Below are 57,671 nucleotides of genomic sequence, written 5' to 3'. Positions count from 1 at the left end.
TCCGCGCGATCGAGAACGGCTCGCTCGATCGCGAGGACAACCCGCTCAAGCACGCCCCGCACACCGCCGGCATGGTCTCGGGCAGCGAGTGGACCCACGCCTACCCGCGCGAGCTGGCGGCGTTCCCGCTGGCCAGCCTCAGGCAGCAGAAGTACTGGCCGCCGGTGGCGCGCGTGGACAACGTCTACGGTGACAAGAACATCATGTGCGCGTGCATCCCGGTCGATGCGTTCAAGGGCGAGATCGAGGCCTTCAGCGAGCCGAACGTGATGTAACTCCCCCGCGACATCGTCGACACGAAAAGACCCGGCTCCGGCCGGGTTTTTTTTGCGCCAGGCTCGGGCTCAACCGTACGGCCGTACCGCCTTGACGTCCTGCGTGGCGGCCCACTCCAGCACGTCCTCGCGGCGCAGCGCAGCGGCTATCAGGTCGGGCCGCGTGTGCATGGTCGGACGCCGCTCCGGAGCGCGCGCGTCATTCGCGGTCGTCCGCGGCGTCGAGCAGATCGTCGGGGTCGTGGAGATAGTCGAGCAGGTCACCTGGCCGACACTCGAGTACCAGGCACAGCTTGGCCAGGGTGCGGAAGCGGAGGCCGCGGACCTTGCCGGAGCGGAACAGCGACAGCTGCGTTTCGCTGATGCCGATCTGCACGGCCAGCTCCTTCGCCTTGATGCCGCGGCGGGTGATCACCTCGTCGAGCGTGACGCGGACCGGCATCAGACGATCTCGTCCAGCTCGCGCTGCAGCTGGCTGGCCTGCTCGACGACGCGCGCCAGCAGCACCAGCGCCGCCCCGATGATCACCAGCACCATGCCGGACAGGTCGAAGTAGGCGAAGCCGCCGCGGGTGTGTGCGATCACCCGGGTCAGGTTGGTCACCGCGAAGATGTTCAGCAGCGCCCCGATCATCACGCCCACGCCGATCTGGCGCAGCGCCGCGGCCACCACCGGCTGGAACAGTCTGCCTGCCGCCATGTCGCGCAGCGCCCGCTGCACCGCCCACAGCGCCCACAGATAGGCCAGCGCGGGAAACACGTGCACCAGCAGCAACAGCAGCCCACGCATCGGCATCGGGTCCGAGCGCAGCAGGTAGGCCAGCGGCATCACCACGTAGGCCAGCAGCAGCAGCGCGGACAGCCCGACCAGCGCACACAGCACACCTATCCGCAACCACCGGCAGTGCTGCCGGAATCGATCTGGCCGGGCCATGAGCCTGCTCCTTAAATTTAAGTTTGACTTAAATAAGTCTCGGGGACTACTTTATCTCTTACTTAAATTCCTGGGAAGCCGTCGTCGTGTCCCTTGCCATCCATACCCAAGCGCTCTGCCGTCGTTTCGGAGCCCGCGTGGCGGTCGATCAGGTGTCCCTTCACGTGCCTGCCGGCAGCATCTACGGCTTTCTCGGCCGCAACGGTGCGGGCAAGACCACCACGCTGAAGATGCTGCTGGGCCTGCTGCATCCGCACGGCGGCCGCGCCGTCGTCGCTGGCGTGGACGTGGCGCGGGAACGCATACGGGCCGCACGCCAGGTAGGCGCCCTGCTGGAGGCACAGGGTTTCTATCTGCAGCTGAGCGGGCGCGAGAACCTGGACCTGTGCCGACGCCTGCGCGGCTGTCCCCGCAGCGAGGTCGATCGCGTGCTCGATGCCACCGAAATGCGCGAATACGCAGGTCGGCCGGTGGCCGGCTATTCGCTAGGCATGCGTCAGCGGCTGGGACTGGCGCGGGCCATGCTCGGCCAGCCGCCGGTGCTGCTGCTGGACGAACCCACCAACGGTCTGGATCCGGAAGGCATCGCCGACATGCGCAGCTTCCTGCGCCGGTTGCCCGAGCGCAGCGGCGCCACCGTGCTGGTCTCCAGCCACCTGCTGGGCGAGATCGAGCAGGTCGCCACGCACGTGGGCATCCTCAGCCATGGCCGACTGGTGCTCGAAGGCGCACTCGACCAGCTCAAGGCCGGGCTCGACCGCGAACTCGTGCTGCACACCGACAACCCGGAGCGCGCGCGCGATCTGGCGCTGGCGCTCGGCTTTGCCGCCGAACTCGACCCGCAGGGCAAGCGCCTGCGCACCCGCAGGGCCGGGCGCGAAGCGCTCGAGCCCGCCACCGCCGCACTCACGCGCGCCCTGTGCGAGGCGGGCGTGGCGGTGTACGCCATCGCGCCGCACGAGCCTTCGCTGGAGCACCTGTATCGCCACGCCACCGCGGCTGCCACGCAAGCGGCCCACCCTGTCTGAAGGAGCTGTGCCATGCCCTCTGTCTGGACCTGCCTGTACGTGGAATACCGCAAGCACGCGCGCTCGCTGGCACTGCTGCTGGCGGTGGTCGCGCCGCTGCTGATCGCGGTGTTCGTGTTCTTCAACCTGGTGTGCGACCACCGCCCGATTTCGTGGGACATGACCATGGCCACTGCGGCGGCGATCTGGGCCTATTTCATGCTGCCGATGAGCGTGACCGCGCTCACCGCGCTGGTGGCTCAGGCCGAACACGGACCGCGCGCCTGGGATCAACTGCATGCGCTGCCCCTGCCCCGCGCGCGCCTCTACGCGGCCAAGGCGCTGTGGGTGCTGATCGTGGTGGCTCTGATGAGCGCGGCCGTGGGCGTGGCAAGCTGGCTGGCGGTGCACGCCGCCAGTGCATGGCGACCCGACGCCGCGCCCACCGGTCGCTTCGACGCCGTGCACTACCTCGGCCTGATCACGCGCATCTACCTATCGGCGTGGCTGCTGGTGGCGGTGCAGACGTGGATCGCGCTGCGCTTCCACAGCTTCGTGCCGGCGCTGGCGGCCGGCATCGGTGGCACCTTCTTCGCCGTCGTGGCCAGCTCGGCCCGCGTAGGTGTGGTGCTGCCGTGGCAGATACCGGTCAACATGCTCGCGTCGGATCCGGCGCGCATGCATCTCGCGCTCGGCGTGGGGCTGATCGGCGGCGTGGCGGTGATGGCGCTGATGGTGCGGCAGCTCGCACGGCGCGAGGTGATCTAGCCCGCCCGCATGGCGCTCAATCGGCCAGCGCGCAGTCCGCTGCGGTGCGGGTGAGGTAGCGCTGCTCGAACTCCCCCGGTGGCATCGGCATCGACAGGTAATAGCCCTGCACCTGGTCGCAGCCGAGCGTGCGCAGCAGGTCCGCCTGCAGTTGGGTCTCCACGCCTTCGGCGACCACTTCCATGTTGAGCGTGTGCGCCAGCTCGATGATCGCGGCGATGATCGCCCGTGCCTCCGGGCCACCGTCCTCCAGCGCCTGGATGAAGAACTGGTCGATCTTCAGCTGGCGCACCTGGAACTTCTGCAGGTAGGCCAGGCTGGAATAGCCGGTGCCGAAATCGTCGATGGCGAACTCGAAGCCGCGGGCGCGGAAATCCTTGAGCATCAGCGTAGTGCGCTCGGCGTTCTCCATCGCCATGGTCTCGGTCACCTCGAACATGATCTGCGCCGGGTCGACGTGCGCCTCGGCGGCGATCCGCGCCGCGGTCTCCACCAGCCCGGGCTGGTTGAGCTGCAGCGGCGACAGGTTGATCGCGATGCGCACCGGCGCCAGCCCGCGCGCGCGCCACTCGCTCAGCTGGCGGCAGCTCTCGCGGATCACCCACTCGCCGATGCGGCCGATCTGGCCGCTGCGCTCGGCCACTCCGATGAACTCGATCGGCGGCACGTTGCCGAGCGTGGCGTGATGCCAGCGCGCCAGCGCTTCGGCGCCGACGATGGCGCCGGTGTGGCTGTCGTGCTTGGGCTGGAAGTGCAGCGACAGCGAGCCGTCCTCGATCGCCGTGAGCAGCGCGCGCTGGATCGTCATCACGCGCTCGGCGCGCTCGCGCATGCGCGTGTCGTAGATGCTGTAGCCGTTGCGGCCGCTCTGCTTGGCCGCATACATGGCCACGTCGGCGTGGGCGATGAGCGACTCCACGTCGTCGCCGTCCTGCGGAAAGTGCGCCACGCCGATGCTGGGCGTGGCGCGCAGCTGCACGCCCTGCACCACGAACGGCTCCTGCATCGCCGCCAGCATGCGCTCGACGATGCGCTCGGCCGAGTCGGCGTGGCGCATGCGATCGAGCACCGCCACGAACTCATCGCCCCCCACCCGCGCCAGGCTGTCGTAGCGCAGCAGCGAGGTGAGCCGCTCCGCCACCGCGCACAGCAGCATGTCGCCGACGCTGTGGCCGAGCGAGTCGTTGACGTTCTTGAAGCCGTCCAGGTCGAGATAGACCACCGCGACGTGGCCGTGCCCGGCGCGAGCGCCGGCCAGCGCGAGCTGCAGGCGCTCCACCAGCATCGGCCGGTTCGGCAGCCCGGTGAGCGCGTCGTGCGTGGCGAGGTGGCGCAGGCGGTCATTGAGGTGATCAAGCGAGCCGGCCAGGTGGTGGGTGCGCTTGTACAACTGCGCCACCCACTCGGACATGGCCAGCGAAGCAAGTATCGAGAGCAGCGCGACGAGCCAGATGATCGCCCCCACCCACATCACCGCCGAAGCGTCGGCTGGCGTGCCGGGGCGGAAGTCCTGCTGCGACCAGCGCATGGCCGCATGCAGCACCGCGTTCAGCGCCAGCGCCGTGGCGAACGCAGCGATGACACGCCGGCGCCGGGAGCGCTTGGGACGAGCGCGGAACAGGTGCAGCACGTGCAGCGCGCCGGCACTGGCGATGCCGGCCAGCACGAACCAGATCACCAGCCGCAGCGGATGGGCCATGCTGCTGATCGACAGGTGCAGCGACGTCAGCATCACCAGATGCAGCATCACCGAGACAGCCCCGAGCAGTGCGGCGCCGAGCAGCAGTCGGCGACGGCTCATGATCTCCGCGTCAGCGGTGCGCAGGGCGATGAATGCCAGCAACAGCGCCAGCACGCCCGAGATCACGCACGACAGCGGCTCCAGCCCGTCGTTCAACTGCGGCACCCGCACCAGGATGCCCAGGAAATGCTGCGCCCACAGGCCCAGCCCGATCATCCACGTGCCGACCCCGTACCACGCCGTGCGCTGCCACGCGATGCGCGAGGCGCCGATCCGCGGCGTGACGTCGAGGGCCTGGTAGACCACCGTCACGCCGATCATCAGGGCGAGCAGCATGAGAAGAGGATGGAAGCTGCCGGTCATGGATATCGCAAGCGCCAGGGGATGCGGGTGTACTCACGGATAACGGCACCGCCGCGGCAAGCTTTAGCGGCCGCACCGCGCGCAGACCGTTGTGACAGCGCCTGTTGACGAGCCGCATTCGGCAGCACAGGCGCGCGGGCGGTGCGGCATCAATCGGCGAAAGCGCGCACGGCGCTGGCGCGCATCCACCGCCGTGCTTCACTGCGGCGGATGGGCCGCCACCCACTCACCCAGCCACTGGGCCACCGCAGCCGGGCGGGTCACCGGCAGCATGTGCCCGCCCTCGATCACCGTGAGCTGTGCGTGCCCGATGGCCTGTGCCAGGCGCTCGCCGTGTCCGCGCGGGCTGAGCACGCGATCACCCCGGCCGAACAGGATCGCCACCGGCATCGCCAGCGCGTCGTAGCGCGGGCTGCGCGCGCCCAGTTCGCGGATCGCCGAGACGATATCCACGCTCGCCGCCACCACGTTGGCGGGCCGCAGCGCCAGCAGGCCGCCGCCGCGCACGCCGAAATCCGCCGGTGCCGGCTCCGGCGCGAAGATTGCGCTGAGGTTCGCCGCGCTGCCGAGCTGGCCCAGCGGCGTGGCCAGCGTCCAGCCGATCACCCGCCGCACCGCCAGCGACCGGCGCAGCACCCAATGCAGCAGCGGCGTGGTGCGCACGTCGTCGAACGCCAGCGGCGCGATCAGTGCCAGCGACCCCACGCGCGCCGGGTGATCCTGCGCCAGCACCAGCGCCAGCGCGCCGCCAAGCGAGTGGCCCACCAGCACCGGCCGCTCCAGCGCGAGCCGATCGATGAAGGCGGCAATCAGCCGCGCCTGCGCCGCCAGCTCCATCGGGGCGCCGCCGTGGCTGCGGGAGTAGCCCGAGCCGGGACGGTCCAGCGCGATCACCCGGTGGTTCGTGGCCAAGTGGTCGATCAGCGCGTAGGCGAAGTTGCCCAGCTGGCCCGAGAGCCCGTGCACCAGCACGATTGCCGGCCCCTGCCCGCGATCGACATAGTGCAGCCGCGCCCCGTCCACGGTGAGGTACTGCCCCTGCGGCGGCACCTGCGCCTGGATGCGCCGGGTCGCCAGTGCGGCATAGCCGACCAGCGTGGCCAACAGCAAAACAATGCCTACCACCACGCTCCAGCCGATCATGCCTGCGGTGCCTCCGGCCTGCGTCACGCGCGCCGCCCGCCGCACTATGCCATCGGCGCGTGCGGGCCTGCCGCCGCTGCGGTGTTGCGCCCGACATGGCCACCAGGCTGCGTCGGCGGTGGGCACAAAAAAAAGGCCCCGCAAGCGGAGCCTTTTTCCTGCAACGGTGGGTCATCCACGGCCCGCAGAACGGGCCGTGGATGCGGCGGATCACTCCGCGTTCTTGGCCAGCCAGGCATCCACGCCCGGCAGGCGATCCTTGCGGATCATCATGCGGTACTCGATGTTGGCGATCACCGTGTTGGCGACGCGGCGCGAGCCTTCGGCGATGTGCGCCTCGGCATAGGCCTTGATCTTGTCGATCATCTCCGGCTTGACCGAGCTGGCGGCGATGCCGGGGTAGTAGCGGCTGGACGAGGTGGAGTCGACCAGCTTGTCCACCTGCTCGCGGTGGGCCAGCGCGAAGTCGAACGCCATCTCCGGGTGACGCGAGCCGACGATGCGGATCATGCCGGCGCTGTTGGTGGCGCCCGGCTCGTCGGTGAGCGCCAACTCCAGTGCCTGCTTTGCCAGCGCGTCATCCTCGGGCAGCGAGAGCATGGCGTAGTACTGGTCCTTGATCAGCGGCGTGGTCTCGGCCTTGGCGCGGGCGTGCAGGTCGTCCCAGGTGACCTTGTCGGCGTGGATGGCCACCACGCCGGTGATCACCTTGCGCAGCGCCACCGGGAAGGCCGACGGATCGGTCTTCTGTGCGGCGAAGCGGCGGCGTGCCTCGGCGATCACGTCCTGGTCGCCCAGCTCGGACAAGGTGCCGATCAGCTGCGTGCGCAAGATCGCGGTCGGGTCGCTTTCGCCCGGCTTGGCCTCCCAGCCGATGCGCGCGAACACCGGGCGCAGCCGCTCGCGGGCGAACGCCTGGAAGCGTGCCTGGCGGGCGTCGTCGCCGCGGTAGTAGGTGTTGATGGCGGAGAAGTAACCGGCCACCTCGCCCCACACCTGCGGGTCGGCATCGGCCGGCGTGGCCTTGGCCAGCTCCAGCACGTTCGACACCGGCTCGCGACCGGCCATGGCCAGCGCCCAGGTATCACCCATCAGGCCGAGCTGGTCGATCGGCGCGAGCTTGGCGAAGTCACCCTTGAGCGCGTCGAACTGCGGCTGTGAATACAGCGTGCGGTAGTAGCCGGTCTGCCCGGCATTGACCAGCACCGGGCTGCAGCCCGGCACGCTCAGCGTGGCCTTGCCGTCCACCAGCGTGCGCACCGGTTCGTTGCCGACGGTCTTGGCGATCACCGGCACGTGCCAGCGCAGCGCCTTCTTCTCGGGGCGATCCTTGGTGAACTCGTCCTGGCTCAGCAGCACGTTGGTCTTGCCGCCGGCGCAGGCGGTGGTCTGCACGCGGATCAGCGGGATACCCGGCTGCAGCGTGAAGTCGTGCGCGATCTGCATGATCGGCTTGCCGGCCGCGGACTGCACCGCGGTCCAAAGATCGTCGGACACGGTGTTGCCGTAGGCGTGCGTCTTCATGTAGTTGCGCACGCCGTTGCGCCACGCGTCCGGGCCCACGTAGGCCTCGAGCATGGTGATCACCGCCTCGCCCTTGGAGTAGGTGATGGAGTCGAACGCCTGGCTGGCCTGCTCCACCGTCTCCACGTGCTGCACCACCGGGTGCGTGGTGGCCACGGCGTCGAGCGACATCGCGCCCTCGCGGGTGCCGACCAGGTCCAGATCGGTGTGCCACTCCGGGTGCAGCTTCTGCGTGGTGCGCGAGGCCATCCACGAGGCGAAGCCCTCGTTGAGCCACAGGTCGTCCCACCAGTTCATGGTGACCAGGTCGCCGAACCACTGGTGCGCCAGCTCATGCGCGGCGGTGTTGAACACGCGCTGCTTGTCCACCTGGGTGGAGATGGCCGGGTTGAGCAGCAGCGAGTACTCGAAGGTGAAGATCGCGCCCCAGTTCTCCATCGCCGAGAAGAACTGGCTCTGGCCCGGCGCTGCGATGTTGTCCAGCTTGGGCAGCGGGTACTTCACGCCGAAGTAGTCGTTGTATTCCTTCAGCACGGCGGCCGAGGAATCCAGCGCGAAGTCGGCCTGGTCGACCATGCCCTTCTGCGCGATCACGCCGATCTCGGTGCCTTCGGCCATCTTGGTGGCGCGCTCGAAATCACCCGTGCTGAAGAACAGCAGGTAGGTGGACATCTTCGGCGACTGGCCGAAGTGCACCTCGGTCATGCCATTGCCCAGGTCCTTCGTCGACGCGGCCGGCATGTTGCTCACCGCCATCTCGCCGGTGGGCACAGTGGCGGTCAGGGTGAAGGTGGCCTTGTAGTTCGGCTCGTCCCACGAGGGAATGAAGCGGCGCGCGTCGGAGTTCTCGAACTGCGTGTACAGCGCGCGCTTCTTGCCGGCCTTGGTGTCGTAGTCCAGCGCGAAGATGCCGTTGGCCTGGGTACCGATCTTGCCGGTGTAGGTCAGCGCCAGACGGTACTGCCCGGCCGGGATCGGGTGATCGAAGGTGAACGTGGCGGTCTGCGCCTTGGCGTCCACCGACACCGTCGGCGCCGGGATCATCATCTTCAGCTTGGTCGGCGTCAGCGTGGCCTTGGAGAACGCCAGGTCCGCCGCGTTCAGGGTGATCGCGCTGGTCGGCTTGGTCACCTCCAGCGTGATGGTGACCTGGCCATCGAACGTGAGCTTGTCCGCGTGCGGCACCACCGCCACGTCGTAATGCGACGGCACCACGCCGCGCGGCAGCTGGGTGGTGGCTTCGCGAGCCGGCGGGTTGGCGGCCGCCGCGAGCGGCGCCATCGACACGCCGGCCAGGGCCAGCGCAATGGCGGAAACGAGAGTACGACGCATGAGATCTCCTGCAGGGTGATCGCGCTTCGCACCGGCGCCTGAAGAGGCGTTCGTGCGAGGCGGGGAAAGTGGGGCCCGATAACCGTCCGAGTGTGCTGCCCCGAGCGGCGGCGGGGACACCGCCGGAAGTCATGGTGGGGTAGCGCATGTCTGCATCCGGATGACCAGCAGGCCCGATCAACGGGAGGCCATGCAGGACCGCTCAGGTGGCAACGCACTAACCGCCACAGGGGCGCTTTCCGCTCTTTCGCGTTGGCCAAGCTTCAATCGGAGCAGGCTCGCCTCGGGTACGGCTCCCCGTCCTGGCCCCCGGTCGTTCCAAAAACCCGGCAGTCAAAGACGCTTTCCGAAAAAGCGGAACGTGCCAATGTGCAGGCAACATTCCCATGGCCCGCGGCATGCCGGGCAGTAGCTTGTCGCCACCGCGCCTCCGACGACTACACTTGCGGATGGCCAAGCCGCACCGATTCAGGGGGAATCGCCCATGACGCCCGAGGCACGCGCACGGGAAGTGATCGACAAAAAATTGCAGGAAGCCGGCTGGACAGTTCAGGACACCAGGTCGATTAATCTGGGCGCCGCCAGCGGCATCGCCGTACGCGAGTACCCCACAGACACCGGCCCCGCCGACTACCTGCTGTTCGTGGACCGCCAGCCGGCCGGCGTGATCGAAGCTAAGCGGGATGAGGCCGGCGAAAGCCTCACCACGCACGAGACGCAGACCGAGCGCTACGCCGGCTCCCAACTCAAATGGCGCAAGAACAACGCGCCGTTGCGCTTTCTGTATGAGAGCACCGGCCAGATCATCCATTTCACCGATGCCGGCGACCCGCGCCCGCGGGCCCGCGAGGTATTCCACTTCCTCCAGCCCCGCACGCTGGCCGAATGGGCGGCCCAGCCCGACACCCTGCGCCAGCGGCTGGCGACGCAGATGCCGCCGCTGCCGACGGAAAACCTGCGCGACTGCCAGGTCAGCGCCGTCACCGGCCTTGAAAAATCGCTGGCTCAGGCTCGGCCGCGCGCACTCGTGCACATGGCCACTGGCGCCGGTAAGACCTTCACCGCCATCACCTCGGTCTACCGTCTGCTGAAGTTTGGTGGGGCCAAACGCATCCTGTTCCTGGTCGATACGCGCAACCTTGGCAAGCAGGCGCACCAGGAGTTCATGGCCTACACGCCGCCGGACGACGGCCGCAAGTTCACCGAGCTGTACAACGTGCAGCGTCTGGCCAGCAGCCGCATCGACCCGCACGCGCAGGTGTGCATCAGCACCATCCAGCGCATCTATTCCATCCTCTCGGGCGAGGTTATCGACGACTCCGCCGAGGACATCTCGCTGGCCGAGCTGCCGCCCGGCACCAAGCCGGCGCGCGAGGTCCGCTACAACCCCGCGGTGCCGATCGAGACGTTCGATTTCATCGTCATCGACGAGTGCCACCGCAGCATCTACAACCTGTGGAAGCAGGTACTGGACTACTTCGACGCCTTCCTCATCGGCCTCACCGCCACGCCGGACAAGCGCACCTACGGCTTCTTCAACGAAAACGTGGTGGCCGAGTACAGCTACGAGCAGTCGGTGATCGACGGCGTCAACGTGGGTTACGACGTCTACGAGATCGAAACCCAGATCACCAAGGCCGGCGCCGAAGTGAAGGCGAAGGAATGGGTGGACCACCGCCATCGCGAAACCCGCAAGAAGCGCTGGGCCGAAACGGAAGAGGACATCGGCTACACCGGCAAGGAGCTGGACCGCTCCGTGGTCAACCCCAGCCAGATCCGCGCGGTGATCGGGGAAATGAAACGAGCGGTGGAAAACGCCCTGTTCCCCAGCCGGCAGGAAGTGCCCAAGACGCTGATCTTCGCCAAGACCGACAGCCACGCCGACGACATCATCCAGATCGTGCGCGAGGTCTACGGCGAGGGCAACGCATTCTGCAAGAAGGTTACATACCGGGCCGAAGACGACCCGGACACTGTGCTCTCCAACTTCCGCAACGACTACCACCCGCGCATCGCCGTCACCGTGGACATGATCGCCACCGGCACCGACGTGAAGCCGCTGGAAGTGCTGCTGTTCATGCGCGACGTGCGCTCCAAGGGCTACTACGAGCAGATGAAGGGCCGCGGCGTGCGCAGCCTGGACTACGAATCGCTGAAAAAGGTCAGCGGCAGCGCCGACAGCGCAAAAACCCGCTTCGTGCTGATCGACGCGGTGGGCGTGGAGAAGTCCCTCAAGACCGAAAGCCGCCCGCTGGAGAAGAAGCCCGGCGCCAGCCTGGAGCAGCTGCTCAAGAGCATCGCCGTCGGCGGTCGCGACGAGGACACCGTGCTCAGCCTCGGCAATCGGCTGGTGCGCATGGCCAAGCAGCTGGACGACAAGGCGCAGGCGCGCATCGCCCAGGCGGCCCAGGGACTGAGCCTGCGCGACCTGGCCCGCGGCCTGATCGAAGCGGTGGATCCGGATCGCGTGGTGGCCGATGCGCTGGACGCCGCCAAAGCCGCCGGCATCACCCGCAGCGAGGACACCCTTACCGCGGGCGAACTCGACGCCGCCCGCGAGCAGCGCATCACCGCGGCCTGCCAGCCCTTCGACGACCCGGCCTTGCGCAACATGCTGGAAACCGCCCGCCGCGAGCACGAGCAGCTGATCGACCACATAAACCGCGATCAGGTCACCTTCTCGGGCTTTGGCGCACAGGCCGAGGCCAAGGCGCAGGCCACCGTGCAGGCCTTTGCCGACTACCTCAACCAGCACAAGGACGAGATCGCCGCGCTGGGCTTTTTCTACGCCCAGCCCTACCAGCGCCGTCCGCTCACCTTCGCCATGATCGAAGACCTGCACGAAGCGCTGAGCCGCCCGCCGCTGATGCTCACCACCGAGCGCCTGTGGTCCGCCTACGCCCGCGTGCAGGCCAGCAAGGTGAAGGGCGCCGACACCCGTCGCCAGCTCACCGATCTGGTGGCGCTGGTGCGCTTCGCGCTGGGGATGGACGACGAGCTCAAGCCTTTCGCCGACAGCGTGGACAAGCGCTTCCAGGCGTGGATCTTCCGGCAGAATGCGCAGCGCGCCACGTCGTTCACACCCGAACAGACCGAGTGGCTGCGGCTGATCAAGGATCACATCGCGTCGAGCTGCGCCATCAGCCGCGAGGATTTCGACTACGCCCAGCTCGCCGCCAAGGGCGGGCTGCAAAAGGCGTGGCAGGTGTTTGGCGAGCAGCTCGATGGGCTGCTGGCGGAAATGAATGAGGAGTTGGTGGCTTGAGCAGCGAGTTGCCCCAAGGTTGGGCGTGGGCGCGAATCCCGGATCTGGTAGGCCAAGAAGGGGTCTTCTCGGACGGCGACTGGGTGGAGAGCAAAGATCAGGACCCGGAAGGGGATGTCCGACTGATCCAGCTTGCAGACGTCGGCGATGGGCACTACGTCAACAAGTCATCCCGCTTTTTGACGAGAGAGAAGGCGAAGGAACTTAACTGCACTTTCTTGCAGAGGAGCGATGTTTTGATTGCGCGCATGCCGGACCCTCTTGGTCGAGCATGCATCTTTCCTGGAGACTCAAAGTCGGCAGTTACAGTTGTGGATGTGTGCATAGTCCGCGGCTCACCAATGGATCTCGATCAGCGGTGGTTGATGCACTTCGTCAATGCTGAGCCATTCCGTCAACAAGTTGCGGCCATGCAATCTGGCTCCACGAGGAAACGGATATCTCGCGGCAACCTGAGCACAATCGAGCTTCCTGTGCCGCCGCGTGCAGAACAAACCCGCATCGTCGAAAAGCTCGAAGAACTGCTGTCCGACCTCGACGCCGGCGTGGCCGAACTGAAGGCGGCGCAGCGCAAGCTGGCGCAGTACCGCCAGTCGCTGCTGAAGGCCGCCGTGGAAGGCGCCCTCACCGCCGACTGGCGCGCCGCCCGCGCCCGCTCCGGCGAACCCCAGGAACCCGGCGCCGACCTGCTCCAACGCATCCTCACCGAACGCCGCGCCCGCTGGGAAGCCAAACAACTCGCCAAGTACGGCGAACAAGGCAAAACCCCGCCCAAGGGCTGGCAAGCCAAGTATCCCGAGCCCGTCGCCCCCGACACTGCCGACTTGCCAACGCTTCCTGGTGGTTGGACATGGGCAAGCCTGGACATGGTGGGCGAAATTGCCTCAGGCGTCGCCAAAGGTATGAAACGTTCGTCCACCGCATCAGTCCGCGAAGTGCCATACCTCCGAGTCGCAAATGTCCAACGTGGCTATCTCGACCTCACGCAGATCAAGACCATCGAAGCTACTGAGGCTGATATCAAGGAGCTTCGCCTGCAGCCAGGAGACGTGCTTTTCAACGAAGGCGGAGACCTAGACAAGCTCGGTCGCGGCTGGGTTTGGCGCGGCGAAGTAACGGAATGCATCCACCAAAACCATGTATTCCGCCTGCGCCCTTACCTACCTGCCACGCCACCCGAACTGATCTCCCACCACGGAAATACGTTCGGAAGGACTTGGTTCAAAACAGCAGGCAAGCAGACCACCAACCTAGCGTCTATCAACATGACGATGCTCCGAGCCTTCCCCGTTCCCATCGCTCCAGAAATCGAGAGCAATGAAATCCTGGCGAAGCTCTCCCCCATCATCGACGCTGTGGCTGCTCAGGAAATGAGTGTGGAGCTGGGGCTAAAGCAAGCAGCAGCCCAACGCAAAAACATCCTCAAAGCCGCCTTCGCCGGCCAACTGGTGCCGCAGGACCCCACAGACGAACCTGCCAGCGCGCTACTGAGTCGCATCCGCACCGCACGGATGGCACGCGCAGAGCAACCTAGGGTGCGCAAGACCAAACAACAAAAGGAGGCCATCGTCATGGCGAAGAAATTGGTAGCCGTGCTCGGGGAAGCGGGCGACTGGATGTCAGCCCAAGACGTCTTCCGTCACTGTGGTGTGGGCGATGGCGCGGAAACCGATCAAATTGAAATTCTTTATGCGGAGCTGCGCGCACTTGAAAAGGCAGGGCTTTTGGCCGTGGATACCGTGAAGGACGCGCAAGGTCGCAAGCTCCATGATCGGCTGAAATTGTTGAGCGCCTGACCATGCGCCTAGACAAAGTAACTCTCGGAAGTCCCAAAGACAGCCCGACGCATCGGTTCAAGAACCTGAAGAATGTCACCATCGACTTCGACCAGGATCACTGGGTGACGGTGGTCATCGGTTGGAATGGCACAGGCAAATCTAACGTCCTCGAAGCTATCGCAATCATATTTCGAGATCTCATAGCTAAGAAACGGATGCCTGAATTTGTCTTTCAACTGGCCTATCGCATGGGCAACGGGGACGCGACCATGCATATACACATTGATGCGGATCCGGACCGCAAGAAAGAACCGTTCGTCATCCATGTAGCGACCGATGCGGAAGCCCGAGGTGAAGGCACCTTGATTTCGTCCTTTGACGACCAGGAACAAATTTCGGCCAAGCGAGGCAAGAAAATCAAGTTAACCGCACTCCACTCGGACGAGCACCTCTATCTGCCGCGCTACGTGTTCAGCTACTACTCAGGCGAGAGCCTGCGCATGCACGACGTGTTCCGCCCTTATCTGGAGAGCTACGACAACAAGCTCAGAAATGGCGAAGATCCTGGCCTGAAGCGCTTGTTTTATGCCATGCCGGTGCACAGCCAGTTCGTACTGTTGGCTTTCCTAATTCAGCAGTCCGACGTGGTTCGAACGTTTCTCGATAAGCATCTTGGACTTGATCCTGATGAGGGCATTGAGTCAGTGCTGTTTGTGATCAGGCAGCCACCGTGGAAGTCTAAGGCCTCGGATGGTGATCCGCGCTTCTGGAATGCGCGCGGCGTCGTGCGAGATTTTCTTGCACGCCTATACGATATTGCCCTGGCGCCCATCGAGATCAGCCGGCGCATATCCACATCCATTTGGAACAAGCAAACTCTACAGTTCAAATACCTGTACGTGAAAGATATCGGCGCGCTACGGCGTTTGGTGGGCGATCAAGCGCCAGCGCAATTTTTCCGAGACCTGGAAAGCACGCATGTTTCAGAGCTAATCGAAGAGGTACGCATCCGCGTTCGCCTCAAGAAGAACGATAGCAGCGTAACGTTTCGTGAGTTAAGCGAAGGCGAACAGCAATTACTGACGGTATTGGGACTTCTTCGCTTCACCGCCGAAAACGAAAGCCTCTTTTTATTAGATGAGCCCGACACTCACCTGAATCCGCGTTGGTGTGTGGACTATCTGAACTATCTAAAATCGTTTGTTGGCCATCACAGTGACGCGCGAGACAACAGCCATATTGTGTTAACCACTCACAATCCGTTAGCGATTGCGGAGCTTGTCAAGGAGCAAGTACAAATTTTGTATCGTGAGCCGGAAGCACACAGTGTGATTGCCGAAAATCCTGCTGTAGATCCAAAAGGAATGGGCTTCGCCGGCATCGTTACCAGCGACATGTTCGGATTGGGCTCCAGCTTGGACAAGCCAACAAATGATGACCTGCTGGCGCTACATCAGCTCTCCACGAAAGCACAAGCTACGCTCAGCGCGCCTGATCGAGCTAAGCTCGCGGAAATTCGTGAGCGACTGAAAGGCTTGGACTTCAATTTTGCATCGCGAGATAGACTGGAACAGGAATACCTTCGAGCTAGATTCGATCTGGCATCCGACGCGCCGATTGATGGCGCCATTGTGACCCCAGAAAACAAAGAAAGAGCCCTCGGTGCTCTGGTGCAGAGTCTCCTTCACAGATTGCGGGAGGACGAGGGTTGATCTTCATCTCCATACCCGCGCCTCCTCTCCTGCCGCCTCGATGGAATACGGTCTACAAAGTGCGGTCTGCAGCCTTCGGGGCCTTGGCTACGCATGAGCTTAGATCCAACTATCTAGGAAAGCACAGCAGCTGGAAGCAGCTAAAGAAATGGCTTTCACATATCAGCAGAAACAAGTGTTGGTATTGCGAAGCAAAAAGCACGCGGGCACCGCTCGATGTTGATCACTTTCGGCCCAAATTGCGCGTCACAGTGGATGGCATCCCACTCGTCAACTATGACGGCTATTACTGGCTCGCATACGAATGGTCGAACTTTCGCCTTTCATGCCAGCGATGCAATCGACCTGAAAAAGATGACAGCGACACCTTGCGTGGCAAGGCCAATGAGTTCCCGATCCAAGATGAGGCGCGCCGTTGGCAGCCTGCATCGGACCCTCTGGAAGAAGAGTTCCCGAGGCTATTGGATCCGTGCAACCAAGGTGACTGCGCGCTATTGGCAGACTGCACTGACGGGGAGGTTAAGCCAAGCGCGCCCGAGAATACCTGGGAATTCGATCGCGCTAAATACACAATCAGAAGGCTTGGCTTCAACGAATGGAATACACCTGAGAGTAAGCGAAGTCACTGGCAAACTCTGAGTCTCCTGCTTGACTGTTTTGAGCACGAGGCTCCTGCAGCCGTCGTTGACAAACTAAAGAATTACCTTTCCCCTGATCAAGAATATTCGAGCTTTTTCCGATCCGCCATTGGCTCATATCGCGATAGGGCTTGGGTAGAGGCGCTTCTATGAACAGCAACACCCTCGTCCAGAAGATTTGGAACTTTTGCCACACCCTCAAAGACGACGGCGTGGGCTACGGCGACTATCTGGAACAGCTCACCTACCTGCTGTTCCTGAAGCTGGCGCACGAGTATGCGCAACCGCCGCACAACCGCGACACGCACATCCCGCGCAGCTGCGACTGGACCACGCTGAAGAGCAAGACAGGCGAGCCGCTGGAGGCGCACTACCTCACCGTGCTGCACAAGCTCGGCGAGGAGCCGGGCATGCTGGGCGCGATCTTCTTCAAGGCGCAGAACAAGATCCAGGACCCGGCCAAACTGAGCCGGCTGGTGCAGATGATCGACGCGGAGAACTGGCTGAGCCTGGACGCCGACGTGAAGGGCGACCTTTACGAGGGCCTGCTGCAGAAGAATGCCGAGGACACCAAGAGCGGTGCCGGCCAGTACTTCACGCCGCGCGCGCTGATCGACGCCATGGTGGAGTGCGTGAACCCCCAGCCGCTGAAGACCGTGGCGGACCCGGCCTGCGGCACGGGCGGCTTCTTTCTTGGTGTGCATGCGTGGCTCACGCGGCCGGGCATGAACCTGGACCGGAAGCAGGCGCGCTTCCTCCGCCATGAGACCTTCCACGGCAACGAGATCGTGCCCGGCACGCGCCGCATGTGCCTGATGAACCTCTTCCTGCACAACATCGGCGAGCTGGACGGCGCCCCGTCGGTGGAGCGCTCCGACGCGCTGATTTCCGAGCCGTACAAGACCTTTGACTACGTGCTGGCCAACCCGCCCTTCGGCAAGAAGAGCAGCATGACCTTCACCAACGAGGACGGCGAGGAAGACCGTGACGCACTGACCTACGAGCGCCAGGACTTCTGGACCACCACATCTAACAAGCAGCTCAACTTCCTTCAGCACATTGTCTCGATGCTCAAGATCACCGGCCAGGCCGCCGTGGTGCTGCCGGACAACGTGCTGTTCGAAGGCGGTGCCGGCGAGAAGATCCGCCGCAAACTGCTGGAAACCTGCGACGTGCACACCCTGCTGCGCCTGCCCACGGGCATCTTCTACGCGCAGGGCGTGAAGGCGAACGTGCTGTTCTTCGACAAAAGGCCCGCCAGTCCGAAGGCTCACACCAAAGGCGTGTGGATCTACGACCTGCGCACCAACAAGCACTTCACCCTCAAGACCCGCCCGCTTAAGCGCGAGGACCTGCAGGACTTCATTGACTGCTACCACCCGGCCAACCGCCACCAGCGCAAGGAAACCGAGCGCTTCAAGTACTTCGACTACACGACGCTCGTCGCCCGCGACAAGGCCAGCCTCGATATCTTCTGGCTCAAGGACGACAGCCTCGACAACCTCGACAACCTGCCGCCTCCGGACGTGCTGGCGCAAGAGATCGTGGAGCACTTGGAATCGGCGCTTAGGTCGTTCCGAGACGTTGCTGCGGCGCTGCCTCGCTCGTCAGATCTCTGAAATCCAACAGTCATTCATTGACGGAGACATTTCATGGCCACGGAACTCACGACTGACGAAGGGCTGCGCCAGGCATGCGAATCGGCGAGAGCTAAGCGCTCACCCGAGTCACATACAAACTGGACGGCAAAGCTATCTCAGCATCTGCGTCGGGTTAGCGAGGTAGGCCATGAAGAATTCCTTACGCCTGCGTTCCAACAATACCTCTGGGAGAACGAGTCGATCTCGGCAACCGGCATGGGACACGTGGATGTGTCGGAGATCATCAAAAGCACCGAGATCGCTGAGCTGCTCTGGAATGTGAAAAAGATGGCTCTCCCGAGCGATCCCGGCCAGAGAGCAAAAGCACTGGCTACAGCCTGGGATGAACTACTTGCCCTCATCGGAAAAGCAGGAGGCCGGATACCTTGGCTGAAGATGTATCGAGTCTTCGCCGCGCTGCACCCGCGTGATTTCACCACGATTGCCCACCACAAAAAACTCAAGCAACTCGCACGCACGATGGGCGTAAGCAAGGGAGTCGAACATCCCTTGATGCTCCATAGGCACGTGCTCGATCGGCTGGATATCGCACTTGGCACAGCTAGTGAAAGCGATGCGCAATGGCTGGAAAGGATGACCCTGCCGTGGGATTTGTATGTAACCCATGTCCAGGATCAGGGGGACGAGGCTACTTCAGTGGCAGGCCCAGTGGCCGGTGAAGAAGTACTTAAACCATTGCCTGCCGACCGCAGACGGCGGGGTATGCTGGCCATTGGCGGATCCTTGCCGACCGTGCGGGCGATGATCGAATTTGCAAAGGACGGCTGCAAACGAGAGGACTTTCACGACCACATTCTCTCCATCAACCCCAAACTGGCCCCACGATCAGTTGGCACGAACATCAACGCACTCATCGCCGAATGGGGCGTACTGAAGGCATCCGGCGACGAGCTCTCCCTCACACCGCGCGGAGAAGCATTTCTCGAAACCGGAGATCCCGAAGAGGTTGCCGACTGGCTGCTGACCCGAATTCTCGGCTTCGACAACGCGCTCTATCTGCTTCGGGATGGCCCCCGCCCGCAGAAGCAACTGATCCTTGACCTGCAACAGGTTAACCCCGGGTGGACAAGCAGCTTCGCCCCAACGGCCATGATCAATTGGATCAAGGCCATGGATCTTGTCGAGCTGACAAAACCCGGCATCTTGGAGCTCACTGAGCGCGGCCGTGAATGGGCCAGCAAGATCCATTGGAGTCCGGGCGCCCTCCCTCCCCTTGAGACCGTCAAACCCCCCACCAAGGCTCCGAATGGCGCTGCAAGCCAAGCCTCGGAAGAAGCGCCTGACAGCACCTATGCAAAGCCCAGCCTAAAAGAAATTGTGGGAACCTTCCCCACCGGTGTTCTGTTCAACGACACATTGGTGGGGCGCCTGGATGCAGGTCTCTGGAGTCATCAACGTCGGCACTTTGCTGTGCTTACCGGACTGAGTGGCGCAGGAAAGACGCTGCTCGCATGCAGCTACGCACGCGGACTCTGGTCAAATGAGCCCGACTCGGCCAACGATAAGGGCCTGCTCGTGGTCCCAGTTCAGCCTGGGTGGCACGACCCGGCAAGCCTGCTCGGATTCGTGAATCCGCTGGATAGCCAGACTTATGTTCGAACCCAGTTTCTTGATTTCCTTCTGGAGGCCTCTCTCGATCCAGACCGTCCGTACACCGCGATCCTCGATGAAATGAATCTCTCGCATCCAGAGCAATATCTGGCTCCGCTGCTATCGGCGATGGAAACGGGCAAGGCGATCGAGCTACACGCTCAGGGAGATGAGGTGGACGGGATACCTGCGCGAGTCGCCTACCCGAGTAACCTGTTTTTGATCGGCACCGTAAACATGGATGAGACCACCCATGGCTTGAGTGACAAGGTGCTCGATCGTGCATCGGTTATCGAGTTTTGGGACATCGACATAAGTCAGTACCCGAGCTGGGCGACGAGTGGCCTCCAAGCAGAGCAAGTACAAAGGATTCGAGAGACGCTTCAGCAACTGATGGAAGCGCTTCGCCCGGTGCGTCTCCATTTCGGCTGGCGAACCATCGATGATGTGCTTGGGTATATCCGTGCCGCTCTCGATGGTGGGTTCATCGGCTTTGATGAGGCCTTCGACCACGCCATCTACTCGAAAATTCTCCCCAAGCTGCGGGGTGAGGACACGCCTAGATTGCAGCATGCCTTTAGGAGTGTTCAAAAGGTTCTCCACGAGGCATCGCTGCTCCAATCTGCGGAAAAGGTAAAAGAGCTACTGGATGACTTGAACCATCTGGGCAGCGCCCGCTTCTGGCGGTGAGTCCAACGACATGTTGCGGTGCCTTGACAACAACGGTGAACCCATCGAGATCAGCGATTCGAAGCTCTGTGCAGGATTTACGGAGCGTGGGCGCTACTACTTTCTTGGCGCACCTTCCGACGCTCAGCTTTTCATAGACGATGAGGCCTTGCGCCCTACTTTGCACGAAGGTGAAACCGCTTTCTTGTGGGAGCCGGGATTCTTCGCTGGCAACGTCGTCGCCGAACTGGCCGACGGCAGCGGCAACGTCGCCTCGACATTTCTGCTCGATGTGTCTCCGAGCCAGCACAAGCTGGGGCGAGTTCAGTTCGATCAGATGATCGATGAGCTGTTTTCCTTCGACCCGCAGCTGGTTGCGGGTACCGAAGCTGCGCAAACCAGTGTTGGTGCCATGGGTGACGCCAGGAATCCGCACCTGGAATACGCACGACTAAGGCGCTACGGCCCTGAGTTCTTGGCATCACTTCAAGTCGTCGCCGCAAAGCCACTGACAAGACTCTGCTCTGAACGTGCTCTCCGAAAGCCTAATCAAGCGAAGCGAGTTGACCCACATACCATCCGAAGCGCCCTTACGAGTCCCGGCGCCTTAGCGCTGATGCGCGGAACAGCCGCCTCCGAAGCCATCGATGGCTCGACGCTCCTGAACGTACCGATTGCCTATGACGGACTCGACAACCCGGCAAATCGGACTATGTCCGCCGTGCGACAAACGGTAATACGGCGAGTCCGCCTGGTTTCAGAGGCACTTCGGTTAGCAGTCGAGAAGGAACAGGAAAGCCAGACGAGAACCGCATTGGCACCTCGCGTTGAAAGGCGGCTTCTGTTCCTCAAGAGCCTCGACAGGTCACTGCGACGGCTCGACAAGATCAATCCGTTCGCATCGACTAGTCGATGCGAGATTTCCGCAGCCGGACTCAACGCTGTCTCCGCGCACCCTGCGTACGCCCGTGCCTTCCGCCTAGCGTGGCGCGTCTTGCGCGCTGGCTTGGCTGGGGACAATCGAAGCGACAATCTCTGGATAAGCCCTTCCTGGGAAATCTATGAGCGCTGGTGCTTTGTCAAAGTTATCCAGATCGTCGAGAAGCTGCTCCCCGACATCTCATGGCATCCCGTCTATTCACGGTCAGGCGGGGAGGATCAACTCGACTACAAAGGGAACCTTGGAAACGTCGCCGTTCAAGTCTTGCTTCAACCGAAGTTTCCAGCATGGGACCAACCCTCCTTCCAGGGATTTCAGAGCATTTCTGGCCTTCGAATTCCGGACATTGTGGTTACGCTCAAGTCACCAGAGAGAAGCGCCTTTCTCGTACTTGACGCGAAATACCGAACTAGTCGCCAAGGCGTTCTCGACGGCATGCAATCGGCACATCTTTACAGCGACTCCCTGCGATGGAATGGGCTGCGTCCCCAGCTTTCGCTTCTCCTGATTCCGAGATCAGGGGGAGCCGAGTGGTTGGAGGCGCGCAGCTTCCTCACGGAACACGGTGTCGGCGTCGCGCCGTTGGGCGTGGCTCAGGATGATGGCGAGTTGGCCGAAATTCTCGAGAACTTTTTCAGCGCAGGCTCTTAGCTGTAGTGGAGGTCGCGGAACCTGCAACAGATCTGCGACGCGCCACCTCACATCGAAGTATCCACGTAGTAGCGTCCATGCTTAAAAACCGTTACTCGCAGAGGCCTGAAGTGCGAGACGATTCGCCCAAGAGGAGACGGAACCATGATCTACAAGAAGCAAACATCCAAACCCCTCGCCCAGGCCGTCGAGGCCATGCAGGCGGCAGTGAAGGCGCACGGATTTGGCGTGCTGCACACCTACGACTTCAAGCAGATGCTGGCGGACAAGGGGTTTGCGCTGGCGAACGGCTGCATCGTGATGGAGGTGTGCAACCCGAAGCAGGCGTCGGAGGTGCTGGCGATGGACATGACGCTGAACACGGCGCTGCCGTGCCGGGTGTCGGTGTACGAGCAGGACGGCGCGACGTGGATCGGCATGGTGCCGCCGACCGAGCAGCTGGCGCTGATTTCCAGCGACCCACGGATTGCCGAGGCGGCGCGCGGGGTGGAGGCGACGATGAAGGCGATCATCGACGAGGCGGTCTGAGCTGTCGCAGAAACGGTGGCCGGTACCGCGCCGGTCTGCCTCATGCCTATCCTCCCCGGAGTGACCCACAGCGCTGGCAGGCGAACCATGGGGCACAAAAAAGCCCCGCAACGCGGGGCTTTTTTTCTGCTGCCGTGCGGGTGCTGCAGGACATGCAGGCCAGCGAGGCCGTGCGCGTCCACACAGCATGGGCTGGCTGCCTAGCTGCCGCGAGTAGGAGCGCCCGGCGGCGGGTCCATGCCTTCCCCCTGGTGGCCTGAGCGGCCCTGCCCGCTTTCGCGCTGCTTGCGCTCTTCGACCCGCGCTTCGCGATCGATGGCGGTGCCGCCGCTCTGGGTGTCGCGGTCGGACTGCAGATCCGCGTCGATGGCCTCCGGCACGATGGATGGATCGGCATCATTGGAACGACCGGAAGCCTGGCCGGTGACGTGCGGTTTCATCTGGCCGTTGCCACTGCGGCCACCGACGCTGCCGGGGCCGCGGGTAGCCTCGCGGGATTCACCCTCCACCTGCAGCTGTTCGCGCTCGGCTTTTTCGCGGATGGCGTCGAACTGGTTTTCGTTGGGAATGTCGCGCTGGTGAATGTCGACCATGGCGGTCTCCTTCGTTGCGATGGGCTGACACTCATTGTGTGGCTTGGCGGGTTGGGCGGTTGTGGAGGATTGGGGGTTGGGGGTGGACTTGGTGTTCACAGGGGCGCAGGGGTGGCGGCTTTTCTCCCAGGGGCGCGGCGAGCGCCCGGCCTCACCCCAGCCCCCCGATCAGGTCGAGGGCAGGCTCTCTCCCCGAGGGGAGAGGGAGAAAAGCGTGCGCGGTGCAGCAAAGAAAAAGCCCCGCGATGCGGGGCTTTTTCGTGTTACATCAACGGGGCTGATCAGGCGAACGGATCGTCCAGGATGATGGTGTCGTCGCGGTCGGCGCCGGTGGCGACGAGGGCCACGCGGCAACCGGACAATTCTTCCAGCGAGCGCAGGTAGGCGCGTGCGGCGGGCGGCAGCTTGTCCCACTCGCGGATGCCGGCAGTGGACTCTTCCCAGCCCGGGAACTCCAGGTACACCGGCTTGCACTCGTCCCAGCCGTCCGCGTCGAGCGGAGCCAGCTCGCGGCGCTTGCCGCGGTACTCATAGGCGATGCACACCTTGATGCTGGGCAGGCCGTCAAGCACATCGAGCTTGGTGATGGCCAGGCCGTTGATGCCGTTGATCTGCACGGCGCGCTTGAGTGCGACGAGGTCGATCCAGCCGCAGCGGCGCGGGCGGCCGGTGCTGGCGCCGAACTCGCTGCCGACCTTGCGCAGGCGCTCGCCCATGGCGTCGTTGAGCTCGGTGGGGAACGGGCCGGAGCCGACGCGCGTGGCGTATGCCTTGCAGATGCCCAGCACGTAGTCGATGTCGCCCGCGCCCACCCCGGTGCCGGCCAGTGCGCCGCCGACGGTGGTGTTGGACGAGGTGACGTACGGATAGGTGCCGTGGTCGATGTCCAGCAGCGCGCCCTGCGCGCCCTCGAACAGGATGTTGCCGCCTTCCTTGCGCACGTCGTGCAGGATGGTGGCCACGTCGTCCACCATCGGGCGGATGAACTCGCTGTAGCTCAACGCCTCGTCCAGCACGGTCTGGTAGTCCACCGGCTCGGCGCTGAGCCACTGGGTAAGGATGAAGTTGTGGTACTCCACGGCGGCCTTGATCTTCTCGGGCAGCTCGTGCGGGTACATCAGGTCGGCCACGCGGATGGAGCGGCGGGCGACCTTGTCCTCGTACGCCGGGCCGATGCCGCGACCGGTGGTGCCGATAGCCTTGCCGCCGGCCTTGATCTCGCGCGCCTTATCCACGGCGATGTGGTACGGCATGATCAGCGGCGTGGCGGGGCTGATCTTCAGGCGCGGGCGCACGTTGACGCCGTTGGCCTCCAGCTCCTCGATCTCGTGCTTGAGCGCGGCCGGCGAAAGCACCACGCCGTTTCCGATCAGGCACAGCGCGTCGTCGCGCAGGATGCCCGAGGGGATCAGGTGCAACACGGTCTTCTTGCCCTTGATCACCAGCGTGTGGCCGGCGTTGTGGCCGCCCTGGAAGCGCGCCACGGCGCTGACCCGCTCGGTCAGCAGGTCGACGATCTTGCCTTTGCCCTCGTCGCCCCACTGGGCACCAAGAATGACTACTGACTTGCCCATGATCTTCTCGCTGATTGATGCACCCCGATCGGCGGGGCGGTCTGGTCGTTACTGCCGGTGTTGCCACGGCCCTGGCGCTTGCGACGTCGCGGTGCCGTGTCCTGCACATGCTTCAGGAGCCACCGCGCCCCGGGTCACCGGGGCGACGGGCCGAATCGGTCGGCCCGCCAACTCGTCTGAAGCGCGTTGCGGAACGGGTTCTCAGCGCTTGCCGGCGCTCTGGAAGTACTTCAGGAACGGATCGTCCGGCTTGACGATGAGTACGCCCTTGCCGTCGCTGAAGGCGTGACGATAGGCCTCCATGGATCGGTAGAACGCGAAGAACTCCGGGTCCTGCGCGTACGCCTGGGCGTAGATGACCGCGGCCTGGGCATCGCCCTCGCCGCGCACCTTGGCTGCGTCGCGCTCGGCGTTGGCTTCGAGGATCTGGCCCTGGCGGTCGGCGTCGGCCTTGATCTTCTCGGCCATCTGTTCGCCGGTGTAGCGCAGCTCGTTGGCCAGCTGCAGGCGCTCGTTCTGCATGCGCTTGTAGACCGAGTCGCTGACCTCGTCGGGCAGGTCGATGCGCTTGATGCGCACGTCCACCACGCGGATACCGAGGTTCTTGCGGGCGGCGGCGTCGGTCTGCTCGCGCACCTTGTCGGTGATGTCCTTGCGCCCGCCGGCGATCAGCTCCTGCAGGGTGCGGCCGTTGAACTCGAAGCGCAGCGCGTTCTTGACGATGGGGCTCAGCCGCTGGGCAGCCTGCAGCGGATCGCCGCCGGTGGCGCGGTAGTAGTCGGCGTTGTTGTCGATGCGCCACTTCACGTAGAAGTCGACGTTGACGCTCTTCTTTTCGGAGGTGAAGTAGCGCTCCGGCTGCGCGTCCATGGTGAGGATGCGGTTGTCGAACCGCATCACCTGCTGCACCAGCGGCAGCTTGAAGTGCAGGCCCGGCTGGTCGCTGGTGCGCTCGATGCGGCCGAACTGCAGCAGCAGCGCGGTCTGACCTTCGCTCACGATGTACATGCTGCTGAAGCCGATCAGCACCAGCAGGACGACGAGGATGCCCGTAGCGATCTTCATGGCTGGGACTCCTTGGTGGTGGCATCGCCGGTGACGGTGACACCGGCGCCGGTCGTGCCGCTGTCGAGCGTGTTGGTGCTCTGGCCCAGCGGCAGGTTGATGATGTTGCGTCCGCCGGAGCCGTCGACCACCTTGGGATTGGTCGCCATCACCTGCTCCATGGTCTCCAGCCACAAACGCTGGCGGGTGACCTCGGGGGCGGCCTTGTATTCCTTCAGCAGCAGGTTGAAGCGCTCGGCGTCACCGGTGGCGCGGGCGATGCGCTCGGCCTTGTAGCCGTCCGCCTGGGCGGCAATGCGCGAGGCCTTGCCGGTGGCCTGCGGCACGATCTGGTTGGCGTAGGCATAGGCCTTGTTGACCGAGCTCTGCTTGTCTTCGCGGGCGGCGTTGACGTCGTCGAAGGCGGCCTTCACTTCCTGCGGCGGCGCCACGTTCTGGAAACTCACGTCGGTGACGATGAGGCCGGCGTTGTAGCTGTCGAGTGTGCGCTGCAGCGCGTCGCGGGTCTGTTGCTGGAGGGTCACGCGGTCCTGCGCGGGCGGCTTGCTCGCCGGCGCCGGTGCCGCCGACGCGATGCTGGAGGCGCCGGCCGGCAGCGCCTCGGCCGCCGCCGCGGCGTCGCCCGGGCTGGTGAGGATGTCGTCCATCGAGTGCGCGCCCACCACCGAGCGCACGGCGGCCTCGGCCGCCTGGGCCAGGGTGTCCTCCGGGTTGCTGGTGGAGAACAGGTAGCGTCGCGCGTCGGACACCTGGTACTGCACGTTGAAGTTCACCGCGATGATGTTCTCGTCGCTGGTGAGCATGCGCACCTGGTCGGACATGGAGCGGATGCGCGTGGTCTCGACCTTGTTGACCGTCTCGATCGGCGCGGGGAGCTTGAAGTGGAAGCCCGGCGACAGCGTGCGGGTGTACTGGCCGAAGCGCAGCACCACGCCGGCCTGGCTGGTGTTGATGATGGTGTAGCTGCTCAGCAGCAACACCGCCAGCAACAGCGCCAGCACGATGGTGAAGATGCCGCCGCCGCCACTGCCGAGCCGCCCGAAGCGGGCGCGCAGGCTCTTGAGAAACTGGTCGACGTTGGGCTTGCTGCCGTTCTGGCGATTCTTGCCCCACGGATCGCGCTGCCCGTTTCCGGGTTCGTTCCAGGCCATGGTCAGTCTCCTTGGGGCCGCTGGGAGGCCGGCAAAAACAGCCGGAACACAGGTGTTGGGGATGGGGTCATGACGCGTTTCGGGTGCTGCTGCCGGAGCGGCCGGCCGTGCCGCATGCATGGGCACAAACGGCGACGATTCTAGCAGAGCCAACCGCGCGTTGCCCGCTCAGGCGGCGGCCTCGCCGGTGCGCTGGAGCAGCTCGCGCAGCAGCGTGGCATCGACGTCCGCGCCGCCGCTGAGCGGCGCAATGACGCTGCGCGGAGCATCGATGTCCAGGTGCCAGCCGTCCTCGTCCACCCGCTCGCCGGCAATGGCACCGGCCGCCTTGAGCCGGGCGTGCAGGCGCCCGGCCGAGAGCGGCAGCTGCAGCGCGGATTGCACCCGCTCGCCGCCGAGCAGTTCGCCCAGCGCCTCGCGCAGCAGGTCCAGCCCCAGCCCCTGCGCGGCAGAAAGCCACACCGTCACCGGGCGGCCCTCGCCGTTGCGGTCGATCCGCGGCGCCATGTCGAGCATGTCGATCTTGTTCATCACCTGCAGCTGCGGGATCTCGCCGGCGTCGATCTCCTCCAGCACGCCATCGACCACCCGGTGCAGCCGCTCGCGGTCCTCGTCGGCGGCGTCGCACACGTGCAGCAGCAGGTCGGCATCGCGCGCTTCGGCCAGGGTGCCGCGGAAGGCGGCCACCAGGTCATGTGGCAGGTCGCGGATGAAACCCACGGTATCGGCAATCACCGCGGGGCCGCAGCTGAGGTCGTCGACCTTGCGCACGGTGGGATCCAGCGTGGCGAACAGCTGATCCGCCGCGTAGACGCCGCCGGTGGTGAGCGCGTTGAACAAGGTGGACTTGCCGGCGTTGGTATAGCCGACCAGCGCCACCCGCGGCACCGTGTTGCGCAGGCGTGCACGGCGCTGCTGGCCGCGCTGGGTCTGCACCTTTTCCAGCCGCTTGGTGAGCTGCTTGACCCGCTCGCCGAGCAGGCGACGGTCGGTTTCCAGCTGGGTTTCGCCCGGGCCGCGGTTGCCGATGGCACCGCCGCGCTGGGCGTCCAGATGGGTCCAGCCGCGCACCAGCCGGGTGGCGATGTGCTTGAGCTGGGCCAGTTCCACTTCCAGCTTGCCTTCGTGCGAGCGCGCGCGCTGGGCGAAGATGTCCAGGATCAGCCCCGCGCGATCGACCACGCGCACGCCGAGATGCTTTTCGAGGTTGCGCTCCTGCACGGGGGTGAGCAGGTGGTCGACCAGCACCACGTCCGCCTCGACCGCGCGGGCCATCTCGGCGACCTCATCAGCCTTGCCGGTGCCCACGTAGAAGCGCGGGTTGGGGTCTTCCACGCGCGCCGCGACGGTGCCGAGGATCTCGGCGCCGGCGGACTTCACCAATTCTGCGAACTCGTCGGCGCGACGCGCCGCGTTGCCTTCGCTGCGCGAATGCGGAAGCACGAGCAGCGCGCGGTCGCCTTTTTTCTGTCTGTCAAACACGGGTGCGGGGATGTCCTGCCGGGCAAACCCCTGTCATGGGGGCTGGCACGTGACGATCAAGCATCCGCGGCGTCGCCGGGACGGCTCAGTCCTCGGCTTCGGCGGGTGCCGGGGCAGCGGCGTCATGGCCATCGTGGCCATTGCCGACGCGCACGTTGCGGCTGGGCACCACGGTGGAGATGGCGTGCTTGTAGACCATCTGGCTGACCTGGTTGCGCAGCAGCACCACGAACTGGTCGAACGACTCCACCGTGCCCTGCAGCTTGATGCCGTTGACCAGGTAGATGGAGACCGGAATGCGCTCTCGGCGCAAGGCGTTAAGAAATGGATCTTGCAAAGACTGTCCTTTGGACATTGTTCTGGTTCTCCCCCGTGCGAAACCGCGGTCCGGATAAAAAGCGCGCCCCGCTCCGGACCAAGCTTCAGGGATCTTAACTGCTTTTAAATGCGCCGTGAAAGGCGCATTGACCGGTGTCTTGCGGTACCCGGCGCTCTGTCACATCAAACGCTTAGCGCGACGGCCCCACAAACAGCCGCACCGCGTCGACGGCCCGTTCGGCCAGCGCCGGGAGCTCGGGATCAAGCACGCGGGCATCCAGCTCGCCGCGCAGCCAGGTCATCTGCCGCTTGGCCAGCTGGCGGGTGGCGAAAACGCCGCGCTCGCGCAGCTCGGCGGCGTCGAACAGGCCGTCAAGGTGCTGCCACGCCTGGCGATAGCCCACCGCACGGATCGCCGGCAGGTCCGCATGCAGGTCGCCGCGCGCCCGCAAGGCGCGCACCTCCTCCAGAAACCCCGCGGCCAGCATGGCGTCGAAGCGCCCCGCGATGCGCGCATGCAGCGATGCCCGGTCGGCCGGCAACAGCGCCAGCTTGAGCACCCGCCATGGAAACGACGCGCGGACGCCGGTGCCTTGCAGCTCGGACAGCGGGCGCCCGGTGAGCGCAATGACCTCCAGCGCACGCTGGATCCGCTGCGCATCGTTCGGGCCGATCCGCCCCGCCGCCACCGGGTCGCAGCCGCTCAGCCGCGCGTGCAGCTGCGGCCAGCCGATCTCGGCCGCCTCGGCGGCGAGCTGCGCACGCATGCTCGGGTCCGCCTCGGGCAATGCCGACAGCCCGTGCTGCAACGCCCGGAAGTACAGGCCGGTGCCGCCCACCAGCAACGGGACGCGACCGCGCGCGCTGATCGCATGCATCACCGGCAGCGCGTCGGCGCGGAAATCGGCCGCCGAATACGGGTCGGCAGCGTCGCGGATGTCCACCAGCGCGTGCGGGTGGCGCGCAAGCGTGGCCGGATCGGGCTTGGCGCTGCCGATGTCCAGGCCGCGGTAGACCAGCGCCGAATCGACGCTGACCAGGTCCAGCGCGAACTGCTCGGCCAGCGCGCAGGCCAGCGCGGTCTTGCCCGAGGCGGTGGGTCCCATCAAAAAGATGGCGAGGGGGCGGGTGTCGTGCGGCATCGGCCGGATTCTACCGGCGCGTCGCGCCGCCGTGCCCTGCGGGGCTGCGGTTCGGGCCGGCTGCGGCCGGAACACTGCGGTGGCACTCGTTCGGCCCCGGCCGGGGCGACCGATCTGCGGCTCAAGTCCCGTTTCGTGCGGCCGTAAGCCTTCAAGCTGCTGTTGCACGGCCGTGATGGCACACTGATCCGGGGAATCCAGGAAAATGAACACCCATGGTTTTGGCAAGGACTTTGGCCGCGGCCCGGTGTGGGTGGAATTCGCCCGCGTCGCGGACCGCGCGGGCAGCGATTCGCAGCCGCGGCGGGCGGAGCCGGTTACGATGAGCAAGCCGCCCCTCTGGCACAAGAACAACGTCGGCTTCTGGCTGGCCGTGTGCGTGGCGATCAGCGTGGTGTTCTCGCTGGTCTATCGCGCGCTGCACTGAGCTGCCGCGGCGCCGCCGCGACGCGATCGGCCGCGCCCAGGCGGCCAGACCCCGGCACGGATCGGCGCCGTCGGGGCGAACGCCTATAATGGGTGCTTGCCCCTACCCGCGGATCGATGCATGCCTCAGACGATGAAAGCCCTGGTCAAGCGCCACGCCGAACCCGGCATCTGGATGGAAGAAGTGCCCGTTCCGGAAGTCGGCCCCAACGAGGTGCTGATCAAGCTGGAAAAGACCGCCATCTGCGGCACTGATCTGCACATCTACAAGTGGGACGAGTGGAGCCAGCGCACGATCACGCCCGGCCTCACCATCGGTCACGAGTTCGTCGGCCGCATTGTGGAGATCGGCCCGGGCGTCACCGGCTATCAGGTAGGCGACCGCGTCTCTGCCGAAGGCCACATCGTCTGCGGCCACTGCCGCAACTGCCGCGCCGGCCGCCAGCACCTGTGTCCGAACACGATCGGGATCGGCGTGAACCGCAACGGCGCGTTCGCCGAATACATGACCATGCCGGCCTCGAATCTGTGGCCGATCCCGGACCAGATCCCGTCGGAGCTGGCCGCGTTCTTCGACCCCTACGGCAACGCCGCGCACTGCGCGCTGGAGTTCGACGTGATCGGCGAGGACGTGCTGATCACCGGCGCCGGCCCGATCGGCATCATCGCGGCGGGCATCTGCAAGCACATCGGCGCCCGCAACGTGGTGGTCACCGACGTCAACGACTACCGCCTCAAGCTCGCCGCCGACATGGGCGCCACCCGCGTGGTGAACGTGGCCAACCAGTCGCTGCGCGACGTGGTGAAGGACCTGCACATCCAGGGCTTCGACGTGGGCCTGGAGATGAGCGGCAACCCGCGCGCGTTCAACGACATGCTCGAGGTGATGTACCACGGCGGCAAGGTCGCCATGCTCGGCATCATGCCGCGCGGCGCCGGCATCGACTGGGACAAGGTGATCTTCAAGGGCCTCACGCTGCAGGGCATCTACGGCCGCAAGATGTACGAGACCTGGTACAAGATGACCCAGATGGTGCTGACCGGTTTCCCGCTGCAGAAGGTGCTGACGCACCAGATCGCGATCGACGATTTCCAGCGTGGTTTCGACCTGATGGACCAGGGCGTCTGCGGCAAGGTCGTCTGCAGCTGGAGCTGAGGCTCTTCCCACATACGCGCCCCTTCAACGGCCGTCATTCCCGCGAGACGCTTTATCAACAGCCGAAGGGATGGTGGGCGGAAATCCGCCTTGCTCCTCCGCCTCCCACGGCGAACATGGATTCCCGCTTTCGCGGGAATGACGGCGGGGCGAGATTGCCATTCGCGGCGTCTGCCGCCTCCCAAAACGGAGAACCCCACGTGACCTACACCGCCCGCGACCGCTACGCCGCCGAGCTCCACACCATCCGCGAGCAGGGCCTGTTCAAGGCCGAGCGCATCATCGTCTCGCCGCAGTCGGCCGAGATCGAGCTGGAAGGCGGGCGCAAGGTGCTCAACTTCTGCGCCAACAACTACCTCGGCCTGGCCGATCATCCGGACGTGATCGCCGCCGCCAAGGAGGCGCTGGACACCCACGGCTTCGGCATGGCATCGGTGCGCTTCATCTGCGGCACGCAGGATCTGCACAAGCAGCTCGAAGCCAAGATCGCCGAGTTCTTCGGCACCGAGGACACCATCCTCTACGCTGCCTGCTTCGACGCCAACGGCGGCCTGTACGAGCCGCTGCTGGGCGAGGAGGACGCGGTGATCTCCGACGCGCTCAACCACGCCTCGATCATCGACGGCATCCGCCTGTGCAAGGCCAAGCGCTTCCGCTACGCCAACTGCGACATGGCCGACCTGGAGGCCCAGCTGCAGGCCGCCGACGCCGCCGGCGCCAAGACCAAGCTGATCACCACCGACGGCGCGTTCTCGATGGACGGCTTCATCGCCCCGCTGGACCAGATCACCGCGCTGGCCGAGAAGTACAACGCGTTGGTGCACATCGACGAATGCCACTGCACCGGCTTCCTCGGCGCCACCGGCCGCGGCGCGGCCGAGGTCAACGGCGTGATGGACAAGGTCGACATCTTCACCGGCACCCTGGGCAAGGCGCTCGGCGGCGCGCTGGGCGGCTTCACCACCGGCCCGAAGGAAGTGATCGAACTGCTGCGCCAGCGCTCGCGCCCGTACCTGTTCTCCAACTCGCTGCCGCCGCATGTGGTGGCCGCGGCGATCAAGGTGTTCGACATGCTCGAAAGCGCCGGCGAGCTGCGCGCGAAGGTGCAGGAGAACACCGCCTACTTCCGCGAGCGCATGACCGCCGCCGGCTTCGACATCAAGCCGGGCGTGCACCCGATCGTGCCGGTAATGATCTACGACGCACCGAAGGCGCAGGCGATGGCCGCCGGCCTGCTGGAAGAAGGCATCTACGTCACCGGTTTCTTCTTTCCGGTGGTGCCCAAGGGTCAGGCGCGCATCCGCACCCAGATGAGTGCGGCGCACACGCGGGAGCATCTGGACCGCGCCATTGATGCGTTTACCCGCATCGGCAAGCGGCTGGGCGTGATCGACTAGACCGCTTCGCCTGCGCCGGGTGATGGCGAAGCCGCGCGGTGCTCCGATGACACCGCCGGGCTGACCGCGCCCTCATCCGCGCGGGGCCGCACCGCCGTACGGCCTTCCGTGCGGGTCATTTGCCGGGGGCAACGTCCGTCGCCGGCATCTGCCGCAGGGCAGCCACCTCGTCATCGCGAAGATGCCGCCACTGCCCTTTCGCCAGCTCGCCCAGCGGCAGCGGGCCGATTGCCACGCGGATCAGGCGCAGCACGCCGATGTCGTGGGCCGCCAGCAGCCGGCGGATGTGGCGATTGCGCCCTTCGTCGAGCACAACCTCCAGCCAGGCATTCTTCTCGCCCTCGCGCAGCACGCTGACCGCCACGGCCCCCAGCCGCTCGCCGGCATCGACCACCCCCTCGCGCAGCCGGGCCAGCAGCGCCTCATCGGGCCGGCAATCCACCTGCACGTGGTAGGTCTTGGCGACGTGACGTGCCGGCTCGGTAAGGCCGGCAGCCCATCGGGTGTCGTTGCTGAGCAGCAGCAACCCCTCACTGGCGCGATCGAGCCGGCCGACCGGCCCCAGCCACGGCAGGTCGGCGCCTTCCAGCAGGCGGTAGACGGTGTCGCGACCGCGCTCATCCGCCGCGCTCACCACCACTCCACGCGGCTTGTTCAACGCGATGTAGACGGCAGTGGCCTGACCGACCACTATCGCGTCAAGCGAGACACGCTCGGTGGCGATGTCGGTCGGCCGCTCGGGATCGAGCACCAGGCGCCCGTCCACCGTCACCCGTCCCGCCCGCACGGCCTGCTCGGCCTGGCTGCGGGAGCACACGCCGAGCTTGCTGAGCACGCGCGCCAGCCCGAAACGGGGAGTTGAACGGGCCAATGGGGCGACGCTCGGGCGGCGCGACCGGGGGGAGCGTGAGGGGGACATCCGGGAAAGCCTATCGACCCGCCGCCACTAGCAGCAAGCGCTGTCCTCAAGCGGCCGTCCGCTCCGTCGCCAGCCCCGCCCAGCTCGGCTGCGGCAGTGCATCCGCCCGCACCGTTAGACCGTACTTACGCTGACCTTTTCACCCCTTCTCTACGGTTGACCGCCTCGATGGACACGCCCACTGCGCAAGTTTCCCTGTTCAAGCGCCTGCTCACGGGCGTGGTTCGCTGGTTCGACACCAGCGTCCAGGATGAGGTGGGCGACGACGATCAACGGGTCGACTGGAGCCGGGTGATCCCCTTCATCGCCATGCACCTGGCCTGCCTGGCGGTGATCTGGGTCGGCTTTTCGTGGTTCGCGTTCTGGGTGGCGCTGGGGTTGTACGCGATTCGCATGTTCGCGATCACGGCGTTCTACCACCGGTATTTTTCGCACCGCGCGTTCAAGGCGTCGCGGCCGGTGCAATTTGCGTTCGCGCTGATCGGCGCCAGCGCGGTGCAGCGCGGGCCGCTGTGGTGGGCGGCGCACCACCGCAACCATCACCGCCATGCCGACACCCCGGCGGACGTGCATTCGCCCGTGCAGCACGGCTTCGTGCACAGCCACATGGGCTGGTTCCTCAGCCGCGCAGGGTTTCGCACCGACTGGTCGAAAATTCCCGATCTGGTGAAGTTTCCCGAGCTGCGCCTGCTCGACCGCTTCGACCTGCTGGTGCCGGTGGCGCTGGCGGTGGGCCTGTTCTTCCTCGGCCGCTGGCTGGGCGTGGCGCACCCGGAACTGGGCACCAACGGGCCGCAGCTGCTGGTGTGGGGGTTTTTCATCTCCACCATCGTGTTGTTCCACGTGACGGTAACGATCAACTCGCTGGCCCACCGCTTCGGCAGCCGCCGCTTCGCTACCCGCGACAACAGCCGCAACAACTGGCTGCTGGCGATCCTTACCTTCGGCGAGGGCTGGCACAACAACCATCACCACTTCCCGGGCTCGGCGCGGCAGGGTTTCCGCTGGTGGGAGGTCGACCTGACTTTCTACATCCTGCGGACGATGGCGGTGTTCGGGCTGGTGCGCGAGCTCAAGGCGGTACCGGCCGGCCTCAAGCGCAGCGGGCGCTGAGATCGCCATGCGCATAGCAGTCATTGGTGGCGGTATCTCGGGCATGGCCTCGGCGTGGCTGCTGTCGCGCGAGCATCAGGTGGACCTGTACGAAGCCAACGCCTACATCGGCGGCCACACGCACACCCACGACGTCAGCTCGAACGGCCGCCCCTACGCGGTGGACAGCGGCTTCATCGTGTTCAACCCGGACAACTACCCGCTCCTGAGCCGGCTGTTCGCCGAGCTCGGCGTGGATTCGCAGCCGACCACGATGAGCTTCGCCGTGCACGACGAGGCGAGCGGCTTCGAGTACGGCACCACCACCGTCGACGCGCTGTTCTGCCAGCGCCGCAACCTGCTCTCGCCGGCGTTCTACGGCATGGTGCGCGACCTCACCCGGTTCTACCGCGAGTCGCCGGCGCTGCTGCAGACCACCGACGCCGGCCCGACCCTGGGCGACTACCTGCGCGAGCGCCGCTACGGCGCAATGTTCCGCGATCGCCACATCGTGCCGATGGCCTCGGCGCTGTGGTCTTCGCCCAGCGACAAGGTGCTCGACTTCCCCGCGCGTTACCTCGTGCAGTTCATGGCCAACCACCACATGCTGCAGGTCGAAGGCCGGCCGCAGTGGCGCGTGGTGCGCGGTGGTTCCACCCGTTACGTCGACGCCCTGCGCAAGCGCTGGAACGTCACCGAACGCATCGCCTGTCCGGTGCGAGAGGTGCGGCGGCACGCCGACGGTGTGGAAGTGACCTCCCTGGCCGGCAGCGAGCGCTACGACCACGTCGTGCTGGCCTGCCACAGCGACGAGGCGCTGCCGCTGCTGGTCCAGCCAACGACGGCGGAGCGCGAGGTGCTCGGCGCCATCCGCTACCAGGAGAACGACACGGTGCTGCACACCGACACGCGCCTGCTGCCCAAACGGCGCAAGGCGTGGTCAGCATGGAACGTCCTCATTCCGAGCAAGCCCGGCGACGCGTGCACGGTGACCTACTGCATGAACCTGTTGCAGTCGCTTGATGCCTCGGAGACGTTCTGCGTCTCGCTCAACTGCACCGACCGGATCGATCCGGCCAAGGTGCTGCGCCGCATGCGCTATGCGCATCCGGAATACAGCCATGCGTCGGTGGCGGCGCAGCAGCGCAAGGGCGAGATCCAGGGCAAGGATCGGGTCTGGTTCGCCGGTGCCTACTGGGGCTGGGGTTTCCACGAGGACGGCATGCGCAGCGCGGTGGAAGTGACACGCGCACTCGGAGTGCAGTGGTGAATTCGGCGCTGCGCCAGTCGGCGGCCGGAGGGGCGGTTGCATCCGCGCCACGAAAGGTCGAGGACACCGATACCGTGGCGCGCCTGCCGGCCAGCGCCATCTACGAGGGCTGGGTGCGCCATCGGCGTCATGCGCCGCGCGCCCACGCGTTCCGGTACCGCATGGCGATGCTGTACCTGGATCTGGCCGAGCTGCCCACGCTGTTCGCACGGCGCTGGCTGTGGTCGAGCGATCGCCGCAACCTGGCCGAGTTCCGCCGCAGCGACTATCTCGGCCCGGTGGATCTGCCGCTGGACGAAGCCGTGCGCCAACGCGTGGCCGCGCATACCGGCGTGCGTCCGGCCGGCCCGATCCGGCTGCTCACCCACCTGCGCTACGGCGGCCACGTGTTCAACCCGGTGAGCTTCTACTACTGCTATGCCGCGGATGGCCGCACGCTGGAAACCGTCGTCGCCGAAATCACCAACACGCCGTGGAAGGAGCGCCACGCCTACGTGCTGCCACTGGCCGAGGGCCGCACACGCGGCACGGTGGCGGCCTGGGCGTTCGACAAGACCTTCCATGTGTCGCCGTTCATGCCGATGGCCCGTCGCTACGACTGGCGCTTCGGCATCCCGGGGGACGTGTTGCGCGTACACATGAACGTGCTTGACGGCGACCGTCGCGACTTCGACGCCACGCTGGTGCTGGAACGCCGACCGCTGGACGGTGCCGGCCTGGCCCGCGTGCTGTGGCGCTACCCGCTGATGACACTGCAGGTGGTGTGGGCGATTCACTGGCAGGCCCTGAAGTTGTGGCTCAAGCGCGTACCCGTTCACGACCATCCCGAGCATCACGAGAAATGACCATGGATATCGAATTGAGCACCGCCGCCGAGGAGATGCCGGCCATCGCCACGCAGCCGGGCAGCCTGGAGCGCATGCTGCGCGGCCGCCTGCTGGCGCAGATGGGCCAGCTCAAGGGCTGTCGCCTGACCCTGGACGACGCGGTCGACTCGGTGGAGCTGGGCACGCCGATCGCCGGCGAGGAGCCGCTGCGCGTGCACCTGCGCGTGCTCGATCCGCGCTTTTACCGGCTGGTGGCCGCCAACGGCAGCGTGGGCGCCGGCGAGGCCTACATCGAGGGCATGTGGCGCTGCGACGACCTGGTGGCGCTGATCCGCATCATGGTGCGCAACCGCGACCTGCTCGACGGCATGGAAAGCGGCCTGGCGCGCCTCGGCGGACTGGCGATGAAGGCGTGGCACGCGCTCAACCGCAACACGCGCTCGGGCAGCCGGCGCAACATCGCCGCGCACTACGACCTGGGCAACAACCTGTTCGGCCTGTTCCTGTCGCCGGACCTGATGTACTCCTCGGCGATCTACGCGGACGAGAGCGAGTCGCTGGAGACGGCCTCCACCCGCAAGCTCGACCGCATCTGCCAGAAGCTCGACCTCTCGCCAGCCGACCACGTGCTGGAGATCGGCACCGGCTGGGGCGGATTCGCGATCCACGCGGCCAGCCGCTATGGCTGCCGCGTCACCACCACCACGATTTCGCGCGAGCAGTTCGACCTGGCCACCCAGCGTGTGGCCGAGGCGGGGCTCGGCGACCGCGTCGAGATCCTGCTCAACGACTACCGCGACCTCACCGGCCGCTACGACAAGCTGGTGTCGATCGAGATGATCGAGGCGATCGGTGCCGGCTTCATGCCGACCTACTTCAGCGCCATCTCGCGCCTGCTGAAGGACGACGGCATGGCGCTGATCCAGGCCATCACCATCGAGGATCACCGCTACGAGCAGGCGCTGAAGTCGGTCGACTACATCAAGCGCTATGTGTTCCCCGGCAGCTTCATTCCGTCGGTGAGCGCAATGCTCGGCGCGGCGCGCAAGTCCAGCGACCTGCGCCTGTTCCACCTGGAGGACATCGGGCCGAGCTACGCGCTGACCCTCAAGGCGTGGCGCGAGCGCTTCATGGGGCGCCGTGCCGAAGTGATCAACGCCGGCTACGACGAGCGCTTCGTTCGCATGTGGGAGTTCTACCTGGCGTACTGCGAGGGCGGCTTCCGCGAGCGCTCGATCGGCGACGTGCAGATGCTGCTGACGCGGCCGGGATGCCGCCGGGCCTCGTTCCTGCCCGACCTGCCCTCTTCCGCCGCCGCCTGACGACGCAGCGATGAAAGTCTGGGCCAACGCCATTGCCTACCAGCTGGTGTGGTTTGCCGCCATCTGGGGCGCGTCCACCGGCTACTGGTGGGCTGCGCCGCTGGCGCTGCTTCCCTTCGCCGTCTGGTACCTGAGCCGCCCGGACGGTCGCGTCGACGCGTGGCTCATGCCGCTGGCGGTGCTGCTGGGCCTGGCGCTGGATTCGGCGCTGGCGGCCACTGACCTGGTTGCCTATGCCTCGGCCGTACCGTCGGCACACGCGGCCCCGGTCTGGATCATCTCGATCTGGGCGGCTTTCTCGCTGACCCTGCGCCACAGCTTCCGCTTTCTGCATGGCAGACCGCTGCTGGCAGCGGTGGTCGGCGCCATCGGCGCGCCCATGGCATATCTGGCTGCGGCCCGCGGATGGCACGCGGTCGCATTTCCACGTGGCGTCGCGCCGGCAATGATCGCGCTGGGCCTCGGTTGGTGCGTTGCGCTGCCCTCGCTCATCACGCTGGCGCAGCGATTCGAACGGCGGTCGTCATCGGCCATCGCGCGGGAGCATGCACATGTGGCATGACTTCGGCTGGCAGATCCTCACCGTCTGGCTGGTTACCGCCACCGCCATGTCGGCGGGGTGGGCGGTGCAGTACCGCAGCCGGGACGCGACGCTGGTCGACGCGATCTGGACCGCCACCATGGGCCTCAGCGCAGTTTTCTACGCGCTGGTGGGCGACGGATCACCTGCCGTGCGCGGCCTGATGGCAACGCTGGCCGGGCTGTGGTCGCTGAGGCTGTTGCTGCATCTGCTGCAGCGCATCCGGCATGAAGACGAAGACGGACGTTACCAGTATCTGCGCCGGCACTGGCGGGACAACCAGGCCAAATTCTTCGGCTTCTTCCAAGCGCAGGCGCTGTTCACGACGATCTTCTCGCTGCCGTTCCTGGCGGTGGCAGCGACGCCCGGAGCAGGCATTTCCACGCCCTTGATCGTGGGCACGCTGGTGTGGCTGGGCAGCCTTTATGGCGAGTCGGTCGCCGACCGGCAGCTGGCGCGATTCCGCGGGGAGCCGGCCCACCGCGGCCACACCTGCCGCACCGGGTTGTGGCGCTACTCGCGGCACCCGAACTATTTCTTCGAATGGACGCACTGGTTCGCCTACGTGCTGCTGGCCTGGGGTTCGCCGATCGCGTGGCTGGCGTGGTTGGGCCCGGTGCTGATGCTGGTGTCGCTGTACCGCTTCACCGGCATCCCCTTTACCGAGGCGCAGGCGCTGCGCAGCCGCGGCGACGACTACCGCCAGTATCAACGCACCACCAGCGCCTTCATTCCCTGGCTACCGAAAGAACAAGGATCGACCCCATGACCGACAGCCTGGCCGCACCGCAAGACGCCATCGAACAGACCCGGGAGCACGGGCTCACCCACCTGGCCGAGCTGGGGCTGGTTCCCGACGCGCTGCTGCGACTGGGTATTCGCCGCCTGTGCGCGCAGCGCCTGCGTGAAGAGAGCGCAGGTGGTGCCGAGGCCACCTGGCAGCGGTTCCGGGCGCAGCTGGAACAGCTGCGCCAGAGCCCGCTGGCGATCCACACCGATGCCGCCAACCGCCAGCATTACGAGTTGCCGCCACGGTTCTTCGAACTGTGCCTGGGCGAGCGCCTCAAGTATTCCAGCTGCTATTACCCCGAAGGCACCGAGACGCTCGACCAGGCCGAAGAGAAGATGCTCGCCCTCTACGGCGAGCGGGCCGAGCTGGCAGATGGACAACAGATCCTCGAACTCGGCTGCGGATGGGGCTCGCTTACGCTGTGGATGGCCGAGCGCTTTCCCACATCGCAGATCACGACCGTCTCCAACTCACGCCCCCAGCGCGAGCACATCGAGGCGCGCTGCCGCGAGCGCGGCCTGCACAACGTGCGGGTCATCACCGAAGACGTGAACCGGCTCGAACTGGACGTGGGGCAATTCGACCGGGTGGTGTCGGTGGAGATGTTCGAGCACGTGCGCAACTACCAGATCCTGCTGCAACGCATTTCAAGCTGGCTGCGTCCCGGCGGCAAGCTGTTCGTGCACATTTTTTGCCACCGCGAACTGATGTATCCGTTCGAGACCGAGCGTGACGACGACTGGATGGGGCGCCATTTCTTCACCGGCGGCCTGATGCCGGCAGCGGATACCTTCATGCATTTTCAGCAGCACATGGTGATCGAGCAGCAATGGCGCCTCGCCGGCACCCATTATGAAAAGACCTCAAATCACTGGCTGGCCAACCAGGATGCCCACCGCGAGGAAATCCTCGACGTGCTGGCAGGAACGTATGGAGAGGCTGCCGCACAGCTGTGGCACCAGCGCTGGCGCATGTTCTGGATGGCCTGCGCGGAACTGTTCGGTTTTGCAGGCGGCAACGAATGGCTGGTGGGACATTACCGGTTCCAACGTCGCACCGAATGAACCACGTACCGCGTGCATGAAATCCAGCCCGGCCTGTCCGGGCTTTTTGTTGCGTTGCCGACGCGCCCACGACCTGCCGGGCCAGCCGTGCCACTTGGCCAGCTATCGAGCAGCCAGTTTTCAGGGAAAACAAAAAAAGAAGCCCGGCAATGCCGGGCTTCTTCGTGGCTACTGCGGCGGTTCTTACTGCTGAACCTGCAGCTCCGTGCGACGGTTACGGGCGCGGCCGGCGTCCGTGTCGTTGGTGTCGACCGGATCGTTCTCGCCGTGCCCGATCGGGCCTTCCAGACGGCTCGCGTCGATGCCGTGCGCCGTCAGGTAGTCGTACACGATCTTCGCGCGACGCTCCGACAGGCTCTGGTTGTACTCGTCCGTACCCTTCGAGTCGGTGTAGCCGGCGACGGTCACGTGCACCTGCGGGTAGCGCTGCAGGGTGTCCACGGCCTGGTCGAGGATGGCGACCGAGTCGGAGCTCGGCTCGGCCAGCGACTTGGCGATCTCCGAAGCGTCGACGGCACCCTTCTTCGGGTAGTCGAACTTGAAGTTCACGCCGCGCAGGTCGATCACGACCTTCTGCGGGCAACCGTCCGGGCCGACGATGGTGCCAGCCGGCGTGGCCGGGCACTTGTCGTCGCAGTCGTTGACCTGGTCGTTGTCGCTGTCCAGCGTGGAGCAGTCCGGGGTGGTCGGAGCCACCGGGGCCGCTTCCGGTGCCGGAGCGGCCGGCGGCGCACCGAAGCGCGACACGATGCTGAAGCCCAGGAACCAGTCGCCGTAGCCGTCCTGCGCCGGCTGGCTCTTGTCGTCCCAGTCGTAGCGGTAGCCGGTCTCGATGCGGACGTCCGAGCTGTCGGTCACCGTCTTGGACACGCCCACGCCCAGCTCGGCAGCCGGCGAGAAGCCGCTGTCACCGCGGTTGTGGTGGTTGCTGCCCATCACGCCGGCCAACACGTACGGACGCCATGCGTTCCACTCGCCGCGATAGAAGCGGGCTGCGACGCCATAGCTGTTGTTCGACCAGCTGCCGCCGCCGACGGCGGCATCCACGTCGCGCTTGGTGCGGTCGATGAACAGGTCGATCGACGCGTCCGGCGAGATGAAGCGGCCCACGCCCAGCCCGTAATAGATCTGGCGGCTGTTCGTGTTGCGATCGGTATCGTTGTAATACCCACCAATGGTCGGCGCGATGTACCAGCGATCGTCGTAGCTCGACGACGAATCCATGCTCGGTGCACTGTCCGCCGGCGCCATATCCTGCGCGTGAGCGGCACCCACGCCGCCCAGGGCCAAAGCAATCAGAAAATACAAGCCCTTACGTTTCATCAGGTGTCTCCTTGGATTATTTGTTTTTGCACGCGTTTCACGTTAGACGGAATCGCACGTCAGGACAGCTGCAGAAGCCGACGTATTTCAGGCCTGCATGGCCTGGCATTCGCACCGCAAGCGGACGCAAGTGTATCAAAACCGTTAAGTACGGGAATGCCGCGTACTGAAACCTCGCTCAGACGGTGAGGTCTTGTTCAGGAACCACGATCAAACGAGGGACTCACCGGCAAAAAGAAAAGGGCCCGGCGATGCCGGGCCCCTTTTTGCTACTGCAAGTGCCTGCGCTTACTGCTGAACCTGCAGCTCCGTGCGACGGTTACGGGCGCGACCCTGCTCGGTGTCGTTGGGAGCGACCGGGTTGTTCTCGCCGTGGCCGATCGGGCCTTCCAGACGGCTCGCATCGATGCCGTGCCCGGTCAGGTAGTCGTACACGATCTTCGCGCGACGCTCCGACAGGCCCTGGTTGTATGCGTCCGTGCCGATGGCATCGGTGTAGCCGGCGACGGTCACGTGCACCTGCGGGTAGCGCTGCAGGGTGTCCACGGCCTGGTCAAGGATGGCGACCGAATCGGAGCTCGGCTCAGCCAGCGACTTGGCGATCTCCGAAGCGTCGACGTGACCCTTCTTCGGGTAGTCGAACTTGAAGTTCACGCCGCGCAGGTCGATCACCACCTTCTGCGGGCAGCCATCCGGGCCCACGATGGTGCCAGCCGCCGTGGCCGGGCACTTGTCATCGCAGTCGTTGACCTGGTCGTTGTCGCTGTCCAGCGTGGAGCAGTCCGGGGTGGCCGGAGCCACCGGGGCCGCTTCCGGTGCCGGAGCCGCCGGCGGCGCGCCGAAGCGCGACACGATGCTGAAGCCCAGGAACCAGTCGCCGTAGCCGTCCTGCGCCGGCTGGCTCTTGTCGTCCCAGTCGTAACGGTAGCCGGTCTCGATGCGGACGTCCGAGCTGTCGGTCACCGTCTTGGATACGCCCACGCCCAGCTCGGCAGCCGGCGAGAAGCCCTGGTCGCCGCGATTGTGGTGGTTGCTGCCCATCACACCGGCCAGCACGTACGGACGCCATGCGTTCCAGTCGCCGCTGTAGAAGCGGGCTGCGACGCCGAAGCTGTTGTTCGACCAGCTGCCGCCGCCGACGGCGGCATCCACGTCGCGCTTGGTGCGGTCGACGAACAGATCGATCGATGCATTCGGCGAAATGAAGCGGCCCACGCCCAGCCCGTAATAGATCTGGCGGCTGTTCGTGTTGCGATCGGTATCGTTGTAATACCCACCAATGGTCGGCGCGATGTACCAGCGATCGTCATAGCTCGACGAGTCCATGCTCGACGAGTCCATGCTCGAGGCATTGTCGGCCGGCGCCATATCCTGCGCGTGAACGGCACCTACGCCGCCCAGGGCCAAAGCAATCAGAAAATACAAGCCCTTACGTTTCATCAGGTGTCTCCTTGGTGGTTTCCGAATCAGATCTTCAGGGGCCGCGAACAAAACCATTCGAACGGAGCAAACGCTCCACGTCAGCTTTGAAAAACCCTTTGCGGCCGGCACCCTTAAGACAAAAGCGATTATCGGGTCACGCCGTCTTTACAATGTGAAAAGTTCCACGAAACGCTGAACGCGCATCGAATCCAGCGTTTGAGCGTCGCTGCAAGCCTGCTCGATGAGCGCGGCACGCTGGGCCGGAAAGTGAGCCCGCACCGCGTTCTGGAACTTCTTCAGCAGCAACGGCACGCCCTCTGCCCGCCGCTTGCGATGCCCTATCGGCACATCGATGGCGACCCGCCCCGTGCTTGAGCCGTCCCTGAAAAAGACTTCGACGGCATTACCGATATAGCGCCTGTCGGGGTCCTGATAATCGCGGGTGAATTGAGGATTCTCGCGCACGATCATTCGCTCCCGCAACGCGTCGATGCGCGAATCGGACGCTACGTCGTCGCCGTAATCTTCGGCACGGAGACGGCCAAACAACAGCGGCACCGCCACCATGTACTGAATGCAATGGTCGCGATCGGCATAATTGGCCAGTGGACCGGTCTTGTCGATGATGCGCTGACCTGCCTCCTGGGTTTCGATCACCACCTTTTCGATCTGATCGATCCGGTCCACCACACGATCGTGCAGCTGCATGGCGCATTCCACTGCCGTCTGTGCGTGGAATTCGGCTGGATAGCTGATCTTGAACAGCACGTTCTCCATGACATAGCTGCCGAACGTGCGCTCGAATTCGAACGGGCGGCCGTGGAAGGCCACGTCGTAGTAGCCCCAGGTCGGAGCGCTCAGCGCGGACGGATAGCCGGCCACGCCGCGCTCCACCGCATTGATGGCGTGGATCACCGCGCGGCGGCAGGCATCTCCCGCTGCCCAGCTCTTGCGTGGTCCCGCGTTGGGTGCGTGCCGATAGGTGCGCAGCGCGCCGTTGTCGATCCAGCTGTTGGACACGGCGGCGACGATCTGCTGCCTGGTGCCGCCCAACATGGCCGTCGCCACCGCGGTGGAGGCCAGCCGCACCAGAATCACGTGATCCTGCCCGACCCGATTGAAGCTGTTCTTCAACGCGTAGCAGCCCTGGATCTCGTGCGCCTTGATGGCCCAGGTCAGCACGTCGCGGACGGTCAGTTCTGTACCGCCATCGCGTTGCGCGCGACGATCGAGGTAGTCGGCGACCGCCAGGATCGCTCCGAGGTTGTCCGATGGATGCCCCCACTCGGCGGCAAGCCAGGTGTCGTTGAAGTCCAGCCAACGGATCTGCGTGCCGATGGCGAAGGCTGCCTGCACCGGGTCGAGTTCGTGGCTGGTGCCCGGGACCCGCGAGCCACCGGGCAACGTCGCCCCCGGCACGATCGGCCCGAGATGCTTCACGCACTCCGGAAACTTCATCGCCAGCATCGCGCTGGCGAGTGAGTCGAGCAGCATGAGACGCGCGGTATCGTATGCCTCGCTGGAATCGATCACGTGATCGACGACATAGTCGGCGACATCCACCAGCGGCTGGTCCGGATCGGGACGTCTGGCAGAGCGGCTGTCGTGGGTGGTCATGCATTCGACTCCTGGCGTCAGGCGGCCACCGCATCGGCACCACCGCCTCGCGCCCGATCGGGGCGCACTCTGCCAACAGCTTACGGATCCGGCGTCTGCGCGGCGCAAAGACGCCTGCAGGCCGCTTACTGCAGAGGAACGCGCACCCACCCTTCCATCAACACCCGCGCACTCCGACTCATGATCGCCTTGGTGACGGTCCATCTGCCGTCAACCAGCGCCGCTTCGGCGCCCACCCGCAAAGTGCCGGATGGATGGCCAAAACGCACGGCGTGTCGCTCGCCACCGCCGGCGGCGGCGTTTACCAGCGTGCCGGGAATGGCAGCGGCGGTACCGATTGCCACCGCCGCTGTGCCCATCATGGCGTGGTGCAGCTTGCCCATCGACATGGCACGCACCAGCAGATCGATCTCGTCTCGTGCAACAGCCCGGCCGCTCGATGCGACGTAATCCGCCGGCGGCGCCACGAAGGCGACTTTCGGCGTGTGCTGGCGCGTGGCGATCTCCGCCAGCGAGCCGATCAGTCCCATACGCAGCGCACCATGCGCGCGGATGGTCTCGAACATCGCCAGCGCGTTGTCGTTGCCGTTGATGGCGTCCTGCAATTCCGTGCCGGTGTAGCCGATGGCCGAAGCCTCGACGAAGATCGTGGGAATGCCGGCATTGATCAAGGTAGCCTTGAGCGTGCCCACGCCCGGCACCTCGAGCTCGTCGACCAGATGGCCTGTCGGAAACATCGCGCCACCCGCGCCGTCCTCTTCGGCTGCCGGATCGATGAATTCCAGCGGCACTTCGGCAGCGGGAAAGGTCACGCCATCCAGTTCGAAATCGCCGGTTTCCTGCACTGCGCCGCCGGTCATCGGCACGTGGGCAATGATGGTCTTGCCGATATTGGCCTGCCAGATCCGCACCACTGCGATGCCATCGCGCGGCACGCGTGCAGGATCGACCAGACCGGCACCAATCGCGAAAGGCCCCACCGCTGCCGACAGGTTGCCGCAGTTGCCGCTCCAGTCGACAAAAGCCCGGTCGATGGCCACCTGGCCGAACAAGTAGTCCACATCATGATCGGGCCGCTTGCTGGGTGAGACGATCACCGTCTTGCTGGTACTGGACGAGGCGCCGCCCATGCCATCGATCTGCTTGGCATAGGGATCGGGACTACCTATCACGCGCAGCAGCAGCGCATCACGCACCGGGCCTGGCGCCCGCGCGGCTTCGGGCAAATCTTCAAGGCGGAAGAACACGCCCTTGCTGGTGCCGCCGCGCATGTAGGTGGCGGGAATGCGTATCTGTGCAGCATGCGACATGGGAATCTCCAGAGGTGCTCGCGCCGGGCCAGAACAAGTGGGACGGCGTGGCGGGGGATCGACTTCAGGCAGCAACGGCCAGCGGCCGATGATGTCGTAGCGGTAAGGAAGCCCACCACCGACGACGAGACACAGCTCGTCGATGGTCCAGCGGATGGGCGGATCGACCACGATCTTGCCCACCGGCTCGGCGGTGCGGTAGCTCAGGATGATGTGCGGTGTCACCCCGGTGGCGATGTGGCCGAATCCTGCTTGAACGAGGCGATCCTGCACTTCCTTGAGCAACGCGGTGAATGCCTTCGGGACTCCGCGCGCGCATCGTCCACTGGATATGCCCCTGCGCCTCGGCGTCGGTCGGCAGGAAAATGCGCTCGGAGGACGACTGATGCAGGTCAGCCGGCACGAACAGGGCGCTTGCCGAGCGCTTGGCCAGACCGAGCCGCGCCCACAAGGCAGCAACGTAATCCACCATGGCCGGTCGCGGCATGTTCGCGAAGAACAGCCGCGGCTCCGCGATCCGACTCATGCCGCCTGCGACGCCTCGAGGAAGTCCTGCGCGAAACGCTGTAGCACGCCACCCGCCTCGTAGATCGACACCTCCTCGGCGGTGTCCAGGCGACAGGTCACCGGCACCTCGACGCGCTCGCCGCTGGTGCGGTGGATCACCAGCGTGAGGTCGGCGCGCGGCGTGCGTGCACCCAGCACGTCGAAGGTTTCGCTGCCGTCGATGCCCAGCGTCTTGCGGTTGGTGCCGGGCTTGAACTCCAGCGGCAGCACGCCCATGCCGATAAGGTTGGTGCGGTGGATGCGTTCGAAGCCCTCGGCCGCGATTGCCTCCACACCCGCGAGGCTCACGCCCTTGGCGGCCCAGTCGCGCGACGAGCCCTGGCCGTAGTCGGCCCCGGCAATCACGATCAGCGGCTGCTTGCGCTCCATGTAGGTCTCGATCGCTTCCCACATCCGCATGACCTTGCCTTCCGGCTCCACCCGGGCCAGCGAGCCCCGCTTCACTTCGCCGTCGACCACCGCCATCTCGTTGACCAGGGTGGGATTGGCGAAGGTGGCGCGCTGCGCGGTCAGGTGGTCGCCGCGGTGGGTTGCGTACGAATTGAAGTCCTCTTCCGGCAGGCCCATCTTGGCCAGGTACTCACCCGCCGCGCTGGTCGGCAGGATCGCGTTGGACGGCGACAGGTGGTCGGTGGTGATGTTGTCGCCGAGTACCGCCAGCGGACGCATGCCCTTGAGGCCGCGCGGCCCGGCAAAGGTACCCTCCCAGTACGGAGGGCGGCGGATGTAGGTGCTTTGCGCACGCCAGTCGTACAGCGGCGTGGCACGCGCGCCGGCCAGGCCCTTGCGGGCGAACATCGGCTCGTAGACCGAGCGGAACTGCTCCGGCTTCACGCTGGAGGCCACGATCGCGTCGATCTCCTCGTCGCTGGGCCAGATGTCCTTGAGCGTCACCGGCTTGCCGTCGTTGTCGATGCCCAGCACGTCCTGCTCGATGTCGAACCGGATGGTGCCGGCAATCGCATAGGCAACCACCAGCGGGGGCGAAGCCAGGAAGGCCTGCTTGGCATACGGGTGGATGCGACCGTCGAAGTTGCGGTTGCCCGAAAGCACGGCGGTGGAATACAGGTCGCGCTCGACAATCTCCTTCTGGATCGCCTGATCGAGCGCGCCGGACATGCCGTTGCAGGTGGTACAGGCGAAGCCGACGATGCCGAAGCCGAGCTTCTCCAGCTCCGGCAGCAGGTTCGCCTCCTTCAGGTACAGCTCCACCGCCTTGGAGCCGGGCGCCAGCGAGCTCTTCACCCACGGCTTGCGAGTGAGACCGCGCGCGTTGGCGTTGCGCGCCAGCAGCGCCGCCGCGATCACGTTGCGCGGGTTGCTGGTGTTGGTGCAGCTGGTGATGGCGGCGATGATCACCGCGCCGTCGGGCATCCGGCCCGGCTGCTCGGTCCACTGGCCGGCGATGCCGCGCGCGGCGAGATCGGACGTCGGCAGCCGCTTGTGCGGATTGGATGGGCCGGCCATGTTGCGCACCACCGAGGCGAGATCGAACGTCAACGAGCGCTCGTACTGGGCGCCTGCGAGCGCATCCGCCCACAGGCCCGTCGCCTTCGCGTAGGTTTCCACCAGACCGACCTGCTCGTCACTGCGCCCGGTGAGGCGCAGGTAGTCGAGGGTCTGCTGGTCGATGTAGAACATGGCCGCGGTGGCGCCGTATTCGGGGGCCATGTTCGAGATCGTGGCGCGATCGCCCAGTGTCAGCGCCGCGGCACCTTCGCCGCGGAACTCCAGCCAGGCCCCGACCACCCTGGACGCGCGCAGGAACTCCGTCAGCGCCAGCACGATGTCGGTCGCAGTAATGCCTGGCTGCGGGCGGCCGGTCAGCTCCACGCCGATGATGTCCGGCAGGCGCATCCACGAGGCGCGCCCCAGCATCACGCTCTCGGCCTCCAGGCCGCCCACGCCCACCGCGATGACGCCCAGCGCGTCGACGTGCGGCGTGTGGCTGTCGGTGCCCACGCAGGTGTCGGGGTAGGCCACGCCGTCGGCGACGCCGATCACCGGCGACATCTTCTCCAGATTGATCTGGTGCATGATCCCGTTGCCCGGGGGAATCACGTCCACGTTCTCGAACGCCCGCTTGCTCCATTCGATGAAATGGAACCGGTCTTCGTTGCGGCGATCCTCGATCGCCCGGTTCTTGGCGAAGGCGCCGGGGTCGAAGCCGCCGCACTCCACCGCCAGCGAGTGATCGACGATCAGCTGCACCGGCACCACCGGATTCACCTTGGCCGGATCGCCACCGCCCTCGGCGATCGCGTCGCGCAGCCCGGCCAGGTCGACCAGCGCGGTCTGCCCGAGAATGTCGTGGCACACCACGCGCGCCGGAAACCAGGGGAAATCGCGATCGCGCCGCCGTTCGACGATCTGCCCCAGCGCTTCGCCGAGCATGGCCGGGTCGCAGCGACGCACCAGGTTTTCCGCCAGCACGCGCGATACGTAAGGCAGCGCGTCATAGGCGCCGGGCTGGATCGCGTCCACGGCAGCGCGCGCGTTGAAATAGTCCAGCGACGTGCCGGCAAGGGCGCGGCGGTAGGCGGTGTTCATCGGCATCGGGAATCCTTGAGGGTGGTCCGGCGCGGCTCGCGCAGCGCAGCGGGTCGACGCTGCCTTGCCGGAGACCGCGCCGGCGGCGGGAAGCTCTCGACGGGAAGCGCGGGCACAAGCGCGCAAGTGCGCCGTCTATTGTAAGGCCAGACACCGGTTACCTTAAGCGTCGGGCGCTTGACCGGCGCCCCGCACCGCTTCCAGAATGTCGCGCTACTTATCCCAAAGGGGAGTAGTTCCGGACGCCCGCCCAGCAGGCGTCCGTGCAGTGGTCGTCATCACGGGCGGAGCACCGCCCCGGTTACTGCAGCGGCCCGGCCGCGAACGAGACTTTTGCGGTAATCACGGGGCTGCGTGCGGCCGTGATTATTGCCTTGTCTCGCGCGCAGGAATCGACCCGCATGGATTTCCCCTCCCCCGAATTCTTCTCCGGCCTGCTCGCCATCGTCCTGCTCGACCTCGTGCTGGCCGGCGACAACGCGATCGTGATTGCGCTTGCCGCGCGCAACCTGCCCCCGCGACTGCAGAAGAAGGCGGTGTTCTGGGGCACCTTCGGCGCGGTCGCCGTGCGGGTGGCGCTGACTGCCGTGGTGGTCTACCTGCTGAAGCTGCCGGGCCTGATGCTGGCCGGCGGGCTGCTGCTGCTGCCGATCGCCTGGAAGCTGCTCAAGCACGAGGACGAGAACCCGGACATCAGCCCGGGAGACAATTTCTGGTCGGCACTGCGCACGATCGTGGTGGCCGATGCACTGATGGGGCTGGACAACGTGCTGGCCATCGCCGGCGCCTCGAAAGGCCACCTGGGCCTGGTGGTCCTGGGGCTGCTGATCAGCGTGCCGCTGGTGGTGTGGGGCAGCACGCTGATCCTGAAACTGATCGGCCGCTTCCCGGTGATCATCTACATCGGCGCCGGCGCCATCGCGTGGACGGCGGCCCGCATGATCGCCCACGACCACCTCGTCAGTGCGTGGTTTACGCCGCGTCCGTGGGCGCAGTACGGGCTGGATGTGTTGCTGGTGGTGACGATCTGCGGGGGCGGGTGGCTGGTGGCACAGCGCCGGCGCACCCGCCCGCAAGAGCCCTGACCGGGGCGTCAGAAGCGGAACTTCACGTACATCGACGGACCGTTCAGGCGCATGTCCAGATGGGCGGTGTAGTTGCTGCGGCGCCAGTCCAGCTTGATCTGGCTGATGTTGTATTCGGCACCGAAGCCGACGTGTTCCCACGGCAGCCACTCGACGCCCAGCGCGGCGTTGTAGATGTGGCCGCTGAGACGGCCGCCGTTCTTCTTCACCCCGGACGCGTCCAGGTACATGCGCCACTGGTCGTTGAAGGCGTGCCGCCAGCCCAGCTGCAGCATCGGCGCCCATGCGCTGTCCTTGCTCGCCGTATCCACCGACGCAGTCATCGGGCCATCGGGCAACCCGGTGAGCGCGCCCTGCCCGCTCAGCCGCGTATCGATCTGGTACCAGGCGCCGCCCAGGCCGAGACCGAAGGCGTCGTCGCCGTGGCCGAACCACCAGCGCCAGCCCACGCTGCCGAAGTCGAAATCCAGTTTGCCGCGCACCGACGCGTTGGCCGCGTAAGTGACGTCGTCGTAGGTGATGCTGCGCGAGAGCGAGGCGGTGCGGCTGCGTTCGATGCTGTAGTAATCCAGCGCCAGCCCCTGATGCTCGCCGATCAGGAAATCGGCGCGCGCGCGCGGCACGCTCTCGCGCTTGTCGAAGCCCAGATCGTCTTCAAGATTGAAGGTGCCGGTGGCGATGCCGCCGTTGTCGCTGGCGCCGATGTCGGTGTCGACATTGGCGAAGTAACCGCCCAGCCGCACCGACGCGCGATCCAGCGCGGGCGACGCCGTATCCTGCGCCAGCGAAGCCGAACTCCACGCCGCCAGGGGCAGCACCGACAGCAAGGCGATGCGCAGCGATGCGCGGGCGGGAGAAGAAAAACTCGATGACATGCCTGGGGCTCCGTAACAGAAAACGAGGAGCCGCGAGGATGGACAGCGCAACGTGCAGCGGTGGTGGAGAGCGCGCCCACGGCGCACTCACGGTGCAAGAAAAAGCGCCCGCTCAGTGGCGGGCGCTCGGTGGCGATCAGCGCGCGGCGGGGCTCAGCGCTTGTCGATCGGCGTGTAGCTCTGGTCTTCCGGACCGGTGTAGTTCGCGCTGGGGCGAATGATCTTGCCGTCCTGGCGCTGCTCGATGACGTGGGCGCTCCAGCCCGAGGTGCGCGAGATGACGAACAGCGGCGTGAACATGGCCGTGGGCACGCCCATCATGTGGTACGCGCTGGCCGAGTACCAGTCCAGGTTCGGGAACATCTTCTTGATCTCTCCCATCACCGTTTCGATGCGCTCGGAGACGTCGAACAGGGTCGGATTGCCGCCCTCGGTGCAGAGCTTGCGCGAGATCTCCTTGATGATCTCGTTGCGCGGGTCGGACACCGTGTACACCGGGTGGCCGAAGCCGATGATGATTTCCTTCCGCTCGACGCGGGCGCGGATGTCCGCCTCGGCTTCATCGGCGCTGCGATAGCGGGCGATGATCTCCATTGCCACTTCGTTGGCGCCGCCGTGCTTGGGCCCGCGCAGCGCGCCGATCGCGCCGGTGATCGCCGAGTACATGTCCGACCCAGTGCCGGCAATCACGCGCGAGGCAAAGGTGGAGGCATTGAACTCGTGCTCGGCATACAGCACCAGCGACTTGTCCAGCGCCTGCGCGTGCAGCTCGCTGGCCTTTTTGCCGTGCAGCAGGTGCAGGAAATGCGCGGCGATGGAGTCGTCGTCGGTCTCGGTTTCGATGCGCTTGCCGTTGTGGCTGAAGTGGTACCAGTACAGCAGCATCGAGCCGAAAGAGGCCATCAGGCGATCGGCGATCTCACGCGCGCCGGTGACGCTGTGGTCGTCCTTCTCCGGCAGCACCGTGCCCAGCATCGAACAACCTGTGCGCAGCACGTCCATCGGATGGGTGGCGGCCGGCAGCAGCTCCAGCGCGCCCTTCACCGGCGCCGGCAGACCGCGCAGGCGCTTCAGCCGCGCCTTGTAGTTGTGCAGCTCGGTCCAGGTGGGCAGCACGCCGTACACCAGCAGGTGCGCCACTTCCTCGAAGCAGCCCTTGGCCGCCAGGTCGTGGATGTCGTAACCGCGGTAGTGCAGATCGTTGCCGCTGCGCCCGACGGTGCACAGTGCGGTGTTGCCGGCGGCAACGCCGGACAGCGCGACGGATTTCTTCGGCTTGGGCAGGGTTTGCTCGGTCATGGTGAATCTCCTGGTGCGGATGTCGCGGGCGGCCGGCGGCATGCCCGTGGATGCGTGGCGCGGAGCACCGGCCGAGGTGCGGCCGGTGCCCCGCCGGTCAATCCTTCCTGGTGAACAGTGCGTCGAGCTTGTCCTCGTAGGCGTGATAGCCGAGGAAGTCGTAAAGCTCCGCACGCGTCTGCAGCGTGTCGACGAGATTTTTCTGGGTGCCTTCGCGGCGCACCGTCTCGTAGAAGTTCAGCGCGGCCTTGTTCATGGCCCGATAGGCGCCGCAGCAGTACAGCGCGATGTCCACCTGGGCCGAGCGCAGCTCGTCGGTGGTGAAGAACGGGGTGGAGCCGAACTCGGTGAGGTTGGCCAGAATCGGCACCTTCACTGCCGCCTTGAAGCGCCGATAGTCGTCCAGCGTCTTCATCGCCTCGGGGAAGATCATGTCCGCGCCGGCCTCGACGTAGGCGCAGGCGCGATCGATTGCCGCGTCGATGCCCTCGGCAGCGGCCGCGTCGGTGCGCGCCATGATCACGAAGCCGGCATCGGTGCGGGCATCGACGGCGGACTTCACGCGGTCGACCATCTCCTGCTTCGACACCACCTCCTTGCCCGGGCGGTGACCGCAGCGCTTCTGCCCGACCTGGTCCTCGATGTGCACCGCCGCCACACCCACGTTGATGAACGAGCGGATCGTGCGGCCGATGTTGAAGGCGCCGCCCCAGCCGGTATCAATGTCGACCAGCAGCGGCATCCCGGTTGCATCGACGATGCGTCGCGCGTCGGTGAGCACGTCTTCCATGGTGCTGATGCCGAGGTCGGGCATGCCCAGCGAATTGGCTGCCACGCCGCCACCAGACAGGTACAGCGCCTTGTAGCCCACCCGCTTTGCCATCAACCCGGCGTAGGCGGTGATGGCGCCCATCACCTGCAGCGGGGTTTCTTCCGAGAGCGCGGCGCGCAAGCGTGCACCGGCGGATGCGTTGGCTGTCATGCGGGTTCTCCTAAACTGTTGATTGTAGGCGATGGCGTCGGTGCCGCGCGCGCGACGTGCTCGCCGGCGATGCCGCACCGGTGGACGCCGCAGGCGGCCGACGTCGCGGGGAATGCGGCGCAGGGCGCGGCGAATGACACTGCCCGCCGCATCGTTCGACACGACGCGAGATCCGTGCCGCCGCGCGGCCCGCATGCGGTGAACGGCATCCGGCCAACGACGTCGCAGCGCGGGACCGCGGCCGGATGTGCCGTGATGCCGCGAAGCCAGGTCGCTGTGAACCGGTTTCCCGATGGCTTTCGCACACGGCCGGCCTGCACCACTCGCCCCGCTGCGGCGCGCTCGGCGCCTTGATCAGACGCCATGTGGGGCAACGGCGGTGGGTGACCGGCGCATCGCGAGCCCGCAGCAAGGGGGTGTGGATCAGCCACGCGAGCTCCACCAACCAAGGGGAGCGCCACTTTAATGATGGCCAGACATGTTGATCAATCTTGATCTTGTCAATCAATATGTCGGCATGGCGACCGACTACCTCTCCGCCTCCACCGCCGCAGACCGGCTGGGGGTCAGCCTGGCCACGCTCTACGCCTATGTGAGCCGCGGCAAGATCCATTCGCGCCCCGGCCCCGACGGCCGCAGTCGCGTGTACCGGGCCGACGACATCGCCGCACTCATCGAGCGCCGGCTGGCCGGGCGAGGCGCGGCGCAGGGCGCAGCCCACAGCCTCACCTGGGGGCTGCCGGTGATGGAGACGCGGATCTCGCTGATCCGCCCGCACGGGCACTACTACCGTGGCCAGTCCGCGCTGGCGCTGGCATCGGCCGGTGCGACGCTGGAGGACACTGCCCGGCTGCTCTGGGACGCGCGAGAGCACGACCCGTTCGCCGATCGTCCGCCGAGGACGTGGCCTGCTGCCGTGGCGGGCCTCCTGCGCCAGCGGGATCTTCCGCCGCTGGAACGCGCGGCCGCCGCGCTGCCGTTGCTGGCCCTTGCGGCACCCTGCCCGCATGCCGCCGATGCGGAACAGGAACGCCTCGGCGCCGCCCTGCTGCTGCGCGAAAGCGCGGCCCTGCTGTGCGGACGACGTCCCGATGGCCGCCCCATCCATGCCGGCATCGCCGCGCACTGGGCGCCCGCGGCGGCGGAGCTGCCTGCGCTGGTGCGCAGTGCGCTGGTGCTGTGCGCCGACCACGAGTTGAATGCATCGGCATTCGCCGCGCGCGTGGCCGCATCCACCGGCGCCAGCCTGCATGCCTGTGCCAGCGCAGGGTTGGCCGCACTGTCCGGCCCGCTGCACGGTGGTGCCACCGCCCGTGCACACGCCCTGATCGTTCAGAGCCTGCGCCAGCGGCAACCGGGGGACCTGGTGCGTGGTTACCTTCGTCGCGGCGAAGCTCTGGCCGGTTTCGGCCACCGGCTGTATCCCGAAGGCGATCCGCGCGCGGCGCTGCTGCTGGCTCAGCTGCAGACACTGCATCCGCGACGGGCGGCCCTGCGCGGGATGCTGCAGCTCGCAGATGCCGTGCAACAGCAGGGCGGCCTCCCGCCCAGCCTGGACTTTGCCCTGGCAGCCATTGCCATCATCTATGGCCGGTCGGTCGAGGCCGCGCTAGCGCTGTTCGCGGCCGGCCGCATGGCTGGCTGGCTGGCGCATGCGCTGGAGCAGCGCGCCGACGGCGGCTTGATCCGGCCTCGTGCAACCTACGCAGGCATCGTGCCCCACCGCCCCGCAGATCGATAGCACCCATCAATCGCCATGATCCCGAGTATCAATTAGATATATCGAGCTCAACCCCGTATCGTTGTGCATCAACGGTTCCACCCCTCCGTCCCATCAACCTACAGGAAAGCAGCCATGTCCCTGATCAATACCGAAGTGAAGCCCTTCAAGGCGCAGGCCTACAAGAATGGCAAGTTCATCGAAGTGTCCGACGCCGACATGAAGGGCAAGTGGTCCGTGGTGATCTTCATGCCCGCCGCCTTCACCTTCAATTGCCCGACCGAGGTCGAGGACGCCGCCGACCATTACCCCGAGTTCCAGAAGGTCGGTGCCGAGGTCTACATCGTCACCACCGACACGCACTTCTCGCACAAGGTGTGGCACGAGACCTCGCCGGCGGTCGGCAAGGCCAAGTTCGCCCTGGTCGGCGACCCGACCCACCAGCTGACCCGCGCGTTCGACGTGCACATCGAAGAGGAAGGCCTGGCCCTGCGCGGCACCTTCATCATCAACCCGGAAGGCGTGATCAAGACGCTGGAAATCCACGACAACGCGATCGCCCGCGACGTCACCGAGACGCTGCGCAAGCTCAAGGCTGCCCAGTACGTTGCCGCACACCCGAACGAGGTGTGCCCGGCCAAGTGGAAGGAAGGCGAGAAGACCCTCGCCCCGTCGCTGGACCTGGTCGGCAAGATCTAAAGGCCGTCAGAAAGCGCGCGCACTACCAAGGTGCGCGCGCTGCCCGCCTCGTCGGGCCGCTCCCATGCGGGAGCCAGAACTGCAGGCGACCGGCCCCAGCCGCTGAGCAGCGCTGCCGATCGCCGCGCGACACCCGCTTCGAATGCATCGATGCAAGACAACGTCGGACGAGCCGGCCTCCCCCCGCCGCTCCCCGAAACCACCCCATTACCAGGGAAACTGCCATGTTGGACGCCAATCTCTCCGCCCAGTTGAAGGCCTACCTCGAGAAGGTCACGCAGCCGCTCGAGATCGTCGAGTCGCTCGACGACGGCGCCAAGTCCGCCGAGCTGCACGAGCTGCTGCAGGAAATCGCCACGCTCTCGGACAAGATCACCCTGGTGCGTCGCGACGACGACGCACGCAAGCCCTCGTTCGCGATCAATCGCGTGGGCACGGACATCGGCGTGCGCTTCGCCGGCATCCCGATGGGCCATGAATTCACCTCGCTGGTGCTCGCCCTGCTGCAAGTCGGTGGCCATCCGTCCAAGACCACGCAGGACGTGATCGAGCAGGTGCAGAACATCGACGGCGAGTTCGCCTTCGAGACCTATTTCTCGCAGTCCTGCCAGAACTGCCCGGACGTGGTGCAGGCGCTCAACCTGATGAGCGTGCTGAACCCGAAGATCAAGCACGTCGCCATCGACGGCGCGCTGTTCCAGGACGAGGTGGACGCACGCCAGGTGATGTCGGTGCCCACCGTCTACCTCAACGGCGAAGTGTTCGACCAGGGCCGCATGAGCCTGGAGCAGATCGTCGCGAAGATCGACACCGGCGCCAGCAAGCGCGATGCCGAGAAGCTGAAGGCCAAGAAGGCGTTCGACGTGCTCATCGTCGGCGGCGGCCCGGCCGGTGCCGCAGCGGCCATCTACAGCGCTCGCAAGGGCATCCACACGGGCGTCGCGGCCGAGCGCTTTGGTGGCCAGGTGCTGGACACGATGGGCATCGAGAACCTGATCTCGGTGGCCCACACCGAGGGCCCGCAGCTGTCTGCCGCGCTCGAGCATAACGTGCGCGAGCACGAGGTCGACATCATGAACCTGCAGCGCGCCAGCAAGCTGATCCCGGCCAGCGAGACCACCGACGGCTTGGTTCAGGTGCAGCTCGAAAACGGGGCCACGCTGAGGTCCAAGACCGTGATCCTCTCCACCGGCGCGCGCTGGCGGCAGATGAACGTGCCGGGTGAAGAGCAGTACCGCAACAAGGGCGTAGCCTACTGCCCGCACTGCGATGGCCCGCTGTTCAAAGGCAAGCGCGTGGCGGTGATCGGCGGCGGCAACTCCGGCGTGGAGGCGGCGATCGATCTGGCCGGTCTCGTCAGCCACGTCACCGTGCTCGAGTTCGACAGCCAGCTGCGCGCCGACGAAGTGCTTCAGCGCAAGCTGCGCAGCCTGCCGAATGCGACTATCGTCACCAACGCGCAGACCACCGAGATCACCGGTGACGGCCAGAAGGTCAACGGCCTGCGCTACAAGAGCCGCGTGGATGGCGTCGAGC

General features: G+C 65.7%; 45 protein-coding genes (1 of these 45 running past the window's edge). 24 read left to right on the top strand and 21 right to left on the bottom strand.

All coding sequences use genetic code 11. The annotated features are described in order from the left end of the window. A protein-coding gene (gene gcvP / locus VFG40_RS10020) for an aminomethyl-transferring glycine dehydrogenase (RefSeq protein WP_324897210.1) crosses the window boundary here: on the top strand, positions 1-275 show its final stretch. Its footprint begins 2,617 nt before the window's first position; only the last 275 of its 2,892 coding nucleotides appear in the window; its start codon lies beyond the left edge, outside the window; its stop codon occupies positions 273-275. 199 nt (positions 276-474) lie between these two features. Here gcvP and VFG40_RS10015 read toward each other — a convergent pair whose 3' ends face one another. Both VFG40_RS10015 and VFG40_RS10010 read right to left on the bottom strand, forming a co-directional pair. Then, positions 475-717 carry a helix-turn-helix domain-containing protein gene (locus VFG40_RS10015; protein WP_324897209.1) on the bottom strand — a complete coding sequence of 81 codons (243 nt, stop codon included), beginning with the start codon at positions 715-717 and terminating at the stop codon, positions 475-477. Next, positions 717-1,208, bottom strand: a complete 492-nt coding sequence (locus VFG40_RS10010) for a DUF2975 domain-containing protein (RefSeq protein ID WP_324897208.1) — start codon at positions 1,206-1,208, stop codon at positions 717-719. Before VFG40_RS10010 ends, VFG40_RS10015 begins: the two co-directional genes overlap by 1 nt. 86 nt (positions 1,209-1,294) lie before the next feature. On the opposite strand from VFG40_RS10010, the gene VFG40_RS10005 reads away from it, so the two are divergent. Both VFG40_RS10005 and VFG40_RS10000 read left to right on the top strand, forming a co-directional pair. Further along, on the top strand, positions 1,295-2,236 hold the full coding sequence (locus tag VFG40_RS10005; RefSeq protein WP_324897207.1) for an ABC transporter ATP-binding protein: 942 nt from the start codon (positions 1,295-1,297) through the stop codon (positions 2,234-2,236). A 12-nt stretch (positions 2,237-2,248) separates the two neighbouring features. Then, the gene (locus VFG40_RS10000; RefSeq protein WP_324897206.1) at positions 2,249-2,983 is read left to right on the top strand and encodes an ABC transporter permease; all 735 of its coding nucleotides are present in this window, start codon (positions 2,249-2,251) and stop codon (positions 2,981-2,983) included. A 16-nt stretch (positions 2,984-2,999) separates the two neighbouring features. Here VFG40_RS10000 and VFG40_RS09995 read toward each other — a convergent pair whose 3' ends face one another. From VFG40_RS09995 to VFG40_RS09985, 3 genes are all read right to left on the bottom strand, one after another. Beyond that, positions 3,000-5,087 carry a putative bifunctional diguanylate cyclase/phosphodiesterase gene (locus tag VFG40_RS09995; RefSeq protein WP_324897205.1) on the bottom strand — a complete coding sequence of 696 codons (2,088 nt, stop codon included), beginning with the start codon at positions 5,085-5,087 and terminating at the stop codon, positions 3,000-3,002. A 198-nt stretch (positions 5,088-5,285) separates the two neighbouring features. Continuing rightward, positions 5,286-6,257, bottom strand: coding sequence for an alpha/beta fold hydrolase (locus VFG40_RS09990; protein ID WP_324897204.1), 972 nt, complete (start codon positions 6,255-6,257; stop codon positions 5,286-5,288). Positions 6,258-6,440: 183 nt separating this feature from the next. Next, positions 6,441-9,086: a M1 family metallopeptidase gene (locus tag VFG40_RS09985; protein ID WP_324897203.1), complete on the bottom strand. Its 2,646-nt coding sequence runs from the start codon at positions 9,084-9,086 to the stop codon at positions 6,441-6,443. 484 nt (positions 9,087-9,570) lie between these two features. Between VFG40_RS09985 and VFG40_RS09980 the strand changes: the two genes are divergently transcribed. From VFG40_RS09980 to VFG40_RS09945, 8 genes are all read left to right on the top strand, one after another. Further along, complete coding sequence (locus VFG40_RS09980; RefSeq protein WP_324897202.1) at positions 9,571-12,351, top strand: type I restriction endonuclease subunit R; 2,781 nt, start codon at positions 9,571-9,573, stop codon at positions 12,349-12,351. Next, on the top strand, positions 12,348-14,147 hold the full coding sequence (locus tag VFG40_RS09975) for a restriction endonuclease subunit S (RefSeq protein WP_324897201.1): 1,800 nt from the start codon (positions 12,348-12,350) through the stop codon (positions 14,145-14,147). The genes VFG40_RS09980 and VFG40_RS09975 overlap by 4 nt, the downstream gene beginning before the upstream one ends. 2 nt (positions 14,148-14,149) lie before the next feature. Continuing rightward, positions 14,150-15,841: an AAA family ATPase gene (locus VFG40_RS09970; protein ID WP_324897200.1), complete on the top strand. Its 1,692-nt coding sequence runs from the start codon at positions 14,150-14,152 to the stop codon at positions 15,839-15,841. Next, complete coding sequence (locus VFG40_RS09965) at positions 15,838-16,632, top strand: hypothetical protein (RefSeq protein ID WP_324897199.1); 795 nt, start codon at positions 15,838-15,840, stop codon at positions 16,630-16,632. The genes VFG40_RS09970 and VFG40_RS09965 overlap by 4 nt, the downstream gene beginning before the upstream one ends. Further along, the gene (locus VFG40_RS09960; protein ID WP_324897198.1) at positions 16,629-18,098 is read left to right on the top strand and encodes a class I SAM-dependent DNA methyltransferase; all 1,470 of its coding nucleotides are present in this window, start codon (positions 16,629-16,631) and stop codon (positions 18,096-18,098) included. Before VFG40_RS09965 ends, VFG40_RS09960 begins: the two co-directional genes overlap by 4 nt. Before the next feature lie 33 nt (positions 18,099-18,131). After that, entirely contained in the window at positions 18,132-20,420 is a 2,289-nt protein-coding gene (locus VFG40_RS09955) for an McrB family protein (protein ID WP_324897197.1), read from the top strand. A gap of 10 nt (positions 20,421-20,430) precedes the next feature. Beyond that, positions 20,431-21,990 carry a DUF2357 domain-containing protein gene (locus VFG40_RS09950; protein ID WP_324897196.1) on the top strand — a complete coding sequence of 520 codons (1,560 nt, stop codon included), beginning with the start codon at positions 20,431-20,433 and terminating at the stop codon, positions 21,988-21,990. Positions 21,991-22,134: 144 nt separating this feature from the next. After that, positions 22,135-22,518: a DUF302 domain-containing protein gene (locus VFG40_RS09945; protein ID WP_324897195.1), complete on the top strand. Its 384-nt coding sequence runs from the start codon at positions 22,135-22,137 to the stop codon at positions 22,516-22,518. Positions 22,519-22,718: 200 nt separating this feature from the next. On the opposite strand, the gene VFG40_RS09940 is transcribed toward VFG40_RS09945, so the two are convergent. The 7 genes from VFG40_RS09940 to miaA form a co-directional block, all read right to left on the bottom strand. Continuing rightward, positions 22,719-23,111: a hypothetical protein gene (locus VFG40_RS09940; RefSeq protein WP_324897194.1), complete on the bottom strand. Its 393-nt coding sequence runs from the start codon at positions 23,109-23,111 to the stop codon at positions 22,719-22,721. 281 nt (positions 23,112-23,392) lie between these two features. Beyond that, a complete protein-coding gene (locus tag VFG40_RS09935) occupies positions 23,393-24,685 on the bottom strand; it encodes an adenylosuccinate synthase (RefSeq protein WP_324897193.1) in 1,293 nt (430 codons plus the stop codon). A gap of 201 nt (positions 24,686-24,886) precedes the next feature. Continuing rightward, positions 24,887-25,750: a protease modulator HflC gene (hflC, locus tag VFG40_RS09930; protein ID WP_324897192.1), complete on the bottom strand. Its 864-nt coding sequence runs from the start codon at positions 25,748-25,750 to the stop codon at positions 24,887-24,889. Continuing rightward, positions 25,747-26,901, bottom strand: coding sequence for an FtsH protease activity modulator HflK (gene hflK / locus VFG40_RS09925; protein ID WP_324897191.1), 1,155 nt, complete (start codon positions 26,899-26,901; stop codon positions 25,747-25,749). Before hflK ends, hflC begins: the two co-directional genes overlap by 4 nt. 168 nt (positions 26,902-27,069) lie before the next feature. Then, the gene (gene hflX, locus VFG40_RS09920) at positions 27,070-28,383 is read right to left on the bottom strand and encodes a ribosome rescue GTPase HflX (protein WP_324897190.1); all 1,314 of its coding nucleotides are present in this window, start codon (positions 28,381-28,383) and stop codon (positions 27,070-27,072) included. Between the two features lie 85 nt (positions 28,384-28,468). Then, positions 28,469-28,738 (bottom strand): RNA chaperone Hfq, encoded by a 270-nt coding sequence (gene hfq, locus VFG40_RS09915; RefSeq protein ID WP_324897189.1) that lies wholly within the window; start codon positions 28,736-28,738, stop codon positions 28,469-28,471. 154 nt (positions 28,739-28,892) lie between these two features. After that, on the bottom strand, positions 28,893-29,843 hold the full coding sequence (gene miaA, locus VFG40_RS09910; RefSeq protein ID WP_324897188.1) for a tRNA (adenosine(37)-N6)-dimethylallyltransferase MiaA: 951 nt from the start codon (positions 29,841-29,843) through the stop codon (positions 28,893-28,895). Between the two features lie 547 nt (positions 29,844-30,390). Between miaA and tdh the strand changes: the two genes are divergently transcribed. Both tdh and kbl read left to right on the top strand, forming a co-directional pair. Beyond that, positions 30,391-31,425: an L-threonine 3-dehydrogenase, zinc-binding type gene (tdh, locus tag VFG40_RS09905; protein WP_324897187.1), complete on the top strand. Its 1,035-nt coding sequence runs from the start codon at positions 30,391-30,393 to the stop codon at positions 31,423-31,425. Positions 31,426-31,625: 200 nt separating this feature from the next. After that, complete coding sequence (gene kbl / locus VFG40_RS09900) at positions 31,626-32,822, top strand: glycine C-acetyltransferase (RefSeq protein ID WP_324897186.1); 1,197 nt, start codon at positions 31,626-31,628, stop codon at positions 32,820-32,822. Between the two features lie 115 nt (positions 32,823-32,937). On the opposite strand, the gene VFG40_RS09895 is transcribed toward kbl, so the two are convergent. Then, a complete protein-coding gene (locus VFG40_RS09895) occupies positions 32,938-33,741 on the bottom strand; it encodes a pseudouridine synthase (RefSeq protein WP_324897185.1) in 804 nt (267 codons plus the stop codon). 168 nt (positions 33,742-33,909) lie between these two features. Here VFG40_RS09895 and VFG40_RS09890 point away from each other — a divergent pair, with 168 nt between their 5' ends. From VFG40_RS09890 to VFG40_RS09860, 7 genes are read left to right on the top strand one after another with little or no spacing between them, the layout of a single operon-like run. Then, entirely contained in the window at positions 33,910-34,854 is a 945-nt protein-coding gene (locus VFG40_RS09890; protein ID WP_324897184.1) for an acyl-CoA desaturase, read from the top strand. 7 nt (positions 34,855-34,861) lie between these two features. Next, positions 34,862-36,103, top strand: a complete 1,242-nt coding sequence (locus VFG40_RS09885) for an NAD(P)/FAD-dependent oxidoreductase (RefSeq protein WP_324897183.1) — start codon at positions 34,862-34,864, stop codon at positions 36,101-36,103. Then, complete coding sequence (locus VFG40_RS09880; protein ID WP_414649283.1) at positions 36,097-36,948, top strand: DUF1365 domain-containing protein; 852 nt, start codon at positions 36,097-36,099, stop codon at positions 36,946-36,948. The genes VFG40_RS09885 and VFG40_RS09880 overlap by 7 nt, the downstream gene beginning before the upstream one ends. Positions 36,949-36,983: 35 nt before the next feature. Then, positions 36,984-38,252: a class I SAM-dependent methyltransferase gene (locus VFG40_RS09875; RefSeq protein WP_324897413.1), complete on the top strand. Its 1,269-nt coding sequence runs from the start codon at positions 36,984-36,986 to the stop codon at positions 38,250-38,252. Between the two features lie 10 nt (positions 38,253-38,262). Continuing rightward, the gene (locus VFG40_RS09870; RefSeq protein WP_324897182.1) at positions 38,263-38,814 is read left to right on the top strand and encodes a DUF2878 domain-containing protein; all 552 of its coding nucleotides are present in this window, start codon (positions 38,263-38,265) and stop codon (positions 38,812-38,814) included. Continuing rightward, positions 38,804-39,601: a DUF1295 domain-containing protein gene (locus VFG40_RS09865; RefSeq protein WP_324897181.1), complete on the top strand. Its 798-nt coding sequence runs from the start codon at positions 38,804-38,806 to the stop codon at positions 39,599-39,601. Before VFG40_RS09870 ends, VFG40_RS09865 begins: the two co-directional genes overlap by 11 nt. Beyond that, complete coding sequence (locus tag VFG40_RS09860) at positions 39,598-40,686, top strand: SAM-dependent methyltransferase (protein WP_324897180.1); 1,089 nt, start codon at positions 39,598-39,600, stop codon at positions 40,684-40,686. The genes VFG40_RS09865 and VFG40_RS09860 overlap by 4 nt, the downstream gene beginning before the upstream one ends. Before the next feature lie 183 nt (positions 40,687-40,869). On the opposite strand, the gene VFG40_RS09855 is transcribed toward VFG40_RS09860, so the two are convergent. The 5 genes from VFG40_RS09855 to acnD all read right to left on the bottom strand — a co-directional run bounded on the left by VFG40_RS09855 (position 40,870) and on the right by acnD (position 49,475). After that, a complete protein-coding gene (locus VFG40_RS09855; RefSeq protein ID WP_324897179.1) occupies positions 40,870-42,009 on the bottom strand; it encodes an OmpA family protein in 1,140 nt (379 codons plus the stop codon). A 288-nt stretch (positions 42,010-42,297) separates the two neighbouring features. Continuing rightward, positions 42,298-43,449: an OmpA family protein gene (locus VFG40_RS09850; protein ID WP_324897178.1), complete on the bottom strand. Its 1,152-nt coding sequence runs from the start codon at positions 43,447-43,449 to the stop codon at positions 42,298-42,300. 147 nt (positions 43,450-43,596) lie between these two features. After that, on the bottom strand, positions 43,597-45,048 hold the full coding sequence (locus VFG40_RS09845) for a bifunctional 2-methylcitrate dehydratase/aconitate hydratase (RefSeq protein ID WP_324897177.1): 1,452 nt from the start codon (positions 45,046-45,048) through the stop codon (positions 43,597-43,599). A gap of 125 nt (positions 45,049-45,173) precedes the next feature. Further along, positions 45,174-46,358, bottom strand: a complete 1,185-nt coding sequence (gene prpF / locus VFG40_RS09840; RefSeq protein WP_324897412.1) for a 2-methylaconitate cis-trans isomerase PrpF — start codon at positions 46,356-46,358, stop codon at positions 45,174-45,176. A gap of 522 nt (positions 46,359-46,880) precedes the next feature. Further along, the gene (gene acnD / locus VFG40_RS09835) at positions 46,881-49,475 is read right to left on the bottom strand and encodes a Fe/S-dependent 2-methylisocitrate dehydratase AcnD (RefSeq protein WP_324897411.1); all 2,595 of its coding nucleotides are present in this window, start codon (positions 49,473-49,475) and stop codon (positions 46,881-46,883) included. A 401-nt stretch (positions 49,476-49,876) separates the two neighbouring features. Here acnD and VFG40_RS09830 point away from each other — a divergent pair, with 401 nt between their 5' ends. Further along, positions 49,877-50,560, top strand: coding sequence for a TerC family protein (locus VFG40_RS09830; RefSeq protein ID WP_324897176.1), 684 nt, complete (start codon positions 49,877-49,879; stop codon positions 50,558-50,560). Between the two features lie 8 nt (positions 50,561-50,568). On the opposite strand, the gene VFG40_RS09825 is transcribed toward VFG40_RS09830, so the two are convergent. The 3 genes from VFG40_RS09825 to prpB form a co-directional block, all read right to left on the bottom strand. Continuing rightward, a complete protein-coding gene (locus tag VFG40_RS09825) occupies positions 50,569-51,435 on the bottom strand; it encodes a putative outer membrane beta-barrel protein (RefSeq protein ID WP_324897175.1) in 867 nt (288 codons plus the stop codon). Positions 51,436-51,588: 153 nt separating this feature from the next. After that, a complete protein-coding gene (gene prpC / locus VFG40_RS09820) occupies positions 51,589-52,734 on the bottom strand; it encodes a bifunctional 2-methylcitrate synthase/citrate synthase (protein WP_324897174.1) in 1,146 nt (381 codons plus the stop codon). A 97-nt stretch (positions 52,735-52,831) separates the two neighbouring features. Continuing rightward, entirely contained in the window at positions 52,832-53,716 is an 885-nt protein-coding gene (prpB, locus tag VFG40_RS09815) for a methylisocitrate lyase (protein ID WP_324897173.1), read from the bottom strand. Positions 53,717-54,194: 478 nt separating this feature from the next. On the opposite strand from prpB, the gene VFG40_RS09810 reads away from it, so the two are divergent. The 3 genes from VFG40_RS09810 to ahpF all read left to right on the top strand — a co-directional run. Beyond that, complete coding sequence (locus VFG40_RS09810; RefSeq protein ID WP_324897172.1) at positions 54,195-55,457, top strand: citrate synthase family protein; 1,263 nt, start codon at positions 54,195-54,197, stop codon at positions 55,455-55,457. 114 nt (positions 55,458-55,571) lie between these two features. Then, entirely contained in the window at positions 55,572-56,135 is a 564-nt protein-coding gene (ahpC, locus tag VFG40_RS09805) for an alkyl hydroperoxide reductase subunit C (protein ID WP_324897171.1), read from the top strand. Positions 56,136-56,359: 224 nt separating this feature from the next. Then, a partial coding sequence (gene ahpF / locus VFG40_RS09800) for an alkyl hydroperoxide reductase subunit F (RefSeq protein ID WP_324897170.1) occupies positions 56,360-57,671 on the top strand: 1,312 nt, incomplete at its 3' end.

Origin of the sequence: Dyella sp. (assembly GCF_035685805.1) — a bacterium.
Taxonomy (GTDB): Bacteria; Pseudomonadota; Gammaproteobacteria; order Xanthomonadales; family Rhodanobacteraceae; genus Dyella_A.
This window is presented reverse-complemented; position numbering and strand designations above follow the sequence as displayed.

What these genes read in the sequence shown, in the direction of transcription:
- VFG40_RS10015 (WP_324897209.1), bottom strand. Translation starts at nt 717, where the DNA reads ATGCCGGTCCGCGTCACGCTCGACGAGGTGATCACCCGCCGCGGCATC.
- VFG40_RS10010 (WP_324897208.1), bottom strand. Translation starts at nt 1,208, where the DNA reads ATGGCCCGGCCAGATCGATTCCGGCAGCACTGCCGGTGGTTGCGGATA.
- VFG40_RS10000 (WP_324897206.1), top strand. Translation starts at nt 2,249, where the DNA reads ATGCCCTCTGTCTGGACCTGCCTGTACGTGGAATACCGCAAGCACGCG.
- VFG40_RS09995 (WP_324897205.1), bottom strand. Translation starts at nt 5,087, where the DNA reads ATGACCGGCAGCTTCCATCCTCTTCTCATGCTGCTCGCCCTGATGATC.
- VFG40_RS09985 (WP_324897203.1), bottom strand. Translation starts at nt 9,086, where the DNA reads ATGCGTCGTACTCTCGTTTCCGCCATTGCGCTGGCCCTGGCCGGCGTG.
- VFG40_RS09980 (WP_324897202.1), top strand. Translation starts at nt 9,571, where the DNA reads ATGACGCCCGAGGCACGCGCACGGGAAGTGATCGACAAAAAATTGCAG.
- VFG40_RS09970 (WP_324897200.1), top strand. Translation starts at nt 14,150, where the DNA reads ATGCGCCTAGACAAAGTAACTCTCGGAAGTCCCAAAGACAGCCCGACG.
- VFG40_RS09960 (WP_324897198.1), top strand. Translation starts at nt 16,629, where the DNA reads ATGAACAGCAACACCCTCGTCCAGAAGATTTGGAACTTTTGCCACACC.
- VFG40_RS09955 (WP_324897197.1), top strand. Translation starts at nt 18,132, where the DNA reads ATGGCCACGGAACTCACGACTGACGAAGGGCTGCGCCAGGCATGCGAA.
- VFG40_RS09950 (WP_324897196.1), top strand. Translation starts at nt 20,431, where the DNA reads ATGTTGCGGTGCCTTGACAACAACGGTGAACCCATCGAGATCAGCGAT.
- VFG40_RS09945 (WP_324897195.1), top strand. Translation starts at nt 22,135, where the DNA reads ATGATCTACAAGAAGCAAACATCCAAACCCCTCGCCCAGGCCGTCGAG.
- VFG40_RS09940 (WP_324897194.1), bottom strand. Translation starts at nt 23,111, where the DNA reads ATGGTCGACATTCACCAGCGCGACATTCCCAACGAAAACCAGTTCGAC.
- VFG40_RS09935 (WP_324897193.1), bottom strand. Translation starts at nt 24,685, where the DNA reads ATGGGCAAGTCAGTAGTCATTCTTGGTGCCCAGTGGGGCGACGAGGGC.
- hflC (WP_324897192.1), bottom strand. Translation starts at nt 25,750, where the DNA reads ATGAAGATCGCTACGGGCATCCTCGTCGTCCTGCTGGTGCTGATCGGC.
- hflK (WP_324897191.1), bottom strand. Translation starts at nt 26,901, where the DNA reads ATGGCCTGGAACGAACCCGGAAACGGGCAGCGCGATCCGTGGGGCAAG.
- hfq (WP_324897189.1), bottom strand. Translation starts at nt 28,738, where the DNA reads ATGTCCAAAGGACAGTCTTTGCAAGATCCATTTCTTAACGCCTTGCGC.
- miaA (WP_324897188.1), bottom strand. Translation starts at nt 29,843, where the DNA reads ATGCCGCACGACACCCGCCCCCTCGCCATCTTTTTGATGGGACCCACC.
- tdh (WP_324897187.1), top strand. Translation starts at nt 30,391, where the DNA reads ATGCCTCAGACGATGAAAGCCCTGGTCAAGCGCCACGCCGAACCCGGC.
- VFG40_RS09895 (WP_324897185.1), bottom strand. Translation starts at nt 33,741, where the DNA reads ATGTCCCCCTCACGCTCCCCCCGGTCGCGCCGCCCGAGCGTCGCCCCA.
- VFG40_RS09890 (WP_324897184.1), top strand. Translation starts at nt 33,910, where the DNA reads ATGGACACGCCCACTGCGCAAGTTTCCCTGTTCAAGCGCCTGCTCACG.
- VFG40_RS09885 (WP_324897183.1), top strand. Translation starts at nt 34,862, where the DNA reads ATGCGCATAGCAGTCATTGGTGGCGGTATCTCGGGCATGGCCTCGGCG.
- VFG40_RS09875 (WP_324897413.1), top strand. Translation starts at nt 36,984, where the DNA reads ATGCCGGCCATCGCCACGCAGCCGGGCAGCCTGGAGCGCATGCTGCGC.
- VFG40_RS09870 (WP_324897182.1), top strand. Translation starts at nt 38,263, where the DNA reads ATGAAAGTCTGGGCCAACGCCATTGCCTACCAGCTGGTGTGGTTTGCC.
- VFG40_RS09865 (WP_324897181.1), top strand. Translation starts at nt 38,804, where the DNA reads ATGTGGCATGACTTCGGCTGGCAGATCCTCACCGTCTGGCTGGTTACC.
- VFG40_RS09860 (WP_324897180.1), top strand. Translation starts at nt 39,598, where the DNA reads ATGACCGACAGCCTGGCCGCACCGCAAGACGCCATCGAACAGACCCGG.
- VFG40_RS09855 (WP_324897179.1), bottom strand. Translation starts at nt 42,009, where the DNA reads ATGAAACGTAAGGGCTTGTATTTTCTGATTGCTTTGGCCCTGGGCGGC.
- VFG40_RS09850 (WP_324897178.1), bottom strand. Translation starts at nt 43,449, where the DNA reads ATGAAACGTAAGGGCTTGTATTTTCTGATTGCTTTGGCCCTGGGCGGC.
- VFG40_RS09845 (WP_324897177.1), bottom strand. Translation starts at nt 45,048, where the DNA reads ATGACCACCCACGACAGCCGCTCTGCCAGACGTCCCGATCCGGACCAG.
- prpF (WP_324897412.1), bottom strand. Translation starts at nt 46,358, where the DNA reads ATGTCGCATGCTGCACAGATACGCATTCCCGCCACCTACATGCGCGGC.
- acnD (WP_324897411.1), bottom strand. Translation starts at nt 49,475, where the DNA reads ATGAACACCGCCTACCGCCGCGCCCTTGCCGGCACGTCGCTGGACTAT.
- VFG40_RS09830 (WP_324897176.1), top strand. Translation starts at nt 49,877, where the DNA reads ATGGATTTCCCCTCCCCCGAATTCTTCTCCGGCCTGCTCGCCATCGTC.
- VFG40_RS09825 (WP_324897175.1), bottom strand. Translation starts at nt 51,435, where the DNA reads ATGTCATCGAGTTTTTCTTCTCCCGCCCGCGCATCGCTGCGCATCGCC.
- prpC (WP_324897174.1), bottom strand. Translation starts at nt 52,734, where the DNA reads ATGACCGAGCAAACCCTGCCCAAGCCGAAGAAATCCGTCGCGCTGTCC.
- prpB (WP_324897173.1), bottom strand. Translation starts at nt 53,716, where the DNA reads ATGACAGCCAACGCATCCGCCGGTGCACGCTTGCGCGCCGCGCTCTCG.
- VFG40_RS09810 (WP_324897172.1), top strand. Translation starts at nt 54,195, where the DNA reads ATGTTGATCAATCTTGATCTTGTCAATCAATATGTCGGCATGGCGACC.
- ahpC (WP_324897171.1), top strand. Translation starts at nt 55,572, where the DNA reads ATGTCCCTGATCAATACCGAAGTGAAGCCCTTCAAGGCGCAGGCCTAC.